Genomic DNA, 56,223 nt, shown 5'->3' on the forward strand with positions numbered 1-56,223 from the left:
TTCGCCGGCCGGCGATGGACTGATGCTGGCGGCCATCATCGCCTGCGGCCTTGGCTACGCCGAGGGTGCCGCGCTGTCGCGCAGGCTCGGTGGCTGGCAAGTGATCTGCTGGGCGCTGGTGCTGTCCCTGCCGGTCATGCTGGTGCTGACCTTTGCGACCTTGCCGCCATCCTTCGCCAGCGTCGGCTCCAATGCCTGGATCGGTCTTGGCTATGTTTCGCTGTTCAGCATGCTCATCGGCTTCGTGTTCTGGTATCGCGGCCTGGCGCAAGGCGGCATTGCGGCGGTGGGGCAGTTGCAGCTTCTGCAGCCATTCTTCGGGCTCGCACTAGCGGCGACGCTGCTGCATGAACAGGTCAGTCCGATGATGATCGTCGTCACGCTCGGCGTGGTGCTTTGCGTTTTCGGCGCGAAGAAGTTTGCCAAGCAGGATTTGCCGCGCCGTGCGGCTGCATAGCGATCCCGACCCTCACGAGAACTTCGTCACCACCCCAATGCCGATACCCTCGAAGCCGCCCATCGCCATCAAGGCCGCTGGCGCTTCGTCGAGGCTGATCTTCTTGCCGACCAACAGTTCGGGTTTGAGCTTGCCGTGGCGGATCATCTCCATCATCGCGGGGTAGCGATAGGCCTGCATGCCGTGAGTGCCGAGGATTTCGAGTTCGAAGGCGATCACCTTGTCCATCGGCACCTGCGGGCGGGCGTGTTCGCCCAGCATCAAGCCGACCTGCACGTGACGGCCGCGCCGGCGGAGGTTGGCGATCGAGTTGAAGGACGTCGTCGGATGGCCGAGCGCGTCCATCGACATGTGAGCGCCACCATCGGTGATCTGCTTGACGGCCTTGACGACGTTCGGTGTCGTCGAAGCGTTGATGGTCGCCACGGCGCCGATCTGTTTGGCGAAGTCCAGCTTCTCCTCGGTGAGGTCGATGGCGATGACATTGGCGCCCATCGAACTGGCGATCATGATTGCCGACAGGCCGACGCCGCCGCAGCCATGCACCGCCACCCATTCGCCGGGCTTTACCCGGCCCTGATCGACAATGGCGCGGAACGATGTGACGAAGCGGCAGCCGAGGCTGGCGGCCGTCGCGAACTCCATTTCATCGGGCAGGCGCACGAGATTGGTGTCGGCGTGTTCGATAGCGACATATTCGGCGAACGAGCCCCAGGCGTTGAAGCCAGGCTGGGACTGGTGTTCGCAGACCTGGTGATTGCCGGATGTGCATTCGAAGCAGTGGCCGCAGCCGACGGCAAACGGCACGGTGACGCGTTCGCCCGCCTTCCAGCGAGTGACGTGCTTGCCGGCGGCAACCACGACGCCGGCCAGTTCGTGGCCCGGCACATGCGGCAGGCGGATATCGGCGTCATGGCCCATCCAGCCGTGCCAGTCGCTGCGGCAAAGCCCGGTCGCCTCGACCTTGATGACGACGCCATCGGCCGCCGGCTTCGGGTCTGGCACGGTCTGGATCGTCGGCGCTTCGCCGAACTGTTCAAAGACGACGGCTTTCATCGGCAACTCCACCCTTGCACGGACTCAGGGAAACGATAGCCGATTCCCTGTCTGGTCAAGCGGAAATCGGTTCGAGCGCGGCGTTTGGACCGCGTATGTGTGCCCGGCGCGCCTTGAAGTCGGGGTCGGTGACAACTCTATTCGGCGTCGATCTGGTTTTGTGGCGCGGCTTTCTGGAAGGCGGGTAGCGCCATGCAGGCGGCATTGATACGAGCGATTGTCGGGTAGGGCGTCAAATCAACGCCAAAGCGGGCGTTGCTAGTGACTTGCGCGGCAAGGCAGATGTCGGCCAGCCCCGCCGCCTCGCCATGACAGAATGCGCCGGTTTCGGACGACGCCGTGAGCAATTTTTCGAGTGGCCCAAATCCTTCATTGACCCAATGCCGGAACCAGTTGGCGACATCCTGGTCGCCGGCGCCGAACAGAGTGCGCAGCGAAGTCAGCACGCGCAGATTGTTCACCGGATGGATGTCGCAGGCGATCATCTGCGCCAGCATTCTCACTCGTGCCCGGCTCGGCGGATCCTTCGGCAATAGCGGGGGTTCAGGTATGGTCTCGTCGAGAAACTCGATGATCGCCAGCGATTGGGTCAGGAGCATGCCGTCGCTCCAGATCAGTGCCGGCACCAGCCCCTGCGGATTGACCGCGAGATAGGCTGCTTCGAGATGCTCGCCATGGCGCAGGTGATGCGGGATGTAGTCATAGCCCACACCTTTCATCTCCAGGGCAATCCGCACCCGGTGCGAGGTGGAGGAGCGGAAGTAGTTGTGCAGGACAATGTCGCTCATACGGTCACTTCCGTTGGCCGATCGTCACTTCGATCGTGCCGATGCCATCGACACCGCCTGATATCGTTTCACCCGGCTTGATCGCGCCGACACCGGCGGGCGTGCCGGTGAAGATCAGGTCGCCGGCCTGCAATTCCACGCCTTCGCTGCAGATCGAGACGATGTCCGATACCGGCCAGATCAGTTCGGCGAGGTCGGCATCCTGTTTCACCACACCGTCGACGGCGAGCCAGATGCGCCCCTTCGTCGGGTGACCGGATTTCTCCGCGGCAACCAGCGGGCCGCAGGGCGCGGAACGGTCGAAGGCCTTCGACCAGTCCCAGGGCCGCGCCGCCTTCTTGGCGGCATCCTGGAGGTCGCGGCGGGTGAGGTCGATGCCGACGCCGTAGCCCCAGACATGATCCAGCGCCTTGCCGCGGGCAATGCGAAAGCCTGAGTTGCCGATCGCCACCACCAGCTCGATCTCGAAGTGGAGGTTTTCGGTCAGCGGCGGGTAGGGGATATCAGTGCCGCAATCGACCACCGCGTCGGCCGGCTTGGTGAAGAAGAAGGGCGGATCGCGATCGTCATTGCCGAACTCGCGCGCATGCGCCGCATAGTTGCGCCCGACGCAGAAAATGCGCCGCACGGCAAAGCGTTCGCCGGAACCCGCAATGGCGACAGAAGGCGTTGGCGGGGCGGGAAGGACAAAGGCGGTCATGACGGTCTCCGCGTTTGATGGGGAGTTGGCGGCACATTCGGCCGATTTCCGGGGGCGGGCAAGGCGTCGCTTTTCATAAAGCGTGGCCTTCGCCGTGGCTGTATAAGGAATCCAGGCTTCCGATCACTTTCTGCAGCGATGAATCCTGTTCAACGGCGATAGACTATTTGCCAATAATCCGGCCATGGTCAGGAGACTATGGTGTGCCCGGTAAACCGGAACGAGCCCCATGACAGCCCCTACCGATCGCGCCCGGTTCCTTATCATCGACGATCATCCGCTGTTTCGCGAGGCGCTGCACAGCGCCGTTCAAATGGCTTATCCCGAGGTCGATACGGTCGAGGCGCGCTCGATCGCCGAGGCGCTGGACTTGCTGGCCGACGCAAAGCCTTTCGACCTTGCGCTTCTGGACCTCAGCATGCCCGACGTGCACGGCTTCGAGGGGTTGTTGCAGCTCAGGACCCGCTATCCGCGCCTGCCGGTGGTGATCGTGTCGGGTCATGAGGAGCCGAGAATCATTTCCGAGGCCTTGTCCTACGGCGCTGCCGGCTTCATTCCGAAATCGGCGCGCAAGAGCGATCTCGCCGCCGCCATTCGCTCGGTGATGGACGGCGCGATCTATGTGCCTGAAACCTATGAGGGCCTTCCGCCGGGGGCGGACAGCACCGATCGCGCCGATATGGTGCAGCGGCTTTCCAAGCTGACGCCGCAGCAATTGCGCGTGCTGCAGATGCTGCGCCAGGGCCTGCTCAACAAGCAGATCGCCTACGAGCTGCAGGTCGGCGAGACCACGGTCAAGGCGCATGTGTCTGAGATCCTGCGCAAGCTCAATGTGTATAGCCGGACGCAAGCGGTGATCGAGGTCTCGAAACTCGACAGTGCCGAGCTGTTTCGGGATCAGGTAGGGTTTTGAACCAAACCCTCCCGCTAAGCCAGCAGATGCGCCAACAGTGCCCTTAGCTGCGCCGGCTTCACCGGCTTGCGCATCAGTTCGATGCCGCCGGCCCGTGCTGCCTTGGCCACGGCTTCGGAGCTGTCGGCGGTGACGATCAGCGCCGGCACGGCGCGGCCGAGATAGTCGCGGACCTCCGATATGGTAGCAGTGCCGAGATCGCCGCCGTCGAGGTGCTGGTCGGCGATGACGATGTCGGGCACCCAGTCGGTGTCGCCAAGCATGTCCAGCGCATCGGCGGTCGAGGTCGCGGCGCGCACCAGGCACTGCCAGCGTTCGAGCAGGAAGGTCATGGCTTCCAGCACTTCGGCGTCGTTTTCGACCAGCAGCACCTTGCTGCCGAACAGGCCGTAGCCGCGCGGCCGCTCCATGCTAGCGGCGCTGGCGATGGCATCGGCGGGCGCGCCGAGGCCGACGGGGACATCGATGTGGAAGATGGTACCGCGTCCGACCTTGGATGAAAACGTCACGGGATGGCCGAGTGCGCCGGCCATGCGGCGCACGATGGCGAGCCCCAGCCCAAGACCGCCGCTGTCGAGTTCGGCAGGAGCCGGCAAGGTGCCGCGGTGGAACTCCTCGAACACCGCTTCGCGCTGATCCTCGGGAATGCCGCAGCCCGTGTCGGCGACATCGATGCGGATGGTGTCGCCGCGATGGCGTGTGCCGACAAGGACGCCGCCCGAGCGCGTATAGCCCAGCGCATTGGAGAGAATATTCTGCAGGATGCGGCGCAGAAGAGTTCGGTCGGAACGGACTACGGCGTTGACCGGCCGGAATTTCAGCGACAGTGCCTTCAATTCCGCCACGGGCTGGAAATCCGAGCGCAGCGACGAGAACAGCGCCTCCAGGCTGACGTCGCCAATGTCGGGCTGGACCACGCCGGCGTCGAGCTTGGAGATGTCGAGCAAGGTGCGCAGCAGGTCTTCCATCGTTTCCAGCGAGCGCTCGACCTGCCGCACGAGCTTCTTTCCCTCATCGCTGGTCTGCACCTCGGCAAGGGCGGAGACGGAGAGATGGGCGGCGTTCAGCGGCTGCAGTACGTCGTGGCTGGCCGCGGCGAGGAACCGTGTCTTGGACAGGTTCGCCTGTTCGGCGTTTTCCTTGGCGGCGCTGAGGTCGATGTTCGACTGCTCCAGCCGCCGCAACGTCGAATGCAGTTCCTCGGTGCGCGTACGCACTCGGCTTTCCAGCGAGATCGCGGTCTGGAACAGCGAAAAGGCATTGCCTTGCTGGTCCATCGAGCGCTCGACGCGGCTGACCAGGGCGGCGTTGATCTTCTTCAGCCTGTCGAGATCGCTTATGTCCCTGAGCGGCATGCTGTTGCGCCGCTCTATTCAGCCGCCTGGCGGTCGCCGAAAGCGATGCCGGTGAAAGTCTGGTTGAGGTGCATCGACCGATATTGTTCGCCGTAGGTGCCGAAGCCGATGACATTGTTGACCCGGTAGAGTTCCGAAATGTCGCGAAAGACCTGCCTGTTGCGTGCGTCCAACCGGCGCAGCACGCAGTCGAAGCCAAGGATCATATCGATGCCGCCAAGCCTTTCCTCGACCTCGCGCAATGCCGCTCGTGTCGCGTCCACCATGTCCTTGGGCTGGGCGATCGACAGCACTACACCGTCGTCGATGGCGCAGAAGAACGACAGCGAGCCATCCGCGTGCATCTTCTGGATCGAGCGGCAGTAATATTCTCCGCCCACCTTCACCACCACCGGATGCGAGGCGAAGCTCAACGGTGTCAGGGTCTGTGGGAGGATCCCGACCGAAGCGGCATATTCCTCCGCTGCATTCGTGGCGTTGAATTCCCGCACGACGCGGTGATCAGGGTCGGACGCGGTCACCACCAGCTTTTCGTCGGTGGGAACGAAATTGTCGGTCTTGAAGACGTGGAACGGAATTTCCGTGGCGACCAGCACGATGATGGCGCTGTCCGAAGTGACCGTGCCGTTCGAGATCAGGCGCGTCGTCTCGAATTTCAAATCGTCGCCGGCCGAGCCGCCAAGAAGCGGTATGTCGTCGAGACCCCAGTGGATGGCCGAACTCACAGCTTCCTCGGCATAGGACAGCCCGTCGATGAAGCAGAGCGCGAAGGTGTTGCGGGTCTGCTCGCCGCCGAGCCGGGCGCGCAGCGTGCGCCGCAGGGCCTCGACCTCTTCGGTGATCCTGTCCATGCCCGACGTCGATAGATTGTCGACCATCGTGCTGACCGCCGTGAACGACGCCGAGGGCAGCAGCATCGCCAGCATATGGCCTTCCTCGAGCCCCTGCGGCGTGATCTCGCCGGCGGTGGAACAGCCTGCATGGTGGAGACACGGCGCGTGGGCCGAGAGTGCCCGTGACAGGGCGCCGGCCTCGATCAGGCTCTGGGAAAAGAACACGAGGGCAAAGCCGGCATTGATGGCGGCGGCCTCGGCGGCTACCGCTCGTGCGAAGACATCCGGGTCGGGCTCGTCCGTGGTCAGCGCCGACAAGCCGCATGCGTAGCGCGTCCGTGAGCTTGTCAGCGGCGTCCTCCCGCATTTCCTCCGACGCCTTCTTGTGCGCGGCTTTTCAAGTGCTTCTGGCGCGCGGGCGACGAGGGCATTGTTGCCGCCAGGAGGCGTTTTGGCAATGGGGCCGAGGAATGCGCTTTGGTGCTCTGGCCATGACCGAAAGTACAATGATCCGCCTTTTCCGTCGTGCTGTTGTTTGTGCCTTGTGCGGTGTACGACTAGCACAGCCGAAGTGCCAGCGGCGCGTCGGCAGCGTAATGACCAAGGTTGACACCCAGGGAGGGGCTATGTCGGACGTTTCGTTGATGGTGAACGGCAAGCGGGTCGGCGGTGCTGTCGAGGATCGAACGCTGCTCGTCCATTTCCTGCGGGAGAATCTCGGCCTGACCGGAACTCATGTCGGTTGTGATACCTCCCAATGCGGCGCCTGCGTCGTCCATGTCGACGGCAAGGCGGTGAAGTCCTGTACCATGCTCGCGGCCCAGGCCTCGGGGTCGAGCGTGGTTACGATCGAAGGCCTGGCCAACGGCGCCGACCTGCATCCCGTCCAGGCAGCCTTCAAGGAACATCATGGTCTGCAATGCGGCTTTTGCACGCCGGGCATGATCATGGCCGCGACCGACATGATCAACCGCCACCCCGAAGGCCTCGACGAGGCCACGGTGCGGGCAGAACTCGAAGGCAATATCTGCCGCTGCACAGGTTACCACAACATCGTGAAAGCCATCCTCGCCGCATCGACGACGATGTCGAAGGGGGCCAGGGGCAAGGCGAAGCAAGCGGCGTGAGGGAAAAGAGGAGTGGAGTAGTCGGGAGTCAGTAATCGTTCTGAACCGGCGGCTGTCCTCACTACTTCCTATTCACACTTCCTATTCACTTTTCGGGAGGAATCTTTGCATGGGTATCGAAGGTGTCGGCGCTCGGGTCGCGCGCAAGGAAGACAAAAGGTTCATCACCGGCGCCGGCCGCTATGTCGACGACATGGTGGTGCCCGGCATGAAGCATGCGGCCTTCGTTCGCAGCCCGCACGCTCATGCGCAGATCAAGAAGATCGACGTGAAAGCGGCTCAAGGCATGCCGGGCGTCATCGGCGTCTTGACCGGCAAGGAACTCAAGGCCGACGGCATCGGCAATCTCATCTGCGGCTGGATGATCCATTCCAAGGACGGCACGCCCATGAAGATGGGCGCATGGTCGCCGCTGGCTGTCGACAAGGTCCGTTATGTCGGCGATGCGGTCGTGGTGGTGGTGGCGGAAACCAAGGGCCAGGCACGCGATGCGGCCGAGGCGGTCGAGATCACCTACAAGGAATTGAAGGCGGTCGTCGATGCGACCAAGGCGCTCGAAAAGGGCGCCCCGCAGGTCCATGCCGAGGCCGAAAACAACCTGATCTTCGACTGGGAGATCGGCGATGCCAAAGCCACGGACGCCGCCATCGGGGCGGCGGCGCATGTCACGCGCATGAAGATCGTCAACAACCGGCTGGTGCCGAACGCCATGGAGCCGCGCGCCGCACTTGGCCATTACGACAGGGCCGAGGATCATTACACCTGCTGGACGACATCGCAAAACCCGCATGTCGCGCGGCTGGTGATGAGCGCCTTCTACAATGTCGCGCCTGAAAACAAGCTGCGCGTGATCGCGCCGGATGTCGGCGGTGGCTTCGGTTCCAAGATCTATATCTACCCGGAAGAGATCGTCTGCCTGTGGGCCTCGAAGAAGACCGGCGTGCCGGTCAAATGGGTCGCCGATCGCACCGAGAGCTTCCTCACCGACGCGCATGGCCGAGACCACGTCTCGACGGTGGAAATGGCGTTCGACAAGAACAACAGGATTACCGGTCTCAAGGTCGATACGATCGCCAATCTCGGCGCCTATATGTCGCTGTTCTCGTCCTGTGTGCCAACCTATCTCTATGCAACGCTGCTGTCGGGCCAATATGACATCCCGGCCATCCACGCCAATGTGCGCACTGTCTATACCAACACGGCACCCGTCGATGCCTATCGCGGGGCAGGGCGTCCGGAAGCCACCTATCTTCTGGAACGCACCATGGAAGCGGCGGCACGCGAGCTCGGCGTCTCTCCGGCAGACCTTAGGCGCAAGAATTTCATCACCACGTTTCCACACCAGACACCGGTGATCATGAACTATGACGCCGGGGACTATGGCGCTTCGCTCGATGCGGCGATGAAGACCGCTGACTATACCGGCTTTGCCGGGCGCAAGGCGGATTCGGTCAGGAATGGCAAGCTACGCGGCATTGGCATGAGCTGCTACATCGAGGCCTGCGGCATCGCTCCGTCGGCGGCTGTCGGTTCGCTCGGCGCCGGCGTGGGCCTGTGGGAATCGGCTGAGGTAAGGGTCAACGCCGTCGGCACGATCGAGGTGCTGACCGGCTCGCACAGCCATGGCCAGGGGCACGAGACGACCTTCGCGCAACTGGTCAACCAGCGTTTCGGGGTGCCGATCGATTCGGTGTCGATCGTCCACGGCGACACCGACAAGGTGCAGATGGGCATGGGTACTTACGGCTCGCGCTCGGGCGCGGTCGGCATGTCGGCGATTGCCAAGGCGCTCGACAAGGTCGAGGCCAAGGCCAAGAAGATCGCCGCCCACCTGCTCGAAGCCGACGAGGGCGATATCGTCATCGAGAACGGCGAAGTCAAGGTCGCCGGCACCGACAAGAGCCTGCCGTGGTTCCAGGTGGCTTTGGCCGCCTATACCGCGCACAATTTGCCGGCCGGCATGGAGCCAGGCCTGAAGGAAACGGCGTTCTACGATCCGGCGAACTTCACCTTCCCGGCGGGCTGCTATATCTGCGAGGTCGAGATCGATCCGGAAACCGGAACGACCGAGATCGTCCAGTTCGTGGCTGCGGACGATTTCGGCAACATCATCAATCCGATGATCGTCGAAGGCCAGGTGCACGGCGGCATCGCCCAGGGCGTCGGCCAGGCGCTGCTGGAAGGCGCTCACTACGATGCCAGCGGGCAACTGCTGACGGCAAGCTACATGGATTACACCATGCCGCGTGCCGGCGACCTGCCGTCGTTCAAGGTCTCGACGTCGAACACGCCATGTCCGAGCAACCCACTCGGGATCAAAGGCTGCGGAGAGGCCGGTGCCATCGGCTCGCCGCCGGCAGTGATCAATGCCATTACCGACGCCATCGGCATCGTCGATATAGCCATGCCGGCCACACCGTCCACCGTGTGGGCCGCGATCCGCGCCGCGAAATGAGTGAGTAGGGAAGTAGTGAGTTGCGGATACGGGCAGCGTGCCACCTCCGGCAGCGGCCATTCCCTGCTCCCTACTGACTACTCACTGCTGACTAACCACTTAGGGGGAGGATCCCATGTACGCAGTCAACTACCACCGTGCCGCCTCGCTCACTGAAGCCGCCAAGCTCGTGAAGAATGGCGACGCCAAGCTGCTCTCGGGCGGCATGACCTTGATCCCCGCCATGAAGACGCGGCTGGCGGCGCCGTCCGATCTCGTTGACCTGTCCCGCATCAAGGAACTGCAGGGGGTCAAGGTATCAGGCAAGACGGTCACGATCGGCGCCGCCACCACGCATTTCGACGTCGCCAATGACGAGAAGCTGCGCAAGGCCTGNCGATCTCGTTGACCTGTCCCGCATCAAGGAACTGCAGGGGGTCAACGTATCAGGCAAGACGGTCACGATCGGCGCCGCCACCACGCATTTCGACGTCGCCAATGACGAGAAGCTGCGCAAGGCCTGTCCGGCACTTGCCCATCTGGCGTCGCTGATCGGCGATCCGGCGGTACGCCACAAGGGCACGATCGGCGGTTCGATCGCCAATAACGATCCGGCGGCGGACTACCCGGCGGCACTTCTGGCGCTCGGCGCCACTATCATCACCAACAAGCGCGAGATGTCGGCCGACAAGTTCTTCAAGGGGCTGTTCGAAACGTCCTTGAAGGACGGCGAGATCGTCACGGCGGTCTCCTTTACGGCACCGGCGAAGGCAGCGTACCAAAAATTCCGCAATCCGGCCTCGCGCTACGCGATCGTCGGCGTGTTCGTGGCCAAGGGCAAGGACGGCGTCAGTGTTGCCGTCACCGGCGCCGGCGACGACGGCGTCTTCCGCTCGAACGAGATCGAGGCAGCACTTGCCAAAAGCTTCGATGCCGCTTCGCTCAATGGTGTGAAAGTGCCGGCAAAGAACCTGATGAGCGACATTCACGCTTCATCGGACTACCGTGCCGATCTGATCACGGTCATGGCCAAGCGCGCGGTGGCGGCAGCGAACGCCTGACGCAAGATCGATTACGGACGAGGCAACGGGCTGTCACGGCCCCGTTTTCATTCCCGGCGACTGTAGTTGCTCGGTTCCCGGCGGCCGTGCCCATCCTTGCTTGAGGCAATTCCGGCCCATGCCGCCGGGGATATGCATCAGCGACAATCTCGCACTTGCACAAACTTATATTGCACTGCAGTATAGATCAGTGCGGGAATGCGAGCCGGGTTCGGGAATTGGCCGTGCCTTTCGCATTACAATGCGAAGGGATCGGCTCGCATTACAATGCGAAGGGATCGGCTCGCATTACAATGCGAAGGGATCGGCTCGCATTACAATGCGAAGGGATCGGCTCGCATTACAATGCGAAGGNTCGCATTACAATGCGAAGGGATCGGCTCGCATTACAATGCGAAGGGATCGGCTCGCATTACAATGCGAAGGGATCGGCATGTCCGAAATTTCCGCGACCCATCTGGTTCCGCCCCGAGCGATCGTCGAGCGAACGGCCAGGACAAGACTGGCCTATCTCGATGGCTGGCGCGGTATGTCGATCGCGCTGGTGCTAATCGGGCATTTCTTTCCCGTTCCCGGGATCAATCTGGGCGTGCTGGGCGTCGAATTCTTCTTCGTGCTCAGCGGCCGGCTGATGGCCGAAATCCTATTTATCGAACGCTATCCGCTGAAGAAATTTTTCAAACGCCGGTTCTCGCGCATCTATCCGGCGCTTCTGGTCTTTGTCGTCGTCGCCATGATCGCGCTCTCAGGCACGTTCATCGCCTTCAAATGGAAGGCGGCCCTGACGGCGCTGACCTTCACCTACAACTATGCCGGAATTCTCTTGAATCGGGCCGGCGCGCTCGACCACATCTGGTCGCTCTGCATCGAAGAGCATGCCTACATCATCCTGGCGGCGATCAGCGCAGTCGTTGCCAGCCGCAGCCGTGTCATCCCGCTGCTGCTGGTCCTGGCTCTGCTGGCCATGATCAATGGCGCGGTTTCCTATTGGGTCCTGCACATGGATTATGAAACCACGTACTGGCGCACCGACGTGCACATCGCCTCGATCCTGCTGTCGGCCGCGATCTGCCTGCTCAAAGCGGACGGCAAGCTGCCGACCTTGCTGAAGGGGCCTTATGTCGCCGTTGCGGCGGCCGTCGGCGCGGTTTGCCTGTTCATGGACTCGGTACCGACACCGATCCACTACCTGCTCGCGGTGCCATTGCTGGCGATTGCCGTCAACGCGCTGGATTTCAGCACGCGGTTCTTGTCCGGATGGCTGTCGTCCCTGCCGATGACGACGCTGGGTCTATGGTCATATTCGCTCTATCTGTGGCAGCAGCCCTTCTACAAATTCGTCTACGAGCAGGGCAGCAATCCATGGCCGATGCTGGCCGGGGTTTTTGCCTGCGCGCTCTGCAGCTACTACCTCATCGAGCGCCCGGCACGCGAATGGCTCAACCGCAATTGGTGAGCCGCCCGATTGTTTTGGTAGTGGCCAGACGATAGCCGCACGACCGCGAGGTCCTTTTCTCCAGATAGCGCTTAGCTGTTTTCCGGGTTGGCGCAACGTCCAGGCGAGTCGGCGGTTGCCACCCGATCAGGTGGCTATCTGCCTGACGTAATAGCGCACCGCTTTCTTACCGCCGTGGATCACCGCGTCGCCGACTTCGGCGAAGCCGAGTGCGGCGTGGAAAGCGTCCGAGGCGGGGTTGGGCGGGTCGGTGTTGACCTCGCAGGTGACCAGCGCGTGGCCGGCGCTCCGCGCGTGGTCGAACAGGTCCCGATAAAGCCGGCGAGCATGGCCGCGGCCTCTTGCGTGCGCCGCCACGACGACGCGGTCGACATAGATGAAGCTGATGTAGCGCTCGCGGAACCAGACGAAGTTCGGGCTGTCGTAATTCGCATCCTGGTCGAAGGTCATGATGAAGGCTTCGAGATCGCCGATGCGGCGCGCGTAAAAGGCCTCGCCGAGCAGGAACGACAGCCGTTCGGCTTCAAGCCAGGACAATTCGGCGGCGTGCTCGTTGTTGAGCGCCAGTATGGCCGCTTCGTCGGCCTGCGCAATGCGGTTTATGGGCGAGGTCATTCCTTGGCCGCCGCTATTGTCGCCGCCACCAGCGCTGTATCGGTCAGCGTGTTGCGATACTCGCGGTCGAGATCGGAGCCGCCCATGCCGACCTTCGGATTGCGGTAGCGCATGGCGCTCGACACGTCCTTGAGGGCGGCGAAGTGCATTTCGGCCAGGCCGGTCCTTGCGCGCACCTCGGCGATATTGCCGAGATCGAGCCCGCCGCAACCGAGGATGATGATGCGCTCGCCGGCCAGCCGGACCAGCTCTTGCAGCAATGCCAGGCCTTCGATCGCCGTGTCGCGCTGGCCGCTGGTCAGGACGCGGCCGACCCTGCAGCGGATCAGCGCTTCCAGGGCTTCGGCCGGATCGCGCGCCATATCGAAGGCGCGGTGGCAGGTGACGTTCAAGGGGCCTGCGGCCTCGGTCAATTCGCGCATGCGCTGCTCGTCGATCGCGCCGTCGGGGTTCAGGCAGCCGAACACCACGCCGGGCACGCCCAGTTCGCGGAGCGCGGCGACGTCGGCGAGCATGGAGCGGTATTCGGTCTCGCTGTAGAGAAAATCTCCGCCGCGCGGCCGTACCATGACATGAAACGGCACGGTCGCCCGGTCGAGAGCGGCGCGCACGGTGCCGAGGCTCGGCGTAGTGCCGCCTTCGACAAGGCTGGCGCAGAGTTCGACCCGGTCGGCTCCGGCAGCCTGCGCGGCGAGCAGGCCATCAATGCCCTCGACACAGATTTCGATAAGCGGCGGGCGAATTTTTGGGGTCAAGGGGCGATCCAATCCATGGTGTTACGCAAGCCCTAGCACCCGGGCGCCGGGCGCGGAAGCGTGAACGCTACGCCGCCACTGGACCAGACGGCAGATTCCATTCTTGACAGTCGCATAACTGCAGGGTTATGGATGATACATAGCTGGCGGGTTATGATTTTGCGCATGGCACCACGACAGCAACGAGAGGATCAAGGCATGACGGAAACCAAATCGATCGTCGTCGAGAGGCTGATTCCATATTCGGCCGAAAAGATATGGCGAGCACTGACCGTGCCGGCACTCGTCGGCGAATGGTTCATGCAGAATGACTTCGCTGCCCTAGAGGGGCATCGCTTCACATTCCGTGCGACGCCAGTTCCCGGATGGTCCGGGGTGACGAACTGCGTGGTGCTGAAAGTCGAGGCGCCGCGGCTGCTGGCTTATAGCTGGGGCGATGGAACGGAATCGGACAGTGGGTTGAAAACCGTGGTGACGTGGTCACTGACACCCGAGGGGATGGCGACCCGGGTGCGAATGGAGCAGTCGGGATTCCGGCCCGCCGACGAGCGTGGCTATATCGGCATGGGAAGTGGCTGGCCGCGCATTCTCGAACGGCTCGAACAGGTTACCTCAAAACAGACCTGACACGCGGCAGGCAGCTAACAGTTTCATCAAGTCGAATCCCTGGATGCGAGGGCGTCCGGGCCGGGAAAACACGCCCGGAGAACAGTTCAAAAGGAGAAGACACATGCAAGCGAGAATCAAGAACCCGGTGATGCTCATCCCAGGCGCCCTGCAGGCGTTTCTGGCGCTGGACAAGTCGACCGAGGCAGCGGACCTGCCCTATGCGACACGCAAGCTCGTGCATCTGCGCGCCAGTCAGATCAACAGCTGCAGCGTCTGCGTCGACATGCACGCGCGCGAACTCAAGAAAGCCGGCGAGAAGGACGAGCGCATCTTTGCCCTCGCGGCCTGGAGGGAAACGCCTTATTTCACCGACGCCGAACGCGCGGCATTGGCGTTGGCAGAAGCCGGCACAAGGCTCGCCGACCGGCCGGACGCGGTGCCGGACGATGTCTGGGAGGAGGCGGCCCGGCGCTATGACGAGAAGGCGCTTGCCGCACTGGTCATCCAGATCGCCGTGATCAACGCCTTCAATAGACTGAACGCGACGACCCGGCAGCCGGTTGGCGCCTGGGGCTGAGCGCCTGGTTCAAATGGGGCTGGTCCACGAGGCGAGGGGCGGGCGGCGCATTGCCTTCCCGCCCGCTGCAAACACCCATGCAACTTGGTGGCTACTGTCGCAATTCGGTATTCTTGGCGCCTTCCTCGACCTGATCGATCACCAGGAGCTTGACCGGCCCGTCGCCAATGTTGGTGGCCTGGTGCCACTGCCCGATCATCTCAATGATGAAATCACCAGTCTTGTAGGTGTTGCTGTTGCCGGTTTCGACATTGGTAACCTTCAGCGTTCCAGCCTCGACATAGGCGTAGCGCGCGAACGGATGGCGATGGACCGGCAAGGTCGCGCCGGGCGCGATGTCATAGGCCGAGACCAACACCTGCACGTTCTTCCGTGGCAGCGTGATCGGCTGCCCCGATGCAGTGGTGGTGCGTGATGCGAGTGGCGTCACGACGACCGGGGTTCCGCTGCTGTCCAGCGCATGAGCGCCGGTCGCGAACGATGCTGCCGTGAGCAGCAATGCTGATGCCAGGATTTTTCGCACGATGTCCTCCCTTGACCGACGCATCTATCGCGCGGCGGCGGCAGCGTGCAAGGTCGCTCGTGACCAGAGGCCGAAATGGCGTGCATTTGCACCGGCAGTTGATCCACCCGGGCCATATTCCTCACCCGCTTCTAACCGGAAGGCTGTCGCCGCAAGGTCTGATGCATGCCCGGTCATGGATGGCCGTGGTGCCGCTTCAAAAAAATTTCGGGCGACCTCTTGAACAAAAAAATCGTGATTCCCAGATCGTTTTCCGTCGAGGCTTCGGCTCGACATACCGCGTCGCGGCGACGCTGCGGCGACCCGTAAACCATGTTGCTTCACGGAGGATATGGCTATGAGAAGCTTTGATTATTCGCCTCTTTACCGCACCACGGTCGGCTTCGACCGGCTCTTCGACATGCTCGAAAGCAGCGTGCGCTCCGACTGGCCGCCCTACAACATCGAGAAGAATGGCGACAACGATTATCGTATCACGATGGCCGTCGCCGGCTTCGGTCTCGACGAAGTGGAACTTGTGCAGAACGGCCCTGAATTGTCCGTCATCGGACAGAGAAAGCCCGATCAGCAACATCGGGAAATCCTCCACCGGGGCTTGGCGATGGGTAACTTCAAGCAGGTGTTCAAACTTGCAGACCACGTCAAGGTCAAGGCGGCCAATATCCATAATGGCCTGCTGTCGGTGGACCTGGTCCGCGAAGTGCCCGAGGAACTCAAGCCCCGGCGCATCGAGATCGGTTCCAACGCCGCAGCGGTTCCGCTTCAGGATGGCGGCAACAAGCGGTCCATAGATGTGGATGCCGGGCCGCAACGCAAGGTGGCCTGATACAGGAAACCTCAGTCTGTGGTCCGCCTCCCGGCTCGGCCGGGAGGCACAGATCGCGGAGAACGGAGATGAGATCCCAAGCTTACAGTTTTCATGAATCCAAACCGACGGATTACGCAGCGGAATTCGCTGCGCTGCGTACGCCCGAGGACGTCCTGAACGAGAACATGGCGATTGGCGAGAAGAGGGCTCTGCTCGCCTTCTGGGCCTCGGACGCCCATGCGGTTCCTGACAAACCAACCCTACGTCAATTGGACAACGGTGCGACTGCGCAGGTCAGCGAGATTCTTCGTGCGCTCCACACCTTGGACGAGATTGCGCGCAAGCCGCCCGCCAGGGCACCGTTTGATCGCAATCAATCCTCGGACCGGCGTCGCAACAAAACGAGGCGCTACTGGCTGCGGTACCCCTGGCGAGATGACGATGACGACGATCCGCCACCGGTTCCGGCATATGCCGGAGTCCCACCCAGATGTGGGGATGGCGGCATGTTCGCGGTGGCTGAGCATGCCGTCGCGTGAAAAGCTGAAACAAACTAACTCGCTCAACTGAATGGAGGACTATATGAGCGACAGGACATTCGATCGGCCGGTGCTGGTGAAGGATGGCCAGTTCATCCAAGAAATAGGAAGCCTTGAGGATGCATTCGATTTCCTGGACGAGTGGCCGCGGGAGCGTCGAGGCCCGATTTTCGAAACGGCCTTCCGGGCTTGCCAGCGTGCTTACGATGACCAGATACCACTGCCGGTCGCGCGCGATGCCGTCGCTGGGTTCGCGAGATCCGTCAAGATGCTGCAGGAGCCGCTTGCTCCGCTGCCCTGGATGAGCGGCACCACATCAGGCCGCGGTGGGGTGGCCGCCTAACCGAGACAACGGCAGCGGCACTGCCTAGGGGTGTCGCTGCCAAAGTCTCATACTGGTCGAATCACAGCCATGGCAAACCCCGCTACGGTGGCGGGCTCATCTGTCATTGGCCTAGCATCAGCAGCAGCCGCCGCGCCCTGCTTTCGGCAAGCCGGCTATTGTTTTCGTCGGCCCACGCTCATCGTCAGGGTCGACGTCGGCTCCACAGGGGAGCGGGGTGTTGGTCGGCCGTGTAGCCTGACATCACCTTTTAAGCCCTGCGCGGCTTTGATCACCGCCTTGCGGTTGTTACCGTGTTTTAGGATCAACTCCCAGACCACGTCCGCTGTCAAACCGTTCTCCGAAGCGAAACATTCGACCTGATGGTCGTGAATAGCATCATGCCAGCCCTTATGCCCGCCCATCTGGAACTCCAATCTAGGCGCCGCATGGCAAGATATATGCGCTTTTGCTAATATGGCAATATGGAACGGAGGACTTATTTGGGGGTGGATGCGCGGCGGAACGGCTGAGCGGACTGGCCTGCCCGGGCTTCTATTTGACTGGCGCCCACATTCCTCCGGTGAAGTTGTCGGAGTCGGCAATCTGTAGGGTCTGAAGTTGATGGTACTCCGCTCCGAACCAGCCTTGTCGATACGGATTGGAAATTGCGCCTTCGGCCTCCAGTAGCTTTGTTTCTGGTCGTCGTGCCAAACCAACAAGAAGCTTTTTCGCCGTTGTGTAGAATCAGAATTTGTGTGCCCGGATCAAAACAGGCTAACCAGAGTTTTCTAGTCCCATCATCGGCGCCTGTCCCGAGAGCAGCTTCTAATGCCACGTGATCGGCGCCCGTCAGCTTGATATTCTTGGCTGGGATTGTGCCCGAGTTGAGCAACACGAGATTGTAGGTGATTCCGGTGTCGCCGCCATGATGGGTCTTCACCATCGCCGTTACGATCGTTCTGAATTGCCGCCTCCAGAAGTAGACGGACATGACGAATGCTGTCAGCGCCTCAATAAGTGCGGCCAGCGCTATCTTATCGCACGGAAAAGGAAAGGCTTATCGAACGGAAAAGGAAAGAACACGAAGGTTATAGATTCCGCCGATGTAGCCCAATATGTAGCCCTAGCGGCAGGGCATCGCATTTCCAGGATAAGGAAAGGCGTTAAGTCGATAAAAAGATTTTGGCTCCCCGGGCCGGATTCGAACCAGCGACCAACCGGTTAACAGCCGGTTGCTCTACCACTGAGCTACCGGGGAACGGAGGCTCTTTGAGCAAGTGGCGCAGCCTATAGCAAACCTGTTTCGGCTTTGCAAAGAAGCATTTCGCATTTTTCCGAGACTTTTTCGCTCAGGCGTTTCTCGCAATCGGTCTTGCCCACCCTCATATTAGCCGTCTTGGCAACGGGGCGCGGAACCGAAAGGGCGGTCGCGGCTTTCGTAAAATGAGATTGTCGAGCCCTGACACAGGCAGTTCTTCGCGATGACGGCAGCGGACGAAAACCCGATACCCGCACGAAAGATCTCGGTGTTCGGGCGCGAATTCACCATGCCGCAGTCGCGCGGCCTCAGGATCACGATCGGCGTGCTATTGACCCTTGGCGGCATTCTCGGGTTCTTGCCGATCCTCGGCTTCTGGATGGTGCCGCTCGGACTGCTTGTGCTCTCCTACGAATTTGCCATGGTGCGCCGCCACCGGCGCCGCCTGGTCGTCTGGTGGGAGCGGCGACGCCGGCCGAACTGAGCGGCTGATACCGATGCATGTCGCACGGCGGTGGCCTCCGACCAGAATCAATCGTCGCGCTGTCCCTCGGTGTCGCTGGATTCTTCCGAGTCCTGTTGCTGGCCTGCCTCCAAGTCTTCGCTGATCTCCTTCAGGACGGCTGAAGCCGAGGCGAGGCGCGCCCGGTCGCGGGGGGAAAGCCTGCCTGTGCCTTCTATTCTCAGGCACTCGATGGCGTAGCGCACCAATTCTTCGCACCCCAGCAGCGGCACGCTCTCGGTTTCGTGCGTTTCGTCCTTCGGTTTGGCCAGGGCCATGGCGCATTCCTCCCGTTTGTCAACGCAAGCCGGTGCGCGGAGTTTCGCGCGATCATCCGCCATGCTTAACGGTTTGCCAATGTGAATGGGCGGCTCTGACGGCGATCCGAGGGGGCGGAGGCGGCGCAAGGAAACCGTTTCGGAATGCGCGTGGCCGCTTGACGGCATTTTCGCCGCAACCTATTGGAACCGGGTGGAACGCCGGGAGCAATGAGGCCTCGTGGCGGAGTGGTTACGCAGAGGACTGCAAATCCTTGCACCCCGGTTCGATTCCGGGCGAGGCCTCCAATACCCGGGCTCCAGCGCGTCGGCGCCGGAGCCTGAAGTTCCGGTCGAAATGAACCGCGATTCTGACGCGGCAAGCAGATTGGTTGGAGCATGAGCGCTGATTTTTCCGAACTTCGCCTCAAGATGGTCGATGGTCAGGTTCGCACCACCGACGTGACCAGCGCGCCGTTGCTCGACGCGATGCTTTCCGTGCCGCGCGAGGTTTTCGTCGGCGATCGCCAGCGCGATCTGGCCTATATCGACGAGGACATCCGCATCGCCGATAGCGCCGATGGCCCGCGTTACCTGATGGAAGCTTCGCCGCTGGCCAAGCTGATGCAACTGGCCGAGATCAACCCGACCGATTCGGCACTCGATGTGGGGTGCGGCACCGGTTACGCCTCGGCCATCCTGTCTCGCCTGGCGAGATACGTCGTGGCGCTCGAAAGCGATTCGGCACTGGCGCAAACCGCCGCGTCGACCCTGTCTGGACTTGGCTGCGGCAATGTGACCGTGGTTCAGGGCGCCCTGGCGCAAGGCCATGCCGCGAAGGCGCCTTACCAGGTCATATTCATCGGCGGCAGTGTCAGCAAAGTGCCGTCGGCGCTGCTCGACCAGCTCGCCGAAGGCGGCCGCCTGGTGGCGGTCGAGGGCCAGGGCAATTCGGGCGTGGCGCGACTTTTTGTCAAAGCCGGGGGGGTTGTAACCGGGAGAAGGGCGTTTAATGCGGCAATTAAGCCACTACCCGGGTTCGAACGTGAGCATGCTTTCGAATTCTGAATGATTTGCCTTGCAGCAAAGACCTTGTCATGGTCGCTTGCATTCGAACGATCGTTGTTGATCCCAGACTGGGGGCACTTTGGGTTGAGCGACAGGGAACATACACACGCCACGCCGCCTGCTCTGGAAGGAGAAGCCGGCGCGGCGCGGTTCCCATGGAAAACGAATGAGGGATATACCGTGCCGTCAGTACGTAAGTCACTTTTCACCGCCGTCCTTGTTTCGGCGACCGCGCTATCCCCACTGGCTGCTTCGGCTGAAACCATCACCGGCGCGCTTTCAAAAGCCTATCAGTACAATTCCACGCTGAATGCATCGCGCGCTGGCGTGCGTGTCACCGACGAGAGTGTGGCCATCGCCAAGTCGGGCTGGCGCCCGACGGTTACAGGTTCAGCCAACATCGATTATACGAACACACGCCAGGCAAATGGCGGCGGCAGTTCGAAGCTGACAAGCGGCAGCTACGGCATTCAAATCAATCAATCGCTGTTCGACGGCTTTCAGACGAGGAACAATGTCGCGGCCGCCGAATCCCAGGTCAAGGCGTCGGTAGAAAGCCTGCGCAACACCGAGGAAAACACGCTGTTCAACGCGGCCATGGCCTATATGGACGTGATTCGCGACCGGCAGATCGCGGTGTTGACCGAGCAGAACCTGCAGTTCCTGAGCGAGCAGGCGCGCGCCGCGCGCTCGCGTTTCGAGGTCGGCGAAGGCACCCGCACCGACGTCGCGCAGGCCGATGCGTCACGCGCTTCGGCGGTGGCATCGCTCAGTGCCGCCCGCGCGCAGGCGCTGGCCAGCGCTGCAACCTATCACCAGGTCGTCGGCGACGAGCCTGGCAAGCTCAAGCCCGCTTCGCCATTGGGTCGGTTGCTGCCGTCGAGCCTCGATGCGGCGATCGCCGTCGGCTCGGCCGAGCACCCGGCCATCCTCGCCACTCAGCATCTGGTCGACGCCGCGGCCTTCTCGGTTAAATCGTCAGAGGGCGCGCTGTTGCCGCAGTTGTCTGCTTCGGCCGGCGTTTCGGAAAACTACCGCAACGCCATCCCCGACGTGACGGGTTCCAACGGCAATTCGACCTCGGCCAATATTGGCGCGACGCTGACCATCCCGATCTATTCCGGCGGCCGGACGTCGGCGGTCGTGCGGCAGAACAAGGAATCGCTGGGGCAAGCGCGCATCCAGGTCGACGTCACCCGCGACCAGGTACGCCAGGCCGTCGCCACGGCATGGTCTCAATACACCGCCGCGCAGCAAAGCGTATCCGCCAACAGGCAGGTTATCGACGCCGCACAATTGGCGCTGAACGGCGTCATCGAGGAACGCAATGTCGGCCAGCGCACGACGCTTGACGTGCTCAATGCGCAGGCCACCGTGATTACCGCCAAGATCAACCAGGCCAATTCCGAACACGATGTGGTCGTGGCAAGCTATGCCATCCTTCAGGCGATCGGCCGCCTGTCTGTCGACCGGCTTGCGCTGCAGGTGACGAAGTACAGGCCTGAAGAGCACTACAATGCCGTCAAGGACAAGTGGTTCGGCCTGCGCACGCCGGACGGCCGCTAGGCCGTTCGTTCGATCGGCGTTTCCTGGCTGGGCGATTCGATCGACAATCGTCGTTGTCCTTTTGCCGGTTGCTAACGGGGACCGTCACACGGCTTTGGCGGAATTGCTCTAATCTGTTGAAATCCCACATGTCCCCAGATTGGGGATTCTCGTGCGGCGATCCGTCGGTTACGCTGTCTCCATGATTCGAATCCGGCTTTGCCGGAGCGGAAAATCTGCAACGGGTCACAAGGGCGGCGGATGTGACGATGGCAACGGCAAGCAGCGCGCAGCGCGAACCTTCCATGGAAGAGATACTGGCTTCCATCAGGAGGATCATCGAAGACAGCGACAATGGCCGCAAGCAGCCCGGCGAGGCCGACGAATTGCAGCAGGACCTGGAACCGGCGCCGAGCGCTGTCGCGGCCGCCGACATCGATGCGTTCCGCGCCGAATTGCATGCTGTGCCCGAGGTCAGGAATCCGGTCGCTACGGCCGAAAAAATCCAGGCGCAGCCGGCGATCGCGCGCATGGACGCGCCGCCGCGTGCCGATCCGGCTCCGGACAGGACGCCGATGACATTGGCCGAGGTCGGCGCCCGGGTTGCTGCCGAGCCTGCCGCGGACGCGCCAGCGGCTCCCCCGGAGATTGGGACAAGTGAAGCCATCGTCGCCGATTGGCGGCGCGAGATCGCGGCGGTTGGCGAGCAAGCCAAGGCGATGCCGGATCGTAGCATCCGCAAGCCAGCGGCACAGCCGGAGGTTTCGGCAAGCAAACCAGTGGTGGCGGAAGCTGCGGTCGACCGGGCTCCTTCAAGCGATGCTCCAACGGGTACGGCTGAGGCGCGCTCGGGGGCGAACGAAACGCCCGCGGTGCGTCCCGCGATTCTATCCGAACATACCGGCCGCCAGGTCGCGGCCGCCTTCGGCGAGCTGTCCGACGCCTTTGCCAGCCGCAGCAAGAAGACATTCGACGAGATGGCCGAAGAAATGCTGCGGCCGATGCTGCAGGATTGGCTGGACAACAATCTGCCGACGCTGGTCGAGCGCCTGGTGCGCGAGGAGATCGAGCGCGTTGCGCGCGGCGCGCAATAATCTCCTCCAATGACCACTCTCGAAACGCCGCCCATGAGGCGGCGTTTTTGTCGATGAGGTCAGCCCGCGCTGGTCGCGAAGCAGATGAGGTTGCCGTCGGGGTCTTTGATCATGAAGGTGCGGGCGCCCCAGGGTTCGGTACGCAATGTCTGGTGGAATGGGGCCGTGGCCGCCTGATACTCCAGAAACAGAGCCTTGATGTTGTCGATAACGATCGTCGCCGCCAGTAGGTCATCGGTCGAATTGGCTGCGAGTGGAGGCTTGTCGACATGGCGCAGGTTGAGCCGTGCGCCATCGCGGATGATTTGGGCGTAGAAGGGCGGCTCGCCATAGGTGAAGCGCGTCTCGAAGCCGAGCTTTTGCCGGTAGAAATTACAGGCCGCTACGATGTCGCAGACAAAGAGCTGTGGCTCGGCAAAGGCGAGATGCGGTTTTGCGGCGTCTGTTGCTGCATGATCGGTCACGGTTCGAAGGCCTTCCTTCAGCGCCTGCCAGCTCTCGAATCCTGACTTCCTGGCGACGAGTTCCTGGGCGTCGGTAAGCTTGAAGCCGTGATCGAGGATCTGGCTGTCGCTGAGATGGTGGAAACGCGGCAAGAGCCATCCAATCACAGCGGCGACGGGATAATACCGTTCGCGATGCCATTTCAGATAGAGCTTGGCCTGTTTCTTGTGGTGTTCGAGGGTCGGCATGGACGCATTGTGGGGTTGAGGTGGCGTAGGCGGGCAATGCCCCTCCGGCTGGAAGCCGATGCGCCCTACTGCAGCGCCCGCACGGTATGGCTGCGACTCCTGGCGGTCAAGGTGCGAATGCCACGCGCCACGACCTTACGTTGAAATGACCGTGGACACACCTATTTGCTTCTCATGAACCGAGGCGGCCCTTGCGGTTGACTTGGCCAAGACCTTCCGGTTTACACCGAACCAGCAAAAATCCCGACAGCGCGGACCGTTTTCCCATGCTTGAAAAGACCTACGACGCAAAGACCGTAGAGCCGAAGATCGCCAAAGTATGGGAAGAGGCGGACGCCTTCCGCGCGGGCGCTGGGGCGGAGGAGGGGGCGGAGGCCTTTACCATCGTCATTCCGCCGCCCAACGTCACCGGCTCGCTGCATATGGGCCATGCGCTCAACAACACACTGCAGGACATTCTGGTCCGCTTCGAGCGCATGCGCGGCAAGAATGTCCTGTGGCAGCCCGGCATGGACCATGCAGGCATCGCCACGCAGATGGTGGTCGAACGGCAATTGATGGAAAAGCAGATCCATCGCCGCGATCTCACGCGCGAGGAATTCATCGAGAAAGTGTGGGAGTGGAAGGCCGAATCGGGCGGCGCGATCTTCAATCAACTGAAACGTCTCGGCGCTTCCGCCGATTGGTCGCGCGAACGCTTCACCATGGACGAGGGCCTGTCCAGGGCCGTGCTCGAAGTCTTCGTCACGCTCTACAAGGAAGGGCTGATCTACAAGGACAAGCGCCTTGTGAACTGGGACCCGAAGCTGTTGACCGCGATCTCCGATCTCGAGGTCGAGCAGCAGGAGGTCAACGGCAATCTCTGGCACTTCCGCTATCCGGTCGAAGGCGGGACGTTCGATCCCGAGAATCCAAAAAGCTTCGTCATCGTGGCGACGACTCGTCCCGAGACAATGCTGGGCGACACTGCTGTCGCGGTGAATCCAGAGGACGACCGGTTCCGACATCTCGTCGGCAAGAACGTCGTCCTGCCGATCGTCGGGCGCAAGATCCCTGTCGTGGCCGACGAGTATTCCGATCCGGAAAAGGGGTCCGGAGCGGTCAAGATCACGCCGGCGCATGATTTCAACGACTTCGAGGTCGGCAAGCGCCACAAGCTGCCGGCGATCAACATCCTGACCGTCGAGGCCGCCATCAAGCTCAGGGATAATGAGGACTTCCTCGCCGGCGTCGAGGTGACACCGGAGCGCCAGGCCGTCTGGGACCAGCTCGACGGCCTCGACCGTTTCGTTGCGCGTAAGAAGATCGTCGAGCTGATGGAGGCCGGCGGCTTCCTCGACAAGGTCGAGCCGCACCGCCACGCGGTGCCCCATGGCGACCGCGGCGGCGTGCCGATCGAACCGTTCCTGACCGAGCAGTGGTACGCCAACGCGGCGGAACTCGCCAAGCCGGCGATCGCCTCGGTGCGCGAGGGGCGCACCAACTTCGTGCCGAAGAACTGGGAAAAAACCTATTTCGACTGGATGGAGAACATCCAGCCCTGGTGCATTTCGCGCCAGCTCTGGTGGGGCCACCAGATCCCTGCCTGGTACGGGCCGGACGGGCGTGTCTTCGTCGAGAAGACCGAGGAAGAGGCGCTGAGTGCGGCGATCGAATATTATCTGGCGCTCGAAGGCCCCTGGAAGGCCTGGGTCGAGGACAAGCTGGAAAACTTCAAGCCGGGCGAAATCCTGACCCGTGACGAGGACGTGCTCGACACCTGGTTCTCGTCGGCACTGTGGCCGTTCTCGACTTTGGGATGGCCGGACCAGACGCCGGAACTGAAAACCTATTACCAGACCGACGTGTTGGTGACCGGCTTCGACATCATCTTCTTCTGGGTGGCCCGCATGATGATGATGGGCCTGCACTTCATGGATAAGGAGCCTTTCCACACCGTCTATGTGCATGCGCTGGTGCGCGACAAGAACGGGGCCAAGATGTCGAAGTCGAAAGGCAACGTCATCGATCCGCTCGACCTGATCGACGAATATGGCGCCGATGCGCTGCGCTTCACGCTGACGGTGATGGCGGCACAGGGGCGCGACGTGAAGCTCGATCCGGCGCGTATCGCCGGCTACCGCAATTTCGGTACCAAGCTGTGGAACGCGACGCGCTTCGCCGAGATGAACGAGGTCGCCCGCAACGACGATTTTTGGCTGAACGACGCCAAGCTCGCGGTCAACCGCTGGATCCTGACCGAACTGACGCGCGCCGCGCGCGAGATCACCGAGGGCATCACCTCATATCGCTTCAACGAGGCGGCTGGAGCCGCCTACCGCTTCGTCTGGAACCTGTTCTGCGACTGGTATCTGGAACTCTTGAAGCCGGTGTTCATGGGCTCGGACGGGGCCGCCAAAGCCGAAAGCCGCGCCTGCGTCGCCTTTGTGCTCGACGAGATCTACAAGCTCCTGCATCCGATGATGCCGTTCATGACCGAGGAGCTCTGGGCGCAGACGGCGGGCGAGGGCAGGGATCGGGGCTCGCTGCTGTGCCATGCCGCATGGCCGTCGCCGGATTTCGAGGACCATGAAGCGGCTGGCGACATCAACTGGCTGGTCGATCTCGTCTCCGGCATCCGCTCGGTGCGCTCGGAGATGAACGTGCCGCCGGCAGCCATTGGTCCGCTGGTGGTGGTCGGCGCCAACGACGTGACGCGCGAGCGGCTGGTTCGCGAAGAGTCCGCGATCAAACGGCTGGCCCGCATCGGCGACATCTCGCTCGCCGATGCGGCACCCAAGGGGTCGGCACACATCGTGCTAAACGAGGCGACGATCTGCCTGCCGCTCGGCAGCCTGATCGACCTCACCGCGGAGGCCGCGCGGCTGCGGAAGGAACTGGCCAAGGTCACCGAGGAAATCGCGCGCCTGCACAAGAAGCTGTCGAACGAGAAGTTCGTCGCCAGCGCGCCGGCCGAGATCGTCGAAGGCGAGCGGGAAAAGCTCGCCGAATATCGCGACGCGCAGGACAAGCTTTTGGTGGCGCTGACTAGGGTTCGCGACGCAGGTTGAGGGATAGATTCGAGGACTTTAGCCCCGTCTAAAATGGCAGTGCTTCTGCCTCGAAAGGAGGCATTCCGTTGCGTGAATGTTGACGTAAACGGAAGTTTTAGCCCCATTGTTGCCATAATGTAACAATGGGGCCGAGACCCCCTGGAAATGGCTGTTTTTGAGCCTTTTGAGGCGGCTCTTCTTCATTTCAGGGTCGGACAAGTGCGCCTAGGGCCGTTTTTCCGCCCCGCGGTTGCCCTCAGCATTTTGTCGGAAATGCGTTTGGCAAGCATGTACACGTACGCCCCAAGAATTCGTTATTGCACCGTTAACCCGAATTGGTTCTAGCTTGATGCACTAGTTATTCGGGGAGGACATCCATGAACAATTCGCGTCTGAAAGCACTGCTGGGAGCAGGATGCTTTTCGCTGGCTTTGGTGGGTGCGGCGATGAACCCGGCGCATGCCGGCGGCATTGAGCGCGGCGGCTACGACATCGATCTGCTTTTCGATCCGGCGCCGTTCGCGACAGAAGCGGAAGCGACTTATGTGATGCCGCAACGCAAGCTCAAGAATGCGGTGGATACAGATCCAAGTGATGGAAACGTGACGTTCTTGGGCAGCACGGCGAATGACAGCGAGAGCTATTGGGTGCCTCGCATCGGCGTTAAGGCGCAGGTCGTCCAGGGCGTCGACTGTATGTTCGACTATTCGCAGCCCTGGGGTGCACACACCAATCCAGGCCTGTGGGCCGGTGCCGAGTCCAATATGGAAACCGACATCAAGAGCAACAACTATGCTGGTACTTGCTCTTACAAGATGGACGCCGGCAAGGGCCAGATCCGCTTTATCGGAGGCGTCTACTATCAAGAAGTCCATGGCTTCAAGCAAGATCTGGTATCGCCGCTGGTGCCTGGTTTCCAGGGCACCGGCCGTGTTGATCTCAAAGGCACGGGCTGGGGCTGGCGCGCCGGCTTGGCCTATGAAATTCCTGAGATCGCGCTGCGCGCGAGCCTCGTCTATAATTCGCGGGTCAAGCTCGACAACATCACGGGCACACTGGATTTGACACATGTTGGCAGCGTCGTGCTCCCGATCTACGGCGCGACCGAGTACATGCCGGATACGGTAGAATTGAAGTTGCAGTCAGGCATAGCGCCAGGTTGGCTCGCCTTTGGATCGCTCAAGTGGGTCAACTGGAGCCTGTTGCAGAGCGTTCCGATTTGCGTCCAAGGCACTCCCGCTGCGGCATGCGTTACAGGAGATGCTCTGCATTCAGGCCAGATCACCTCGCTGGATCTGATGTACCGTGACGGCTGGACGGTGACCGGCGGTATCGGCCATAAATTCAACGACGCCTGGAGCGCGGCCGGTCAGCTTTCCTGGGATCGCGGCACCTCGCACGGCTATGGTTCGCAAACCGATACCTGGACGCTGGGCGGTGGCGTCGCCTACACACCCAAGCCCAATATCGAGGTTCGTCTGGCTGGCGCGATTGGCGTCCTGACCAGCGGCCATTCGGGCACAGTGGCCGGTGAGAACGGCTACGTTGCCGGCAAAGAGGTCAGCTATGACTTCGGCAACGACCTGGTCACCGCGATTTCCGGTGGCCTCAAGATCAAGTTCTAAGTCTTTGAAAATAATAGTAAAAGGTCGGGCTCTGTCCGGCCTTCTACGTTTAGCTCCGCTTTTTCGGTAATCCATTTATGCAAGCGCGTTGCATATGGCCGCGCTGTAGACCCCCTCCCGCAATTGTGACGTTTTGGCAACACTTTCTGAACAACCCCTGCGCTAGAAGTCAGGCCGAGGAAATTGCCCATTTCCCGCCATAAACCCGGCGCACCTCGAACCTCGTCTCGGGACACGCGCCAAAGGGCTCGGCGATGGGACAGGCCGCACCGCCCGCGGCAAGGAAGAGAATGGACGCCAAGGTCATCTCAAAGGCTAAGCTCCCTAGCCGCCATGTGACTGTCGGTCCGGCGCGTGCACCGCACCGGTCCTATCTGTATGCCATGGGCCTCTCTTCGGCAGAGATCGCGCAGCCGCTGGTCGGCGTCGCATCCTGCTGGAACGAAGCGGCACCCTGCAATATTTCGCTGATGCGCCAGGCGCAGGTGGTCAAGAAGGGCGTCGCGGCCGCCAACGGTACGCCGCGCGAATTCTGCACCATCACAGTCACCGACGGCATCGCCATGGGCCACCAGGGTATGAAGTCGTCGCTGGTGTCGCGCGAGGTCATCGCCGATTCGGTCGAGCTCACCATGCGCGGCCATTGCTACGATGCGTTGGTCGGGCTCGCCGGCTGCGACAAGTCGCTCCCCGGCATGATGATGGCCATGGTGCGGCTCAACGTGCCGTCGATTTTCATCTATGGCGGTTCGATCCTGCCCGGCAGCTATCGCGGCCGCCAGATCACCGTGCAGGATGTGTTCGAGGCTGTCGGGCAGCACTCGGTCGGCACCATCGGCGATGCCGAGCTGCTCGAAATCGAGCAGGCCGCCTGTCCCTCGGCCGGCTCCTGCGGTGCCCAGTTCACCGCCAACACCATGGCCACCGTCGCGGAGGCAATCGGTCTCGCGCTGCCTTATTCCTGCGGAGCGCCGGCACCCTACGAAATGCGCGACCGCTTCAATTTCGCTTCCGGCGAAAAAATCATGGAGCTGATCGCCAAAAACATCCGCCCGCGCGACATCGTCACGTTGGAGGCGCTGGAAAACGCGGCGACCGTGGTCTCGGCCACCGGTGGCTCGACCAATGCGGCACTGCACCTGCCGGCGATCGCGCATGAGGCGGGGATCAAGTTCGACCTGTTCGACGTGGCGCGCATCTTCGAGAAGACGCCTTATATCGCCGACCTCAAGCCGGGCGGCAAATATGTCGCCAAGGACATGTTCGAGGCCGGCGGCATTCCGCTGCTGATGAAGACGCTGCTCGACCATGGCTATCTGCATGGCGATTGCCTGACGGTCACTGGCCGCACTTTGGCCGAAAATATGGAGCACGTTGTCTGGAATGAACACCAGGATGTGGTCCGCCCGGCCGACAGACCAATTACCCAAACCGGTGGTGTCGTGGGCTTGAGGGGAAACCTAGCCCCCGAAGGCGCGATCGTGAAGGTCGCGGGCATGGCGGAGTTGAAATTCTCCGGTCCGGCGCGCTGCTTCGATTCGGAAGAGGAATGTTTCGAAGCGGTGACGCATCGCAACTACCGGGAAGGCGAGGTTCTGGTCATCCGCTATGAGGGACCGCGTGGCGGCCCTGGCATGCGCGAGATGCTGTCGACGACGGCGGCACTCTACGGCCAGGGCATGGGCGGCAAGGTCGCATTGATCACCGACGGTCGCTTCTCGGGCGCCACACGCGGCTTCTGCATCGGCCATGTCGGGCCAGAAGCGGCCGTTGGCGGTCCGATCGGTCTCGTCAAGGATGGCGACGTGATTACGATCGACGCGGTGAACGGCACGATAGAGGTGGCGCTGTCCGATAGCGAGCTGGCGGCTCGGGCGAAGACATGGAAGGCGCGTACGACCGACTATCAGTCGGGCGCGATATGGAAATACGCACAGACGGTGGGATCCGCCCGGGATGGCGCGGTCACCCATCCGGGCGGTGCGAAAGAAACACACTGCTATGCGGATATCTGAGTTGTTGAAGTCAACACCAGAGTTGCTGAGGTCATCTGTTCTTCCGGCACTGGTCGCGGTTGCGATCTTTGGCGCCGTGGGCCAGGCCATGGCTTTCGACGACAAGGTGTTCGACGACAAGACCGGAGTGAAGCCGCAGTCGAGCCCCTGGGCGGTGTTCCAGTTCGGCTTCTCCGCCTACAAGAACGGCCACAAGGAACAGGCAGCCGAGGCCTATAAATACGCCGCCGAGAACGGCCAGATCGGCGCCACCTGGAAGCTTGCCCGCATGTATGCCGAAGGCGACGGCGTGGCCCGCGACGATTATGAGGCGTTCAAGTTCTTCTCGGAGATTGTCGACCAGGATGTCGAGCCCGGCTCTCCTGAAGAAAGCTACGTCTCCGACGCGCTGGTGGCGCTGGGCGACTATCTGCGCAAGGGCATTCCCGGCAGCCCGGTCAGCGAGAACGAGGTGGCGGCGCAGGAATACTACATGCGCGCCGCCGCCAATTACCGCAATCCGAACGCCCAGTTCGAGATGGGACAGATGTTCCTGAAGGGCGAGGGCGGCGTGAAGGCCAGCGTCAGGCAGGCCGGGCGCTGGTTCCAACTCGCCGCCGAGAAGGGCCATGCCGGCGCGCAGGCGACGCTTGGCCATCTCTTGTTCCAGAGCGGCAAGGTCGTGCGCGGCCTAGCGATGATGACAGCGGCCCTCGAGCGTGCTTCCCCGGCCGATCAGCCCTGGATCCGCGGCATGCAGGAAGAGGCCTTCGCCGCTGCCGGCGAAGCGGACCGCCGCACCGCGATCTCGCTGGCGGACGATATCCTGACCAAGGGCAGCAACGCCGATCAGTAAGGTTCTTACGAGGAACCAGAAAATCAGTTTTCGCTTGGCTCCGTCGGCACCATGCTTGGCGCGGGTGTGGAGATCGGCGTGACGAGCGGGTGCGGCGCCATCGTGTTTGCGGGGCAGCTATCGCCGACCTTTGTCCACGACGTGTTGTTGAGCACCATGTCGCAGCGAGCCAAATGACTCTGATCGGCGACCGTCAGACAAGCGACCTGGCCGACCGGATAGGATTTTCCATTGGCAAGACATTCCTGCGCGGCGAATGCCGGCACGATCGCGGCCGTGGCGAATGCCAAGCCGATCGGACAAAGAGCAGATCGAATGGTCATGGGAACCCCAGCCGCCATGATGATCTCCCATCATGCGTCGGAATGTGGCGATATGAGGGTTTCTCTGGTTATCCGGCCGGCTGCAGCGCGAGGTTGATCGCTACCGGGACGTGATCGGACGGTTTTTCCCAGGCGCGCACATGCTTTTCGATCGAAGCCGATGAGAACCGGTTCGCGGCTTCCGGCGACAACAGCAGATGGTCAATGCGGATGCCGTTGTTCTTCTGCCAGGCGCCGGCCTGATAATCCCAGAACGTGTAGGTTTCAGGCGCATCGGTGACCGCACGCACCGCTTCGGTAAAGCCGAGGTTCAGCAACCGGCGGAAGGCCTGCCGCGTCCGCGGCTGGAACAGCGCGTCGCCCAGCCAGTTCTCCGGAAACCGTGCGTCGATCGGCTCGGGGATCACATTGTAGTCGCCGGCCAGCACCAGCGCCTCTTCCAGCGTCAGGCGCTCCTGCGCCCACCGCTCCAGCCGCGCCATCCACGACAGCTTGTAGGGGAACTTCTTCTCGTCATCGATCGGATTGCCGTTGGGCAGATAGAGCGAGGCGACACGAAGCGCGCCCTTGTCGGTCGAAAAAACACCTTCGATGAAACGTGCCTGCTCGTCGATGTCATCGCCCGGCAGGCCCCTAATGACCTCGTCGAAAGGAAGCTTCGACAGCAGGGCGACGCCGTTGAAGCCTTTCTGGCCATGGGTTTCGACATTATAGCCAAGCGCCTCGATCTCGGCGCGCGGGAACTGCTCGTCGACAGTCTTGATCTCCTGCAGGCAGACAATGTCGGGCGCGCTCTCGGTCAGCCAATGGGTCAGGTTGCCGATGCGGGCGCGCACGCCATTGATGTTCCAGGTGACGATTTTCATGACGGTCTCATTGTTCTTGCGACGGAAGGCGTTCGACCAAACCGATCGTATTGCCTGCCGGGTCCTTTATAAAGGCCATCCATTCGCTTTCCCCCGCCGGGCCGAACTGGCCTTCGGTGTCGCGATGGACGAGCGCCGGTGGCGCGGTGAAGGGAATGCCGGCTGCCTTGGCCTCGGCGTGGAAGGCTTCAAGGCCTGACATGTCGAGATAGAGGGTGCCGGCGGGGATGCCATCGGTGAACAACAACCTGACATCGCCGGCCATGATGAAGGCGATGCCGGGCGGATCGTAGCGGGCATGAATGCTCATACCGAGGACGTCGCGCCAAAAGGCCAGCGTCGCGTCAAGGTCGCGACCGGCCGAGAGCGCAACCTGACGAACCGCGCCAGTTGCGGGCATCTCGGTCCTAGATGGAGAAGCTGGTGCCGCAGCCGCAGGAGGCGACCGCATTCGGGTTCCTGATCTGGAACGATTGACCCATAAGATCGTCGACGAAGTCGATCACCGAACCACCCATATAGACCAGCGACAAATCGTCGATCAGCACCGTGGCACCATCCTTCTCGATGGCGATGTCGTCGTCATTGCGTGTGTCGACCAGATCGAATTTGTAGGAAAAGCCGGAGCAGCCGCCACCTTCGACGGAGACACGCAGCGCCGTCTTGCCGGCTTCGGCCGAAACAATCCTGGCGATCCGCTTGGCCGCGGCCTCGGTCATATCGACTTTCATGGCAGTTTTGGCATCCGCGCCCATGGGCGTCACCTTGCTTTCGGTTTCACATGATAGGTATGAAGCGCGACGGGGCAAGTCAACTGCGGCAGCATCAGCCATGACAAATGAGCTTGGCGACATCGGTTTTGGCTATCGGCCGCGCGCGGCCTACGCCACCGATCCCGCACGGTCGCGCGGCCGGCTGTTCGACGAGCTGGAAAGTCCGACCCGCACGCCGTTTCAGCGTGACCGCGACCGGATCATCCATTCGACGGCGTTTCGGCGGCTCAAGCACAAGACGCAAGTCTTCATCGCCCACGAAGGCGACCACTACCGCACAAGGCTGACCCATTCGATCGAAGTGGCACAGATCGCACGTGCCTTGGCGCGGGCGCTGCGCGGCGACGAGGATCTCGCCGAGGCGGTGGCGCTGGTGCATGATTTCGGCCACACGCCTTTTGGCCACACAGGCGAGGACGCGCTGAACGAAAAGATGGCGGCCTGGGGCGGCTTCGATCACAACGCACAATCGCTGCGCATCGTGACGAGGCTGGAGGCGCGCTATGCTGAATTCGACGGGCTCAATCTGAGCTGGGAGACGCTGGAAGGCCTGGTCAAGCACAATGGTCCGCTCACCGACAGTAACGGCCAAGGCCTGAAAGGGCCGGTGCCGCAGGCCATCCGCGACTACTCGCAATTGCAGGATCTCGAACTCGACCGGTTCGCCGGCATCGAAGCGCAGTGCGCGGCGATTGCCGACGATATCGCCTACAACACGCATGATATCGACGATGGGCTGCGGTCAGGGCTGCTGACGCTTGACATGCTGAAGGCCGTTTCGCTGCCTGGGACGATCCTGAAGAGTGTGCGCGAGCGCTATCCCAGGCTTGATGACGTGCGCACCGGCCACGAATTGATGCGACGCCAGATCACGGCCATGGTCGAGGATGTGATCAAGTCGACCACCGCTAATCTGGAGCGGATCAGGCCGCTGAGCGCCGACGCGGTGAGGGCGGCTGGCGAAACGATGGTAACCTTTTCGATAGAGATGGCGGAAGCCGAGAAGGAACTGAAGGCCTTCCTCTACAAGCATCTCTACCGGCACGAGGAGGTCATGCGGGTGCGTGCGGACGCCGAGCAGATCGTCCGGGACCTGTTCGACGTCTATTTCGCCGACCCGCGCGCCATGCCGGACGGCTGGCGCGAAGGGCTGGACCGCGCCGAGGATCGCATCAAAGCGCGCAGCGTCGCCGATTTCCTGGCCGGCATGACCGACACCTACGCGCTCAAGGAACATAGGCGTTTGTTTGACCGCACCCCGGATTTGAGCTAGGGCGGGCTCGATTTGCCGGCCAAAGGGCCGGATTCGTCATAAGCCACCGAGCATACACCATGAACATCTTCGCCGATTTCACCGCGCGAGTCACAAAGGCTGTCGAAGCGCTTGATCTGAGGGACCAGGACGGCGTTTCGCCTGATCTGTCGCGTATTGCCGTCGAGCCGCCGCGCGACGCCAGCCATGGCGATCTCGCGACCAATGCGGCGATGGTGCTGGCCAAGCCAACCGGACAGAACCCGCGCGCGCTGGCCGAAAGATTGGCAGACGCCCTGCGGGCCGACAAGGATGTCGCCGCCGCCGAGGTCGCCGGTCCCGGCTTCGTCAATCTCAGGCTCCAGGACGGTTTCTGGCAGGCGCATCTGTCGGCGCTTTTGGGCGAGGGTCCCAACTATGGCCGGTCGATGGTCGGCGCCGGCCGGAAAACCAATGTCGAATATGTCTCGGCCAATCCGACCGGGCCTATGCATGTCGGCCATTGCCGCGGCGCCGTCGTCGGGGATGCGCTCGCCAACCTGATGGCGTTCGCCGGTTACGACGTGACCAAGGAATATGTCATCAACGACGCCGGCTCGCAGATCGACGTGCTCGGGCGCTCGGCGATGTTGCGCTATCGCGAGGCGCTTGGCGACGATATAGGCGAGATTCCGGCAGGACTTTATCCCGGTGACTATCTGGTCTCCGTGGGCGAGGCTCTGGTCAGGGAGTTTGGCCGTTCCTTGCTGCAGATGCCCGATGACGAGGCATTGGCCATCGTCAAGGATCGCACCATAGATGCGATGATGGTGATGATCCGCGAGGACCTTGCTCTGCTCAACGTGCATCACGACGTGTTCTTCTCCGAACGCACGCTGCATGCCGACAGTGCCAGGAAGATCCGCTCGGCGATCAACGACCTGACGCTGAAGGGCCACATCTACAAGGGCAAGCTGCCGCCGCCCAAGGGCGAGAAGCCGGACGACTGGGAAGACCGCGAACAGACGCTGTTCCGCTCGACCGCCGTCGGCGATGACATGGATCGGGCGCTGGTCAAGTCCGACGGCTCGTTCACCTATTTCGCGGCTGACGTGGCTTATCTCAAGGACAAAGTCGACCGCGGCTTCGTCGATCTGATCTATGTTCTCGGCGCCGACCATGGCGGCTACGTCAAGCGCCTGGAAGCCTTGGCGCGGGCCATTGCCGGCGACGATGTCAAGCTCACCGTTCTCCTGTGCAATCTCGTCAAGCTGTTTCGCGATGGCGAGCCGGTACGGATGTCGAAGCGGTCCGGTGACTTCGTGACGCTGCGCGAGGTGGTGGAAGAAGTCGGACGCGATCCGATCCGCTTCATGATGCTTTATCGCAAGAACGATGCGCCGCTCGATTTCGACTTCGCCAAGGTGACCGAACAGTCCAAGGACAATCCGGTGTTTTACGTGCAGTACGCCTCGGCGCGCTGCCATTCGGTGTTCCGGCAGGCGAGCGAACAATTGGGTGAGGCGAATTTCGACCGCAACAGCCTGGCGGCAGCGTCAACGTCGTTGACCGACGAAGGTGAACTCGGCTTGATCAGGAAGCTTGCCGAATATCCGCGCCTGATCGAGTCCGCCGCTCTTGCGCTCGAGCCGCATCGGCTGGCATTTTATCTTTATGATCTTGCTTCCAGTTTCCATGGACACTGGAACCGGGGTACGGATAATCCGGACTTACGTTTTGTTAAGGTTAACAACCGACAATTGACGCATGCCAGACTAGGGCTGGTGCAGGCTGTTTCGGATGTTCTGACGTCCGGCCTGACGTTGATCGGGGCCGCCGCGCCAACCGAGATGCGTTAGGTTTGACTAAAAAACCTGTCACCTTTTGCCCACATTGCGCTGGTAAGGGCCAACCCTGCGCGACGTCCATGGCGTCCGAATGAGTGCGAGTTCGGGAACAATAATGGCAGACAGAACCCAGCTGAGAGTAGCCGACAACAACGACATCGCCGCCGATGATCCGTTCGCGGAACTGACCAGGATCATGGGATTCGACCCCCGCCAGCCGGTCAAGCCGCAGGCGCCGGCGGAGCCGAAAGCCGCGGTCGCCGATCAGGCTGCGGGAGAGGGCGATTTCGACATCGATCTCGAGAAGGAACTGATGGGCGAATTCGACGCTGCCGCTCCGCTTGTCGAGGCTCATGAGCCGGCATTCGAGCCAATCGATGTGTCGGATGACGATCTCGCGCTGTCGCTTGATGACGATTTTCACCTGGACATGGCTGAGGTCGATGACCGGACGGTGGCCGCCAGCCATGCCGGCGCCGCGGAAGCCGTGCCGTCCGTCGAGCCTGCCGTCGACGCCGATTTCGACAATGCAGTGGCCAGCTCGCTCGAAGACGTTTCGGCCTTTGACGACGATCTGCCGATGGAAGACGAGCTTGCCGCTTCCCTCGACCGGGATTTCCATATCGAGGACGAGGCCGCCGAGCCCCTGTATGCCGTTGAATCGCCGGTTGCGGAAGTGCCGGCGGCGGCCGAGCCGGCTTTCCATCAAGAATACGACGATGCCGTTGCGATCTCGCTCGAAGACGAGCTGATGCTCGACGACCATTCGACGGATCAGCGCCAAGTGGCTGCTGCCGAATATCCAGAGCCGGCGCCGGCCGCCGCGAATGAGACCCAGTCGATCTCCGGCGACGATTTTGTTGGTCAGTTCGACGACGCCATGGCCGATGTCGACGTGGATTTTGACGTTCAGGCCGATGAGCCAGAGGCTTTCGAGGAGCCGCGAGCGCATGAGTTGCGTGCCGATGTCATCGGCACGAAGGACGAGATTCCAGGCGCTGAAGCCATTTCGAATGACGCTTTCGACCTGGATTTGGACGAGGCGTTTGCAGAGCCCGCCGAAGAGCCCGTCGCCGGAATTGCAGCGGCTCCCGCGCTGCCGATGGCGCCCGCGGCAGCCATCGCGTCGCCACTGCAGGCGCCCATCACGGACGAACGAAGCCTCGAAGACGAGTTGAACGCGCTTCTTGGCGCCATGACCGCGCGCACGCTGCCGTCGGCCAAGGAGCCGGCCATGGCTCAGCCGGTCGTGACCCAGCCGGCCGCCGCGCCTGTTCAGCCGCCACTCGTTACGACTGCAAAGGCCGCGGAGGAACCTGTCGATCTTGTTGGTGATCTCGACTGGGATCTCGATGAAGCAGCGTCCCAGGATGTGNAGGCCGCGGAGGAACCTGTCGATCTTGTTGGTGATCTCGACTGGGATCTCGATGAAGCAGCGTCCCAGGATGTGCATCAGTCCGGTTCCGCCCAGGCCGCCGATGTTGACCTCGACGACCTGCTGCTCGACGAGCTTCGGGATCAGGATTTCGGCTCGGAGGCCGCTGAACAGGGCGAGGTCGATTTCGACAATGGCGTCTCCGACGCAACCCGGGCCAAGGGCATCGACCCGCATGAGGAAACAGCTTCCCTGCAGGATCAAGCCGATTCGCTCGATTGGCTGGCGGAACGCTCCGCGCCGTCGGAGCCGGCCCGTTCGTGGAGCCGCGTGACACCGGTTCCCCAGCAGCCGGCATTTACCGCGCAGCCTGCCGCCTCGATGGCGGCCTGGACGGCAGCACCGGAAATGGCCGCGGTGCCGTCCTACCGTCCGGCCGAGCCGGTTGCGGCCGCTCCCTACGTGGCTCCATCGGCACCGCAGGCGCAGCAGTCCTCCCGTTACGAAGAGATGCCCGATGTCGAGACGGTCGATGTGCCGGAGCGCGTGGTGGCGCTGGCCGACGATCTCGACATTCCAGAGTTGCATTTCGAGGACGATGAGCCGGTAGCATCCGGTTATGACGATCTCGACGCTGAATTCGCCAGCCTTCTGACTGAAATGAATTCGGTGGAGGTCGCGCCAGCTTCCGCCAGCAGCGCCGCCTATGCGGATGAATCCTATAATGCCGGGTTCAATCCGGGATACGGTGCGGCCAATCCGGGATATGGTAACGCCACTCCGGGATACGGCAACGCCACTCCGGGATATGACGCGGTCACTCCGGGATATGACGCGGTCAATCCGGGATATGACGCAGTCAATCCGGGATATGACGCGGTCAATCCGGGATATGAAGAATCCAGGCCGGCCTATCAACCGGAAGCGCGGACCTATGCGGCACGGCCGGCGGAAACGCCTGCCCGCGCGGCGGCGGCGTCGACCTATGCCGACGCTGCTGAAGGGTTCGATGATCTGCCCGGCAGCCAGCCGATCTCGCAGGCGGACGACTTCACCGTCGATGAACTCGACTACGATCCCGAACTGGACGAAGCGATGTCGGTTCCGGGTCTCGGCGAGCGCGAAGCCGCCAGGTCGTCCGGCCGGCGGGGCCTCTTCATCGCGGCGATTGTCGGTGCCGTGGCGGTCGCGGGCGGTCTCGGCGCCTTTGCGCTGTCTTTCGGCGGCAAGGGCGGCAGTGAGGCTCCGGTGATCGTCAAGGCCGACAATTCACCGATCAAGATCAAGCCGGAAAATCCGGGCGGCACCGTGGTGCCGAACCAGGACAACAAGGTCTATGACGCGGTGGTCAAGGGCGTGAAGCCGGCCGAGCCGGTCCAGCAGAAGCTCGTCACCAACGCCGAGGAGCCGGTGGACGTGCAGGCGAAGGACCCGGCCCGCGCCGCCGATCTTTCTTCCGACCAGAACGCTGCCGGCGGCACGGATGGCGGAGGCGACATCTCGACCGCTGGTGCGGCCCCCGCCAATATAGCAGCGCCCACGCCGAAGTCGGAGGATCGCATCGCGCAGGTCCTGCAGGAAGCCGACAAGGGCACCAGCAACGACGTCGTTGCCGTTGCGCCGCGCAAGGTCAGGACCATGGTGGTCAAGTCCGACGGCTCGCTGGTGGCGCGTGAGGATCCGACGCCGGCGGCACCCCAGGTCGCCGCGGCGGAGCCGACCGATCCGGCACCACAGCATGTGGCGCCTGCCGCGCAGGCCAATGCCGACCAGACTGGCGCTGATCAGACTGGCGCCGACCTGACTGGCGCCGACCAGACCGGTACCGCCCAGACCGGTACCGCCCAGACTGGCACCGGTACCGCCCAGGCTGGCACCGACCAGACTGGCACCGTGGCGCCCGCCGCCGCGCAGGCCGACGATGAGCCGGCTCTGAAGCCCGCGGCCAAGCCTGCCAAGGCTGAAGCCAAGGCGCAGTCTGCCAACACGCCGGCCAAGGTTGCTATCGCGCCGCAGCGTCCGTCCGACCAGCCGGTCGACGTGGTCGGCGAGGTCAAGCCAGATCAGGTCGCTTCCATCGATCCCGCCTCGACCGCGACCGGCAGCGGTTCGTGGTCGATGCAGATCGCTTCTCAGCCGACGGTAGAGAGTGCCCAGTCGACCTATCAGGACCTGCAGCGCCGCTACGGAAGCGTGCTTTCCGGCCGCACGGCCAACATCGTCAAGGCCGAGATCGCCGGCAAGGGCACGTTCTACCGCGTGCGCGTTCCGGCTCAGTCGCGCAACGATGCGATCAATTTGTGCACCAGCTACAAGACCGCGGGCGGCAACTGCTTCGTCTCGCGCTAGACGTCGATCGAATCTCTCAAAGTCGGCGCGGCCCCAAGGCNATCCATGATCCTCGGCTGTGCCGGGAAAACGCTCACCCGCGAAGAAATCCGTTTCTATCGCAATGAGTGCCCGTGGGCCTTCATCCTGTTTGCCCGCAACATCGGCGAGGCCGAGCAGATCCGCGACCTGGTCGCCGAGATGCGCGATTGTATCGGGCGCCCGGACGCGCTGGTGTTCATCGACCAGGAAGGCGGCAGGGTGCAACGCCTGCGACCGCCGCTGGCGCCGAACTATCCGGCCGGTGGCGCGCTGGGGGCGCTTTGGCGCGACGATCACGACGCCGGCGCGCGCGCCGCCTGGCTGATGGCGCGGCTGCATGCCTTCGACCTGCTGCGCTACGGCATATCGGCGGATTGCCTGCCGGTGCTCGACGTCCCGATCGAAGGGGCCAGCGATGTCATCGGTGCGCGTGCCTATGGCAAGGATCCGCGTCCGGTCATCGAACTCGGTCGCGCCGCGGCCGAAGGCCTGATGTCGGGCGGCGTGCTGCCCGTGATGAAGCATGTTCCGGGGCACGGCCGGGCGTTTGCGGACACCCATTTCGAGCTGCCTGTCGTCGACGCGTCGCTCAGCGATCTGCAACGGCACGACTTTGCCCCGTTCCGCGAACTCAACCATCTGCCGATGGCGATGACCGCGCATGTCGTCTACAGCGCCATCGATCCCAAGAACCCGGCGACCACTTCCGGCAAGGTCATCGACGAGATCATCCGCCGCGAGATCGGCTTCGACGGGCTCTTGATGAGCGACGACACCTCGATGAAGGCACTTTCTGGGGATTTCCCGACAAAGGCCGCCTCGATCCTTGCGGCGGGCTGTGATCTGGTCCTTCACTGCAACGGCGTTTTCGAGGAGATGGCGGGGATCGCATCGCGCACCAAAGGGCTTGAAGGCAAGTCGCTGGAGCGTGCCAAGCGGGCAATGACCTATATAAAGAAAAGCGACACGGTAGAAGAAACCGAGATACGCGCTGAATTCGCCACCTATTTCGACGCGGTGGCATAACCAGGGGAAGCGACAGGGCAGTGGCGGAAGCATTGGAAAGCAAGGCTCCGAAGGCCGCACCGATGGACCGCCTGTGGGCCGAGAATGACGATTCACGCGTCACCGGCGATCCGTCGCTGGTCGTCGACGTGGCCGGCTTCGAAGGCCCCCTCGACCTTCTCCTGCACCTTGCCCGTACCCAGAAGGTCGATCTGGCGCGCATTTCGATCGTGGCACTGGTCGAGCAATATCTGACCTTTGTCGAGACGGCGAGGGCGCTGCGGCTCGAACTTGCCGCCGACTATCTGGTGATGGCGGCTTGGCTGGCCTTCCTCAAGTCGAAGCTGCTGATCCCCAAGCAGCCGGGCGAGGAGGGCGAAAGCGGTGAGGAACTGGCGGCGGTGCTGCAGTTCCGGCTGAAGCGGCTCGAAGCCATGCGCGACGCGTCGGCGCGTCTGGTCAACCGCAACCGGCTCGGTCGCGACGTGTTCGCGCGCGGCATGCCTGAAATGGTGATCATCGAGAAGCGCAACGCCTATTCAGCGTCGCTCTACGACTTGCTGACGGCCTATGCCCAGCAGCGGCAGAAGCAGGCGATCAACAACGTGACGATCGCCAGGCGCGGTGTCTGGTCGCTCAAGGACGCGCGCGACATCCTGACCCGCCTTGTCGGGGCTGTAAGCGACTGGATGACACTGGAAAGTTTCCTGATCGTGTACATGACCAGCCCCGAGGAAAGGCGCACGGCGATCGCCAGTTCCTTCGCGGCAACATTGGAACTGGTGCGCGACGGCACGATGGACGTGCGGCAGGATCAGACATTTGCCCCGATCTATTTGCGCGGCCGCACGCAAGCAATCAAGGCAGTCGAGGTGGCACCATGAGCGAACGCGCCAACGCTTCGGTTATCCCGTTCAACGTCGAGGACGAGCCTGGGCAGGAGTCGTTCTCCGAGGATTTGGCCGAGCAGGTGCAAAACCCGGCCGAGCGTCCGCATATGGCGGATGCCGTGCGCATGGCGGAGGCGATCGTGTTCGCCAGCGCCGAACCCGTCAGCGAAAAGCAGCTTGCCGCACGCCTTCCCGATGGCATCAATGTCGCGCTAGCCATGAGGGAGCTGCAGCGGATCTACGCCCGGCGCGGCGTCAATCTGGTGCGGGTCGGCGATGCCTGGGCCTTCCGAACCGCCGGCGACCTGGCCTTCCTGATGAGCCGCGATACGGTGCAGCAGCGCAAGCTGTCACGGGCGGCGCTCGAGGTGCTGGCGATCATAGCCTACCACCAGCCGGTGACGCGCGCCGAGATCGAGGACATCAGAGGCGTCGAGACCTCGAAGGGGACGCTGGACACGCTGCTTGAGACGGAATGGGTGCGCATGCGCGGCCGCCGAAAGACGCCCGGCCGCCCCGTCACCTATGGCACCACGGAAACCTTCCTCGACCATTTTGCGCTCGAGGAAATCCGTGATCTTCCAGGCATGGAGGAACTGAAGGGCGCCGGCCTGCTTTCAGGCCGCATGCCGTCGAATTTCTCCATCCCGCAACCGCCGGCCGATCCCGACGCGCTGACCGAGGACGAGGATCCGCTGACCGACATCGACCTCGAGGAGCTCGGTCTGCTGACGCCGCGCGTCACGGAAGATTGACCACGAGCGCCTTTCAAAAGCTGCTTTCCGGCTTTACATGCGCCGTTTGGTAGCGGGCCGCATCGGCGAAAATGCGTGACATCCGTCGGCCTTTCATAAACTCTGTCGCGGTTGTGTTTGAATCCCAAAGCGAAAACGCATAGATCATCGCCAGGGAAAACATTCGAGAGAGATTTGGCTATGGGTTCATTTTCGATTTGGCACTGGATGATCGTGCTGGTGATCGTGCTGCTGGTGTTCGGCCGCGGCAAGATTCCCGAGCTGATGGGTGACATGGCCAAGGGCATCAAGAGCTTCAAGAAGGGCATGGCCGACGATGACGTTGCCGACGACAAGCGCACCGTCGAACACCGTGCCGACGAGACCGTTTCGGCCGCGAAGGAAAAGGCCAGCAAGAGCTGAGCCAGAAGTTCTAGTCGGAACAGATTGCCATGTTTGAAGTCGGCTGGACCGAAATGCTGGTGATCGCGATCGTCATGATCGTGGTCGTCGGGCCGAAGGATTTGCCCAACATGCTGCGCACATTCGGCCGCACGACGGCGAAGCTGCGCGCCATGGCCGCCGATTTCCAGAAGCAATTCAACGAGGCTTTGAAGGAAGCCGAGCTCGACGAGGTCAAAAAGTCGGTCGACGAACTCCGGGGTCTCAGTCCAGTCGCCGAGATCAAGAAGCAGCTCAATCCGTTCGAGCAGGCGGCGGTCGATGTGCGCGCCGGCGTCGACGCGGCGATGAAGCCGAAGCCGGCCGCCGATCCGTCGGCCCCTGCCGCGGCGACGCCACAGGCGGCCGAGCCGTTGAAGAACGGTGCAACGACCATGCCTGGCGTCAATGGCCCGGAAGCCACGACACCGGGATCGATTTTCCCGGCGATGACTGATGAATCGGTGGTGGCGGCTTCCACGGAACCGAAGGCATCCAAGAAAACCGCCAAGGCGGTATCGGCCGCAAAAGCGCCGTCCAAGGCCTCGGCATCCATGAAGGCGGTGGCGGCAAAAGCTTTACCCGCGGGGGCGGCAAAAACCGCACCCGTGGCCAGGGCCTCGACAAGGGCCACGACACCGGCAGCGCCTGAAACCGCGGCTGTGACGAAGCCTGCCGTGGCCAAGGCGCCTGCTGCCAAGGCGTCCGCGAAAACCGAACCGAAACCTGCTGTGGCCAAGAAGCCGGCAGCCAAAAAGACGGCTGGAGCCGCCAAGTGAGCGTTTCGGACAAGGAAAAGGACGAGATCGAAAAATCGTCGGCGCCTCTGATGGAGCATCTGATCGAGCTGCGCAGACGCCTGATCTGGTCTCTTGGCGGCTTCTTCGTAGCCTTCCTGGTTTGCTTCTTCTTCGCCAAGCGGCTGTTCAACCTTCTGGTTGTTCCCTTCAAATGGGCGACGAAATGGGCAGGGCTCGACCCGCACAAGGTCGAGCTGATCTATACCGCGCCGCAGGAATTCTTCTTTACGCAGGTCAAGCTCGCCATGTTCGGCGGCATGGTCATCGCCTTTCCGCTGATCGCCACGCAAATCTACAAATTCATTGCGCCCGGCCTCTACAAGAACGAGCGCAATGCCTTCCTGCCGTTCCTGATCGCATCGCCCATCCTGTTCCTGATGGGCGCCTCGCTGGTCTATTTCTTCTTCACGCCGATGGTGATGTGGTTCTTCCTCGCCATGCAGCAGGTCGGCACCGACGACCAGGTACAGATTTCGCTGCTGCCGAAAGTGTCGGAATATCTCAGCCTGATCATGACGCTGATCTTCTCCTTCGGCCTGGTGTTCCAGCTGCCGGTGGTAACCAGCCTGATGACGCGCGTCGGCATGCTGTCGTCCAAGGCGCTGGCCGAAAAACGCAAATGGGCGATCGTCATCGCCTTTATCGTTGCCGCGGTGCTGACACCTCCGGATCCGATGAGCCAGATCGGCCTGGCCATTCCGACCATCCTTCTCTACGAGGTTTCCATCTGGGCCGCGCGGTGGATCGAGCGCGACCAGGAGAAACAGCGGCTTGCGCGCGAGAAGCAGGAAGCCGGCGAGACCGTGGCCGACAAGGCGCCGGACGAGCCGCCAGCGCCGGCAGCCTCGTAGGGCATCGGCGGCGGCGGAAAACGACAACCGCCGCCCTGCCCATCTTGCATCGATCAAGGATGCGGTTTACGCCCCTCAAACCTAGCTTGAGGACGGACAACCATGCTTGACATCAAATGGATTCGCGACAACCCGAAGGCCCTTGTCGAGGCGCTCACCAAGCGCTCGTGGTCGGCGGATGAAGCGCAGTCCACGGTCGACGGGCTGATCGCCAAGGATGAGGCGCGGCGCGAACATCTCACCGAGCTGCAGACCAGGCAGGAGCGCCGCAACGCCGCCTCGAAGGAGATCGGCAACGCCATGCGTTCGGGCGATGCCGCGCTTGCCGAGAAACTCAAGGCCGAAGTCGGCGAGATCAAGACCTTCATCCAGAACGGCGAGGCGCGCGAGCGCGAGCTCGACAAGGCGCTGAACGATGCGCTGGCGGTGCTGCCCAATGTGCCCTTCGACGACGTGCCGGTCGGCAAGGACGAGCACGACAATGTCGTCAAGCATCTTGTCGGCAAGGCGCCGACGCGGCCAAACTGGGTGAAGGAGCATTTCGAAATCGGCGAAGCGCTCGGCATGATGGATTTCGAGCGCGCGGCGAAACTTTCGGGATCGCGCTTCACCGTGCTCAGGAGTGGCCTGGCGCGGATGGAACGCGCGATCGGCCAGTTCATGCTCGACCTGCACACGACCGAGCATGGCTATGAGGAAGTGATCCCGCCGCTGATGGTGAAGGACGACGTTCTGTTCGGCACCAACCAGTTGCCGAAGTTCGAGGACGATCTGTTCTTCACGCCACATGGGGAGGGCAGGCTTGGCCTGATCCCGACCGCCGAGGTGCCGCTCACCAACCTCGTGCGCGAAGAAATCACGGCGCATGATAAGCTGCCGCTGCGCTTCACGGCGCTGACGCCCTGCTTCCGTTCGGAGGCAGGCTCGGCGGGACGCGATACGCGCGGCATGTTGCGCCAGCACCAGTTTTACAAGGTCGAGCTGGTGTCGATCACCGACCAGGAGTCTTCGCTTGCCGAACATGAGCGGATGACGCAATGCGCCGAAGAGGTGCTGAGGCGGCTGGAATTGCCGTTCCGCACCATGGTGCTGTGCACCGGCGACATGGGGTTTGGCGCGCGCAAGACCTACGACATCGAGGTCTGGCTGCCGGGACAGAACGCCTATCGCGAAATCTCGTCCTGCTCGGTGTGCGGCGATTTCCAGGCGCGCCGCATGGATGCCCGTTACAAGGACAAGGATGGCAAGAGCAACCGCTTCGTCCATACGCTGAACGGTTCGGGCACCGCTGTCGGCCGCGCGCTCATAGCTGTCATCGAAAACTACCAGAATGAGGATGGCAGCGTAACCATTCCTGAAGTGCTGCGGCCTTACATGGGCGGTCTGGAAAAGATCGAATCGAAATAATGCGCATTCTTCTGACCAATGACGACGGCATTCATGCCGAAGGCCTGGCGTCGCTCGAACGCGTCGCCCGCACGCTGTCAGACGATGTCTGGGTGGTGGCGCCGGAGCAAGACCAGTCCGGCTATGCGCATTCGCTGTCGATCTCGGAGCCGCTGCGGTTGCGGAAAATCGGCGAAAGGCATTTTGCCGTGCGCGGCACGCCAACCGATTGCGTCATCATGGGCGTCAAGAAGATCCTGCCCGGTGCGCCCGACCTGATCCTGTCCGGTATCAATTCGGGCGCCAACATCGCCGACGACGTGACCTATTCCGGTACCGTCGCCGGCGCCATGGAAGGCGCGCTGCTCGGTATCCGGTCGATAGCGCTCAGCCAGGGCTACAGCACTGTCGGCGAGGACCGCGTCGTCCCTTACGAGACCACTGAGGCGCTGGCGCCGGCACTGCTGAGGAAGCTCGTGGCGACGCCGCTGCCGGACGGCGTCCTGCTCAACGTCAATTTTCCCAACTGCCTTCCCGAGGAAGTGGCCGGCACGGTGGTCACCACGCAGGGCAAGCTGGTGCACAGCCTGTGGGTCGACGAGCGCCGCGACGGGCGCGGCCTGCCTTATTACTGGCTGCGCTTCGGCCGCGAGCCGGTCGAGGGCAAGCAGGGCACCGACCTCTTTGCCCTGCGCAACAGGCTGGTGTCGGTGACGCCGCTGCAGCTTGACCTTACCGCGCATGAGATCCGCGACCAGCTGAGCAAGGCGCTTGCATGAATCAGGGCTTTCCAATCGATGATCGCGAAGGATTTGCCGCCTTCCTGCTGCGCCTGCGCGGCAGGGGAACGGTGCCGAAGGCGCTGATCGCGGCTTTCGAGGCAACGCCGCGGCGCGGCTTCCTGGCAGCGCAATATCACCAGATCGCCTGGTCGGACCGCATGCTGCCGATCGAATGCGGCGAAGCGATCGAAGGGGCGGATCTGCAGGCGGCGGTGATCGCCGCACTCGCCATAGAAACGGGAAACCGCGTGCTCGAGATCGGCACCGGCTCCGGCTACACGTCGGCTGTCATGTCGCGGCTGGCGGCGCGGGTCGTGACCGTGGATCGCTACAAGACGCTGGTCGAGCAGGCCAGGCAGCGTTTCGAGGCACTCGGCATCGGCAATGCCATCGTGCGGCAGGCCGATGGTTCCAACGGATTGCCCAATGAAGGGCCGTTTGACCGCATCGTCGCTTGGGCGGCATTCGACAGCCTGCCGCGCTTCCTGCTCGACCAATTGTCGAGCGGCGGCATCGTCATCGCGCCGATCGGGCCGGAGGAGGGCGAGCAGGTGCTGGCCAAGCTCACCAAGGTCGGCAGCCGTTTCGAGCGCGAGGATATCGGTCTCGTGCGGCTGCAGCCGATCCTGCGCAGCATTGCAGCGGTTATCTAGTTTCCGGCCGGTCGCAGGATCTCTTTCGGGCTCGCCATCGTGCCGCTGATCGTCCCCAAATGTTTTAAGAAAATTTTCGTCGGATTCTAATGGGTTAACCGGCCAGTAACATTAACGCGCTTTAATCCTGTCCAGTTGGTGCAGCGTTTGTGCGGGTTAGTGCGATGCAACTCAGTGTTTTGAAGACAAATAGTCGCAATCTGGCGCGGGGCTGCGCTGTTCTGATGATTGCGGGCGCGGCGGCCGGGTGCAGTTCCCAGGCTTCGCGGTTCAACAGTGTCGACGACGTCTTCACGTCCTCGACCAACAATCAGCGCGCCATCATCAACAAGCAGGATGCGGTGCAGCCTTATCCAGGCGATGTCTCGGCTGCTCCGCTTGATGGCAGCCACACGCAGTCGGTGAGCCGTTCCAGCCTCGATCCGGTTTCGAGCCGGCCGTTGCCGCCGCCAGCCTCCGCGCAGGCGCAGCCGGCTCCAGCGCTCGCGCCTGCCGCCAATCCGGTGCGCGTCGCATCGGCGCCGGCCTTGGTTCGGCCCGCCCCTCATGTCGACAGAACGACGACCGGCACTGTCGCGCCGGCCGCCAAACCTTTCAAGAATGCCCAGCCCGACGAGCCGAGGATGGCCCAGGCAGGCAGGCCGCACGCGACCGAAATCACCGTCAGGGACGGCGAAACCATTTCCGGCCTGGCGGCGCATTACAAGGTGCCGGCCGATGTCATCGTGAAAGTGAATGGCCTGAGCCCGACCAAGGGGCTGAAGACCGGCCAGAAGATCGTCATCCCAGCCTATGCCTATTCGAGCAAGGCCGAGACGAAGGTCGCCGACGCGAAGCCGGCGAAGGACGGCAAGCATGACCTGCCGGCCAGCGCGCCGGACAAGGTGGCAGTGCTGCCGCAGCAGCCTAAGCTGAAGGAGGGCAAGTCCGCCGCCCAGGTCGATGCGTCGGCCGCGGCGAACCAGCCCAAGGAACCCAAGCCGGCGCAGGTGGCCAAGGCAACGGGCGCCGCCGGTACCTATACGGTGCAGTCGGGTGACACGATGTCCTCGATTGCCAGAAAGACCGGCGTCGGCGTGGTCGCGCTGAAGCAGGCCAATGGCATGAAGGACGGCATATTGAAAATCGGCCAGACCTTGAAGGTGCCGGGCGGCGGAACGGCGACGGTCGCCAGCGCCAAGCCGGCCAAGGTCGATCCGGTGACCACCGCAACCACGCAAGCCCCGGCAAAGGCCACGCCTTCGGAAACGCTGGCTTCCTACACGCCGCCGAAGAAGGACGCCAAGGTCATCCAGCAGGCCGAGGACGACGACGCGGTGGCACCCGATGCCACCGGCATCGGCAAGATGCGCTGGCCGGTGCGCGGCCGGGTGATCTCCGGTTTCGGATCCGGCAAGGACGGCGTCGATATCGCCGTGCCCACGGGCACGCCGGTCAAGGCGGCCGAGAACGGCGTCGTCATCTATGCCGGCGACGGGCTCAAGGAATTCGGCAACACGGTGCTGGTGCGCCACGAAAACGGCCTGGTCACCGTCTATGGCCATGCCAGCTCGATCGAGGTCCAGCGCGGCCAGAAGGTCAAGCGCGGCCAGGAGATCGCGCTGTCCGGCATGAGCGGCACCACGGATTCGCCGAAGCTGCACTTCGAAGTGCGCAAGAATTCGGCTCCGGTCGATCCGTCAGGCTATCTCGAATAGAAGAAAAAAAGCGATATGCGGGCCGCCTGACCTCCAGTCCAGCCCGCCGGCTCAGCCCGTTCCGCAAGGAGCGGGCTTTTTCAGTTTTCCCGAAGGCCGGCCCTCAAGCGCGGCGATGATCACGCAGCGTGTCGGCGATCATGACCTCAAGGCTGCTGGCCTTGATACCGAGAAGCACCTCGGCGTCGGAAGAATCCACCAGCAAGGGGTTCTCGAAAAGATAGCTCATCTCGATAAGCTCATGCATGCCCAGTGCTTCCATCTCGGCAATGGAATAGGAACGGATTTCTGAGATCTCCTGTCGAAGCATTGCAGCGGTTTTTTGGATGAGCTCCCGGGGTGAGGCGTATTGCGAGGGGACGTGAAACGCCCGTCCCCATTCGCCCGTGTAGCGGGAAGCCGCGACAAGCGTCCTGGCGACGTCGTTGGTGAAGGCCCAGGCATGCGTCGCATCGAGGTTTCCAATGAAAGCGGTAGGCTTCCCTTCGATGATGGAGGGCAGAGCGACCAGCGAGAAGTAGCTGATCGCGCCATGGCCGAGATAGTCGCTGGACCGCACTTCGATTGCCGGTACATCGGCACGGGCGGCTCGCTGCCACATGATCGTCCTAGCCGTCCCCTTCTTCGAAGTCGGATTCAGAGACAGGTCGGAACGAAGCGGGCTGTCGGCATTTTCCCCATAGCCATACAGGTTTCCCAACACGATGAGTTTCGCGCCGACCGCTTCGGCCGCGCGCACGGTGCCGTCGATGATGGGGAAAAAATCGGTTGGCCACCTGTGATAGGTGGCCATGGCGCACATGAAGATGGCATCGGCGCCTTGGCAGACGCGCGCGAGTTCCGACGCATCGGTAGCGTCGGCCTGCATGGCCCGCACGTTCCGCAATGCGTTCGAGCCGACGCTTCGGCTGGTGAGAACGACATCATGTCCTTCCTCGCCAAGAAGGCGAGCGGTTTCGCGACCGACCGGGCCCGCTCCGACAACAACATAGAAACTCATGGTGTAACCTCTCGTCCAAGTTTGATGGAGAGGCGTGAGTACAGGTCGACGGCATTGAAAATCGCGCGGGAATTGCCAAATCTCGGACAGGTTCTGCCATGAATCGAGAGAGAGCATGCGGTCGCAATACGCTCCGGCTCAAGCCGTGTCCGACGTAACAATGGCCTCCCGGCATATCGAAGCCGGAGTCCACCGCCTGTCCCGGGCGCCACACCATCGCATCATGGTGCATGCCAGCGCGGCGACACGCTCCTACTGCAATCAGGTTGGGCGATATTTCGTCAGGCGCGCCGGGGATATCGACTTGGTACCAGCCGGCCAGGAGGGCGGCTTCGAGGCCGAAACCCCGTTCGACACGATCGAAATTGCGTTGCAACCAGCGCTGATGGAAAGGGTGGTGGCGGAGCTTGGTGGCAAGGGCCAAGCATTGCGGCTCGACACGCGCCACCTGCTTCGCGACCAGCGCATCGAACATCTCGCCCGGGCGCTCGAGAGCGAACTGAATGCAGATTCGCCGAGCGGCCCCTTGTTTGCCGACAGCATTGGCGCCGCACTGGCGGTGAGGCTGCTCGGCCTTGGTGAACCTGATATCGGTCGAACGAACCGTTTGTCGGATACCCAGCTCAAACGCGTGCTGGAGCACATCGAGGCGGCTCTTCACGAGCCGCTTTCGATTCATCGTCTAAGCCGAGTTGCCGGCGCGAGCAGCTCGCATTTGCGGACATGGTTCAAAGTGGCGACGGGCGTCACCCTACACCGGTATGTGTTACGGCGTCGCGTTGAGCGCGCACGCGTTCTGCTGCGGCGAGGCGACCTCAGCACAAGCGAAGTAGCTGAAATGACAGGCTTCGCGCACCAGTCACACCTGGCGCATTGGATGCGCCGCGAGATCGGTCAAACGCCGCGCGATTTGCGACCGACGCCGCCGCCCAAATGACGTTGCCGGTCGATCGGGATGGCGACGCGATCCAATGGCTCAATCCTTCAATGGCTTGCCGAGCCTGCCGGCCAGATCCTGGGTGAACTGCCAGGCGACGCGGCCCGAGCGGCTGCCGCGTGTGGTTGCCCATTCCAGCGCTTCGGCGCGCAACTGCTCGGGGTCGATGTCGAGGCCATGGTGGCTGGCATAGCCGTTGACCATGTCGAGATATTCGTCCTGCGAGCACTTGTGGAAGCCGAGCCACAGGCCGAAACGGTCGGATAGCGAGACCTTTTCCTCGACCGCTTCCGACGGGTTGATGGCGGTCGAGCGCTCATTGTCGATCATGTCGCGCGGCAACAGGTGGCGGCGGTTCGAGGTCGCGTAGAAGATCACGTTGGCCGGACGGCCCTCGACGCCACCTTCAAGCGCCGCCTTCAGTGACTTGTAGGACGTATCGTCGTGATCGAAGGACAGATCGTCGCAAAACAGGATGACGCGGAAGGGGGCCGCCTTCAGCAGGCCCATCAGCTTCGGCAGCGTGTCGATGTCCTCGCGGTGGATTTCTATCAGCTTTAGCGGCAGGCCGGGCTTCGCCTTGGCATTTACCCGCGCGTGTACGGCCTTGACCAGCGACGATTTGCCCATGCCGCGCGCACCCCACAACAGGACGTTGTTGGCGGCGAAACCGGCGGCGAAGCGCTCGGTGTTGTCGACGAGGATGTCGCGGACGCGGTCGACACCGCGGATCAGGCCGATATCGACGCGGTTGACCTTGCGCACCGGCTCCAGATAGCCGGGATCGGCCTGCCAGACGAAGCAGTCGGCCACGTCGAGGTCGGTTTGAGGCACCGGCGGCGGCGCGAGGCGGCTGACCGCCTCGATCAGGCGGTCGAGTTTCTGGTTCAGAGCGTCGATGCTGGTATCGGTCATGTCGGGTCTTTTTGCTTCGGTTTTTGCGGTGGCGGGTAGGTCCGGTTCGATTCCGGCGGTTGCGAAACCGGCTGCAACCATTTGTTCGAGCGTCATCTTTTCCGAAAACCGGCTCGCGGTTTTCGCGATCCTGCTCTAACACGGCTAAACAGGCCGGAAAAGCAGCCGATTTGCCTGGCCGCGCAGTTGCATTGACAACTTTACCGACTATATTCCGGCCAAATTTCTAGGGGCCGCCAAATCTCGCTTGATCGTTTGGTGGCTGTTTTTCAAAATTCAGGAGTACCTCGATGTTCGTGACACCGGCATACGCCCAAGGCATCGGCGGCGCCTCTCCCGATATGTTCATCAGCATTTTGCCGTTTGTCCTGATTTTCGTGATCATGTATTTTCTGATCATCCGCCCGCAGCGCACGCAGCTGAAGAAGCGCGGCGAGATGCTGGCGGCGGTTCGTCGCGGCGACACTGTCGTCACCGGCGGCGGCTTTGTCGGCAAGGTGACGAAGGTGATCGACGACAACGAGCTGGAGATCGATCTTGGCGGCGGCACCAAGGTAACGGCGCTGCGCTCGACGATCGCCGATGTGCGCGTCAAGGGCGAACCGGTGGCCAACCAGAACGCCAAGAAATAACCAAATTCAAGGCGGAGCGATCCGCGGACACGCTCTGACGGACGACGCCCTATGCTTTATTTCTCGCGCTTCAAGATGATCCTGATCTGGCTGGCCGTGGCCGCCACAGTGATCCTCGCCGCGCCCAACCTGTTCCCCGCCAGCACGCTGGCTCAGCTGCCCAGTTGGGTGCCGAAGCGGCAGATGACGCTCGGCCTCGACCTGCAGGGCGGTTCGCATATCCTGCTGGAGATGAACCAGAACGATCTGATCAAGGATCGGTTGGAGACGACGCGCGACGAAATCCGTACACTGCTGCGCGATGCCAAGATCGGCTATACCGGTCTTGCCGGCAGCGGCAAGACCCTGCAGGTCCGCATCACCGATCCCGCCCAGCTCGATGCCGCCAAGAAGGCATTGAAGACTTTGACCGATCCTGTCGCCGCCGGCTTGTTCACCGGCGGTTCCATCCAGGAAATGGCGCTCGATGATTCCGAGCCGGGCCTGCTCAAGTTCACCGTCACCGACGCCGGCATCAAATACCGTACGTCAACTGCATTGGCGCAGTCGATCGAGGTGGTCGAGCGCCGCGTCAACGAACTCGGCACGACCGAGCCTATCGTGCAGCGGCAAGGCGAGGACCGCATCCTCGTCCAGGTGCCTGGCCTGCAGGATCCGCAGCGGCTTAAGGAAATTCTCGGCCAGACCGCGAAGCTGACCTTCCAGATGGTCGACCAGTCGATGCCGGTGCAGGACGCGCTCAAGGCGCGCCCGCCAGCCGGTTCGTCGGTGCTCTATTCCCAGGACGATCCGCCGGTTCCGTACCTAATCGAGAACCGCGTTATCGTGTCGGGTGAAAACCTCGTCGACGCACAGGCGACGTACAATTCGCAGAACAACGAGCCGGTGGTTTCGTTCCGCTTCGATTCCAAGGGTGCCGCCCGCTTCGGCCAGGCCACCGCGCAGAATGTCGGCAAGCTTTTTGCCATCATCCTCGACAACCAGGTGATATCGGCACCGCAGATCCGTGAACCGATCCTTGGCGGCACCGGCCAGATCTCCGGTAATTTCACCGCGCAAAGCGCCAACGACCTCGCCGTCCTGCTGCGCGCCGGCGCGCTGCCCGCGACATTGACGGTGATCGAGGAGCGTACCGTGGGCCCGGGCCTCGGCCAGGATTCGATCCATGCCGGCAAGGTCGCCGGCATCATCGGTTCGATCCTCGTCGTGGCATTCATGTTCGTCGCTTACGGTTTCCTCGGCTTCCTCGCCAACATCGCGCTGGCGGTGCACGTGGCGATGATCGTCGGACTGCTGTCGCTGCTCGGCGCGACCCTGACCTTGCCCGGTATTGCCGGTATCGTGCTGACCATCGGCATGGCGGTCGATTCCAACGTGCTGATCTACGAGCGTATCCGCGAGGAGCGACGCGCCGGTCGCTCGGTGATCCAGGCGATCGACACCGGCTTCTCGAAGGCGCTGGCGACCATCGTCGATTCCAACGTCACCTCGCTGATTGCCACGGTGGTGCTGTTCTATCTCGGTACCGGACCGGTGAAGGGCTTTGCCATCACCTATGCCATCGGCATCCTGACCACGGTCTTCACCGCTTTCACCTTCACCCGCCTGCTGGTGTCGATCTGGCTGCGCCGCGCACGTCCGAAGGAACTGCCGCGCGCACCGGTGACCTTCGTTCCACCCGGCACGAAAATTCCGTTCATGGGTATCCGCCGGTGGACGTTCGCGCTGTCGAGCACATTGTCGATATTGTCCGTCGTGTTGTTCATGAGCGTCGGCATCAATTACGGCATCGACTTCAAGGGCGGTTCCCTGATCGAGGTGCAGTCGAAGAGCGGCGATGCCAATATTGGTGACATCCGCAGCCGATTGACGGAACTGAACATCGGCGAAGTGCAGGTGCAGCAGTTCGGTGCACCCAACGACGTGTTGATCCGCGTCGGCACGCAGGATGCCGGTGAAAATGCCGAGCAGACCGTGATCGACAAGGTGCGCGGCGAGCTGCAGGATCAGTATAATTTCCGCCGCGTCGAAGTGGTGGGTCCGACGGTTTCCGGCGAGTTGGCCAAGCAAGGCACGATCGCCATGATCGTCGCGCTGGCCGGCATCCTGATCTATGTCTGGTTCCGCTTCGAATGGCAGTTCGCGGTTGGCGCCATCGTCGCGACGGTTCATGATGTGGTCATGACGCTCGGTTTCTTCGTCATCACCGGGCTCGAATTCAACCAGTCGTCGCTGGCGGCGATCCTGACCATTATCGGTTATTCGCTGAACGACACGATCGTGGTCTATGACCGCGTCCGCGAGGATCTGCGAAAATACAAGCGAATGCCGTTGCCGCAGCTGTTGAACAACGCCATCAACGAGACGTTGTCGAGAACGACGCTGACGTCCGTGACGACCAGCTTGGCGCTGCTGGCGCTGGTGCTGTTCGGCGGCGAAGTGATCCGCTCCTTCACGCTGGCGATGCTGTTCGGCGTCGTGTTCGGCACGTATTCGTCGATCTTCATCGCGGCGCCGTTGCTGATCCTGTTCAAGCTGCGGCCGCAGGCTTCGGCCGACGAGGAAAAGCCGGTCAGCGGCGGCAAGGCCGTCGCGACCTGACGCGCGGCCCCGAGGGGTGGCAGAGTGATGGGCGGCAAAGGCATCATCATCCGCGAGGCGCATTTCCCCGGCCGCGCGCCGATCGAGGCCTATGGCAACGGCGGCTTCCGCTTTGCCGACATGTCGCATCGCGGCTCTCTCATGTGCCTGCCCACAGGCATCCATGGCTGGGAGCCGGCAAATCCGCTGGCGCTGACGGTGGCGGATTTCGACAGGCTGCTCGCCGAGGCCGACAAGGTCGAGATCCTGCTGGTTGGCATGGGGCGGGATCTCAGGCCGCTGCCGGCGGTGCTGCGGGCGGCGCTGAAGGATGCCGGCATAGCGTCCGACCCGATGTCGACTGGGGCAGCAGTGCGGACCTACAATGTCCTTCTGGCCGAAAACCGCGCCGTGGCGGCCGCGCTCATCGCCGTCGATTGATATGTCGCAGAATACTGAAATCGTCATGGATGCGGTGCGCGTCGCCGATCATGATCGGTATCTCACCGCGCTCTACGCGCCAGCCGACAAGCGCGACGCGCTGTTTTCGCTGTACGCCTTCAATGCCGAGATCGCGGGCATTCGCGACCGCATCCACGAGCCGCTGCCCGGCGAAGTGCGGCTGCAATGGTGGCGCGATGTCATCGCCGCCGGCGGCGAGACGGGCGCGGGCCATCCCACTGCCGAAGCCTTGAACGCCACCATTGCGGCGTTCAAGCTGCCGAAATTAGCTTTCGAGAACATGCTCGAAGCCCGCATCTTCGACCTCTACGACGATCCGATGCCGTCGCGCACCGATCTGGAAGGCTATTGCGGCGAGACGGCAGCCGCGCTGATCCAGCTTGCGGCAATGGTGCTCGATCCTGTCGAGGCGCCAAGGTTCGCCGAACTGGCGGGCAGGGCGGGCTGCGCGCAGGCAATGACGGGCCTTTTGCTTCTGTTGCCGCTGCACCGCAGGCGCGGGCAGTGTTTTGTGCCGGCTGACATCCTGGCGGCGGCAGGCTCGTCACCGGAAGAATTCGTTGCCGGCGATGGCGGCCCTGGTGCGCAGCGCGCCGTGGCCGCGATGATTTCGCTGGCGCGCGAACATCTTTCCGCCTTCGAGCGGGGTGCTGCCGCGCTGCCGGGGCCGTTGCGTCCGGCATTCCTGCCGCTGGTGCTGTCACGCGCTTATCTCGACAAGATGGAAGGCTCGCGCCAAGGTCCGATCAGGGACGTGGCGCGGCTGTCGGCGTTGCGCCGGCACTGGCTGCTGTTGCGCCGTGCGGGCAAGGGCTGGCC

At 62.5% G+C, this 56,223-nt stretch carries 54 protein-coding genes, 2 tRNA genes and 1 pseudogene (2 of these 57 running past the window's edge); 39 read left to right on the plus strand and 18 right to left on the minus strand.

Annotated elements, in window-relative coordinates; all coding sequences use genetic code 11:
- Window positions 1-457: the 3' portion of a DMT family transporter gene (locus tag X742_RS167195; protein WP_023769924.1), read on the plus strand. 434 nt of this gene lie to the left of the window's left edge; only the last 457 of its 891 coding nucleotides appear in the window; its start codon lies beyond the left edge, outside the window; the stop codon is at window positions 455-457.
- A 12-nt stretch (window positions 458-469) separates the two neighbouring features.
- On the opposite strand, the gene X742_RS167190 is transcribed toward X742_RS167195, so the two are convergent.
- The 3 genes from X742_RS167190 to X742_RS167180 all read right to left on the minus strand — a co-directional run bounded on the left by X742_RS167190 (window position 470) and on the right by X742_RS167180 (window position 3,001).
- Window positions 470-1,513, minus strand: coding sequence for a zinc-dependent alcohol dehydrogenase family protein (locus X742_RS167190; RefSeq protein ID WP_023769925.1), 1,044 nt, complete (start codon window positions 1,511-1,513; stop codon window positions 470-472).
- 137 nt (window positions 1,514-1,650) lie between these two features.
- The gene (gene maiA, locus X742_RS167185; protein ID WP_023769926.1) at window positions 1,651-2,301 is read right to left on the minus strand and encodes a maleylacetoacetate isomerase; all 651 of its coding nucleotides are present in this window, start codon (window positions 2,299-2,301) and stop codon (window positions 1,651-1,653) included.
- Window positions 2,302-2,305: 4 nt separating this feature from the next.
- Window positions 2,306-3,001 (minus strand): fumarylacetoacetate hydrolase family protein, encoded by a 696-nt coding sequence (locus X742_RS167180; protein WP_023769927.1) that lies wholly within the window; start codon window positions 2,999-3,001, stop codon window positions 2,306-2,308.
- Between the two features lie 229 nt (window positions 3,002-3,230).
- On the opposite strand from X742_RS167180, the gene X742_RS167175 reads away from it, so the two are divergent.
- Window positions 3,231-3,914 carry a response regulator transcription factor gene (locus tag X742_RS167175; RefSeq protein WP_023769928.1) on the plus strand — a complete coding sequence of 228 codons (684 nt, stop codon included), beginning with the start codon at window positions 3,231-3,233 and terminating at the stop codon, window positions 3,912-3,914.
- Window positions 3,915-3,928: 14 nt separating this feature from the next.
- Here X742_RS167175 and X742_RS167170 read toward each other — a convergent pair whose 3' ends face one another.
- Both X742_RS167170 and X742_RS167165 read right to left on the minus strand, forming a co-directional pair.
- A complete protein-coding gene (locus X742_RS167170; protein WP_023769929.1) occupies window positions 3,929-5,269 on the minus strand; it encodes a hybrid sensor histidine kinase/response regulator in 1,341 nt (446 codons plus the stop codon).
- Window positions 5,270-5,283: 14 nt separating this feature from the next.
- Window positions 5,284-6,420 carry an FIST signal transduction protein gene (locus tag X742_RS167165; protein ID WP_031247610.1) on the minus strand — a complete coding sequence of 379 codons (1,137 nt, stop codon included), beginning with the start codon at window positions 6,418-6,420 and terminating at the stop codon, window positions 5,284-5,286.
- 308 nt (window positions 6,421-6,728) lie between these two features.
- On the opposite strand from X742_RS167165, the gene X742_RS167160 reads away from it, so the two are divergent.
- The 5 genes and pseudogenes from X742_RS167160 (at window position 6,729) to X742_RS167150 (ending at window position 12,180) form a co-directional block, all read left to right on the plus strand.
- Window positions 6,729-7,229: a (2Fe-2S)-binding protein gene (locus tag X742_RS167160; protein WP_023769931.1), complete on the plus strand. Its 501-nt coding sequence runs from the start codon at window positions 6,729-6,731 to the stop codon at window positions 7,227-7,229.
- A 109-nt stretch (window positions 7,230-7,338) separates the two neighbouring features.
- The gene (locus tag X742_RS167155; protein ID WP_023769932.1) at window positions 7,339-9,684 is read left to right on the plus strand and encodes a xanthine dehydrogenase family protein molybdopterin-binding subunit; all 2,346 of its coding nucleotides are present in this window, start codon (window positions 7,339-7,341) and stop codon (window positions 9,682-9,684) included.
- A gap of 115 nt (window positions 9,685-9,799) precedes the next feature.
- The gene (locus X742_RS1000000176425) at window positions 9,800-10,072 is read left to right on the plus strand and encodes an FAD binding domain-containing protein (protein ID WP_032924714.1); all 273 of its coding nucleotides are present in this window, start codon (window positions 9,800-9,802) and stop codon (window positions 10,070-10,072) included.
- A pseudogene (locus X742_RS0135685) lies at window positions 10,050-10,724 on the plus strand (FAD binding domain-containing protein); the annotation flags it as partial. The gene X742_RS1000000176425 and the pseudogene X742_RS0135685, both read left to right, overlap by 23 nt.
- Window positions 10,725-11,157: 433 nt before the next feature.
- Window positions 11,158-12,180 carry an acyltransferase gene (locus tag X742_RS167150; RefSeq protein ID WP_023769933.1) on the plus strand — a complete coding sequence of 341 codons (1,023 nt, stop codon included), beginning with the start codon at window positions 11,158-11,160 and terminating at the stop codon, window positions 12,178-12,180.
- A gap of 126 nt (window positions 12,181-12,306) precedes the next feature.
- On the opposite strand, the gene X742_RS167145 is transcribed toward X742_RS167150, so the two are convergent.
- Both X742_RS167145 and X742_RS167140 read right to left on the minus strand, forming a co-directional pair.
- Window positions 12,307-12,795, minus strand: coding sequence for a GNAT family N-acetyltransferase (locus X742_RS167145; RefSeq protein ID WP_023769934.1), 489 nt, complete (start codon window positions 12,793-12,795; stop codon window positions 12,307-12,309).
- Window positions 12,792-13,550, minus strand: a complete 759-nt coding sequence (locus X742_RS167140) for a copper homeostasis protein CutC (protein WP_023769935.1) — start codon at window positions 13,548-13,550, stop codon at window positions 12,792-12,794. The genes X742_RS167145 and X742_RS167140 overlap by 4 nt, the downstream gene beginning before the upstream one ends.
- Window positions 13,551-13,748: 198 nt before the next feature.
- On the opposite strand from X742_RS167140, the gene X742_RS167135 reads away from it, so the two are divergent.
- On the plus strand, window positions 13,749-14,177 hold the full coding sequence (locus tag X742_RS167135) for an SRPBCC domain-containing protein (protein ID WP_023769936.1): 429 nt from the start codon (window positions 13,749-13,751) through the stop codon (window positions 14,175-14,177).
- Between the two features lie 103 nt (window positions 14,178-14,280).
- The gene (locus X742_RS167130) at window positions 14,281-14,736 is read left to right on the plus strand and encodes a carboxymuconolactone decarboxylase family protein (protein ID WP_023769937.1); all 456 of its coding nucleotides are present in this window, start codon (window positions 14,281-14,283) and stop codon (window positions 14,734-14,736) included.
- A 91-nt stretch (window positions 14,737-14,827) separates the two neighbouring features.
- Here the strand turns inward: X742_RS167130 and X742_RS167125 are convergent, their stop codons facing one another.
- Window positions 14,828-15,259, minus strand: a complete 432-nt coding sequence (locus X742_RS167125; RefSeq protein ID WP_023769938.1) for a cupin domain-containing protein — start codon at window positions 15,257-15,259, stop codon at window positions 14,828-14,830.
- Window positions 15,260-15,596: 337 nt separating this feature from the next.
- On the opposite strand from X742_RS167125, the gene X742_RS167120 reads away from it, so the two are divergent.
- From X742_RS167120 to X742_RS167110, 3 genes are all read left to right on the plus strand, one after another.
- Window positions 15,597-16,085, plus strand: a complete 489-nt coding sequence (locus X742_RS167120; RefSeq protein WP_023769939.1) for an Hsp20 family protein — start codon at window positions 15,597-15,599, stop codon at window positions 16,083-16,085.
- Between the two features lie 68 nt (window positions 16,086-16,153).
- The gene (locus X742_RS167115; protein WP_023769940.1) at window positions 16,154-16,606 is read left to right on the plus strand and encodes a hypothetical protein; all 453 of its coding nucleotides are present in this window, start codon (window positions 16,154-16,156) and stop codon (window positions 16,604-16,606) included.
- Window positions 16,607-16,649: 43 nt separating this feature from the next.
- The gene (locus tag X742_RS167110) at window positions 16,650-16,949 is read left to right on the plus strand and encodes a DUF982 domain-containing protein (RefSeq protein WP_023769941.1); all 300 of its coding nucleotides are present in this window, start codon (window positions 16,650-16,652) and stop codon (window positions 16,947-16,949) included.
- Between the two features lie 155 nt (window positions 16,950-17,104).
- Here the strand turns inward: X742_RS167110 and X742_RS167105 are convergent, their stop codons facing one another.
- Both X742_RS167105 and X742_RS167100 read right to left on the minus strand, forming a co-directional pair.
- Window positions 17,105-17,353, minus strand: a complete 249-nt coding sequence (locus X742_RS167105; protein WP_023769942.1) for a hypothetical protein — start codon at window positions 17,351-17,353, stop codon at window positions 17,105-17,107.
- Between the two features lie 761 nt (window positions 17,354-18,114).
- Window positions 18,115-18,189, minus strand: a tRNA-Asn gene (locus X742_RS167100).
- Window positions 18,190-18,412: 223 nt separating this feature from the next.
- Between X742_RS167100 and X742_RS167095 the strand changes: the two genes are divergently transcribed.
- Entirely contained in the window at window positions 18,413-18,673 is a 261-nt protein-coding gene (locus X742_RS167095; RefSeq protein ID WP_023769943.1) for a hypothetical protein, read from the plus strand.
- Window positions 18,674-18,720: 47 nt separating this feature from the next.
- Here X742_RS167095 and X742_RS167090 read toward each other — a convergent pair whose 3' ends face one another.
- Entirely contained in the window at window positions 18,721-18,969 is a 249-nt protein-coding gene (locus X742_RS167090) for a hypothetical protein (RefSeq protein ID WP_156939332.1), read from the minus strand.
- A 214-nt stretch (window positions 18,970-19,183) separates the two neighbouring features.
- Between X742_RS167090 and X742_RS167085 the strand changes: the two genes are divergently transcribed.
- From X742_RS167085 to X742_RS167070, 4 genes are all read left to right on the plus strand, one after another.
- A tRNA-Cys gene (locus X742_RS167085) sits at window positions 19,184-19,257 on the plus strand.
- 90 nt (window positions 19,258-19,347) lie between these two features.
- A complete protein-coding gene (locus tag X742_RS167080; RefSeq protein ID WP_023769945.1) occupies window positions 19,348-20,016 on the plus strand; it encodes a protein-L-isoaspartate O-methyltransferase in 669 nt (222 codons plus the stop codon).
- 180 nt (window positions 20,017-20,196) lie between these two features.
- A complete protein-coding gene (locus X742_RS167075) occupies window positions 20,197-21,582 on the plus strand; it encodes a TolC family outer membrane protein (RefSeq protein WP_023769946.1) in 1,386 nt (461 codons plus the stop codon).
- Window positions 21,583-21,830: 248 nt separating this feature from the next.
- Window positions 21,831-22,655, plus strand: a complete 825-nt coding sequence (locus X742_RS167070) for a PopZ family protein (RefSeq protein ID WP_023769947.1) — start codon at window positions 21,831-21,833, stop codon at window positions 22,653-22,655.
- Between the two features lie 59 nt (window positions 22,656-22,714).
- Here the strand turns inward: X742_RS167070 and X742_RS167065 are convergent, their stop codons facing one another.
- A complete protein-coding gene (locus tag X742_RS167065; protein ID WP_023769948.1) occupies window positions 22,715-23,347 on the minus strand; it encodes a VOC family protein in 633 nt (210 codons plus the stop codon).
- A 266-nt stretch (window positions 23,348-23,613) separates the two neighbouring features.
- Here X742_RS167065 and X742_RS167060 point away from each other — a divergent pair, with 266 nt between their 5' ends.
- From X742_RS167060 to X742_RS167045, 4 genes are all read left to right on the plus strand, one after another.
- Window positions 23,614-26,397, plus strand: coding sequence for a valine--tRNA ligase (locus X742_RS167060; protein ID WP_023769949.1), 2,784 nt, complete (start codon window positions 23,614-23,616; stop codon window positions 26,395-26,397).
- A gap of 359 nt (window positions 26,398-26,756) precedes the next feature.
- A complete protein-coding gene (locus X742_RS167055) occupies window positions 26,757-28,004 on the plus strand; it encodes an OmpP1/FadL family transporter (protein WP_023769950.1) in 1,248 nt (415 codons plus the stop codon).
- 290 nt (window positions 28,005-28,294) lie between these two features.
- On the plus strand, window positions 28,295-30,019 hold the full coding sequence (ilvD, locus tag X742_RS167050; RefSeq protein ID WP_023769951.1) for a dihydroxy-acid dehydratase: 1,725 nt from the start codon (window positions 28,295-28,297) through the stop codon (window positions 30,017-30,019).
- Window positions 30,006-30,854, plus strand: a complete 849-nt coding sequence (locus X742_RS167045; protein WP_031240932.1) for a tetratricopeptide repeat protein — start codon at window positions 30,006-30,008, stop codon at window positions 30,852-30,854. Before ilvD ends, X742_RS167045 begins: the two co-directional genes overlap by 14 nt.
- Before the next feature lie 23 nt (window positions 30,855-30,877).
- Here the strand turns inward: X742_RS167045 and X742_RS167040 are convergent, their stop codons facing one another.
- Genes X742_RS167040 through erpA form a run of 4 tightly spaced genes read right to left on the minus strand, consistent with a single transcriptional unit; the run spans window position 30,878 to window position 32,798 of the window.
- The gene (locus X742_RS167040; protein ID WP_023769953.1) at window positions 30,878-31,195 is read right to left on the minus strand and encodes a hypothetical protein; all 318 of its coding nucleotides are present in this window, start codon (window positions 31,193-31,195) and stop codon (window positions 30,878-30,880) included.
- A 50-nt stretch (window positions 31,196-31,245) separates the two neighbouring features.
- Window positions 31,246-32,043 (minus strand): exodeoxyribonuclease III, encoded by a 798-nt coding sequence (xth, locus tag X742_RS167035; RefSeq protein ID WP_023769954.1) that lies wholly within the window; start codon window positions 32,041-32,043, stop codon window positions 31,246-31,248.
- Window positions 32,044-32,050: 7 nt separating this feature from the next.
- Entirely contained in the window at window positions 32,051-32,443 is a 393-nt protein-coding gene (locus X742_RS167030) for a VOC family protein (protein ID WP_023769955.1), read from the minus strand.
- 7 nt (window positions 32,444-32,450) lie between these two features.
- The gene (erpA, locus tag X742_RS167025; RefSeq protein ID WP_031240935.1) at window positions 32,451-32,798 is read right to left on the minus strand and encodes an iron-sulfur cluster insertion protein ErpA; all 348 of its coding nucleotides are present in this window, start codon (window positions 32,796-32,798) and stop codon (window positions 32,451-32,453) included.
- A 76-nt stretch (window positions 32,799-32,874) separates the two neighbouring features.
- Between erpA and X742_RS167020 the strand changes: the two genes are divergently transcribed.
- The 13 genes from X742_RS167020 to X742_RS166960 all read left to right on the plus strand — a co-directional run bounded on the left by X742_RS167020 (window position 32,875) and on the right by X742_RS166960 (window position 48,878).
- Window positions 32,875-34,089 (plus strand): deoxyguanosinetriphosphate triphosphohydrolase, encoded by a 1,215-nt coding sequence (locus tag X742_RS167020; RefSeq protein WP_023769957.1) that lies wholly within the window; start codon window positions 32,875-32,877, stop codon window positions 34,087-34,089.
- A gap of 59 nt (window positions 34,090-34,148) precedes the next feature.
- On the plus strand, window positions 34,149-35,906 hold the full coding sequence (argS, locus tag X742_RS167015; protein WP_023769958.1) for an arginine--tRNA ligase: 1,758 nt from the start codon (window positions 34,149-34,151) through the stop codon (window positions 35,904-35,906).
- 103 nt (window positions 35,907-36,009) lie between these two features.
- A complete protein-coding gene (locus X742_RS167010; RefSeq protein WP_023769959.1) occupies window positions 36,010-39,618 on the plus strand; it encodes an SPOR domain-containing protein in 3,609 nt (1,202 codons plus the stop codon).
- 45 nt (window positions 39,619-39,663) lie between these two features.
- Complete coding sequence (gene nagZ / locus X742_RS167005) at window positions 39,664-40,665, plus strand: beta-N-acetylhexosaminidase (RefSeq protein WP_023769960.1); 1,002 nt, start codon at window positions 39,664-39,666, stop codon at window positions 40,663-40,665.
- Between the two features lie 62 nt (window positions 40,666-40,727).
- Entirely contained in the window at window positions 40,728-41,528 is an 801-nt protein-coding gene (locus X742_RS167000; RefSeq protein WP_023769961.1) for a ScpA family protein, read from the plus strand.
- Window positions 41,525-42,289 carry an SMC-Scp complex subunit ScpB gene (gene scpB / locus X742_RS166995; RefSeq protein ID WP_023769962.1) on the plus strand — a complete coding sequence of 255 codons (765 nt, stop codon included), beginning with the start codon at window positions 41,525-41,527 and terminating at the stop codon, window positions 42,287-42,289. Before X742_RS167000 ends, scpB begins: the two co-directional genes overlap by 4 nt.
- Before the next feature lie 180 nt (window positions 42,290-42,469).
- On the plus strand, window positions 42,470-42,691 hold the full coding sequence (locus X742_RS166990; protein WP_015317533.1) for a twin-arginine translocase TatA/TatE family subunit: 222 nt from the start codon (window positions 42,470-42,472) through the stop codon (window positions 42,689-42,691).
- 29 nt (window positions 42,692-42,720) lie between these two features.
- Complete coding sequence (tatB, locus tag X742_RS166985) at window positions 42,721-43,488, plus strand: Sec-independent protein translocase protein TatB (protein WP_023769964.1); 768 nt, start codon at window positions 42,721-42,723, stop codon at window positions 43,486-43,488.
- Window positions 43,485-44,360, plus strand: coding sequence for a twin-arginine translocase subunit TatC (tatC, locus tag X742_RS166980; protein WP_023769965.1), 876 nt, complete (start codon window positions 43,485-43,487; stop codon window positions 44,358-44,360). The genes tatB and tatC overlap by 4 nt, the downstream gene beginning before the upstream one ends.
- 102 nt (window positions 44,361-44,462) lie before the next feature.
- Entirely contained in the window at window positions 44,463-45,767 is a 1,305-nt protein-coding gene (serS, locus tag X742_RS166975) for a serine--tRNA ligase (protein ID WP_023769966.1), read from the plus strand.
- Window positions 45,767-46,525: a 5'/3'-nucleotidase SurE gene (gene surE / locus X742_RS166970; protein WP_023769967.1), complete on the plus strand. Its 759-nt coding sequence runs from the start codon at window positions 45,767-45,769 to the stop codon at window positions 46,523-46,525. Before serS ends, surE begins: the two co-directional genes overlap by 1 nt.
- Window positions 46,522-47,181 carry a protein-L-isoaspartate(D-aspartate) O-methyltransferase gene (locus X742_RS166965; RefSeq protein ID WP_023769968.1) on the plus strand — a complete coding sequence of 220 codons (660 nt, stop codon included), beginning with the start codon at window positions 46,522-46,524 and terminating at the stop codon, window positions 47,179-47,181. Before surE ends, X742_RS166965 begins: the two co-directional genes overlap by 4 nt.
- A 164-nt stretch (window positions 47,182-47,345) precedes the next feature.
- Window positions 47,346-48,878 carry a peptidoglycan DD-metalloendopeptidase family protein gene (locus X742_RS166960; RefSeq protein ID WP_023769969.1) on the plus strand — a complete coding sequence of 511 codons (1,533 nt, stop codon included), beginning with the start codon at window positions 47,346-47,348 and terminating at the stop codon, window positions 48,876-48,878.
- A gap of 103 nt (window positions 48,879-48,981) precedes the next feature.
- Here X742_RS166960 and X742_RS166955 read toward each other — a convergent pair whose 3' ends face one another.
- Window positions 48,982-49,878, minus strand: coding sequence for an NAD-dependent epimerase/dehydratase family protein (locus X742_RS166955; protein ID WP_023769970.1), 897 nt, complete (start codon window positions 49,876-49,878; stop codon window positions 48,982-48,984).
- A gap of 115 nt (window positions 49,879-49,993) precedes the next feature.
- Here X742_RS166955 and X742_RS166950 point away from each other — a divergent pair, with 115 nt between their 5' ends.
- The gene (locus X742_RS166950) at window positions 49,994-50,815 is read left to right on the plus strand and encodes an AraC family transcriptional regulator (protein ID WP_023769971.1); all 822 of its coding nucleotides are present in this window, start codon (window positions 49,994-49,996) and stop codon (window positions 50,813-50,815) included.
- A 39-nt stretch (window positions 50,816-50,854) separates the two neighbouring features.
- Here X742_RS166950 and X742_RS166945 read toward each other — a convergent pair whose 3' ends face one another.
- Window positions 50,855-51,730 (minus strand): ATP-binding protein, encoded by an 876-nt coding sequence (locus X742_RS166945; protein WP_023769972.1) that lies wholly within the window; start codon window positions 51,728-51,730, stop codon window positions 50,855-50,857.
- Window positions 51,731-52,020: 290 nt separating this feature from the next.
- On the opposite strand from X742_RS166945, the gene yajC reads away from it, so the two are divergent.
- The 4 genes in view from yajC to X742_RS166925 are tightly spaced (at most 51 nt apart) and all read left to right on the plus strand, a layout consistent with a single transcriptional unit that may run on beyond the window.
- Window positions 52,021-52,362: a preprotein translocase subunit YajC gene (gene yajC / locus X742_RS166940; protein WP_010909882.1), complete on the plus strand. Its 342-nt coding sequence runs from the start codon at window positions 52,021-52,023 to the stop codon at window positions 52,360-52,362.
- 51 nt (window positions 52,363-52,413) lie between these two features.
- Window positions 52,414-54,963, plus strand: coding sequence for a protein translocase subunit SecDF (secDF, locus tag X742_RS166935; RefSeq protein WP_023769973.1), 2,550 nt, complete (start codon window positions 52,414-52,416; stop codon window positions 54,961-54,963).
- A gap of 27 nt (window positions 54,964-54,990) precedes the next feature.
- The gene (locus tag X742_RS166930; RefSeq protein ID WP_023769974.1) at window positions 54,991-55,383 is read left to right on the plus strand and encodes an Mth938-like domain-containing protein; all 393 of its coding nucleotides are present in this window, start codon (window positions 54,991-54,993) and stop codon (window positions 55,381-55,383) included.
- Between the two features lies 1 nt (window position 55,384).
- A protein-coding gene (locus tag X742_RS166925; protein ID WP_031247612.1) for a phytoene/squalene synthase family protein crosses the window boundary here: on the plus strand, window positions 55,385-56,223 show its 5' portion. Its footprint extends 13 nt past the window's final position; the window shows 839 of its 852 coding nt (coding positions 1-839); the start codon lies at window positions 55,385-55,387; the stop codon falls past the right edge of the window.

Origin of the sequence: Mesorhizobium sp. LNHC229A00 (assembly GCF_000502415.1) — a bacterium.
Taxonomy (GTDB): Bacteria; Pseudomonadota; Alphaproteobacteria; order Rhizobiales; family Rhizobiaceae; genus Mesorhizobium.

What these genes read in the sequence shown, in the direction of transcription:
- X742_RS167190 (WP_023769925.1), bottom strand. Translation starts at nt 1,513, where the DNA reads ATGAAAGCCGTCGTCTTTGAACAGTTCGGCGAAGCGCCGACGATCCAG.
- maiA (WP_023769926.1), bottom strand. Translation starts at nt 2,301, where the DNA reads ATGAGCGACATTGTCCTGCACAACTACTTCCGCTCCTCCACCTCGCAC.
- X742_RS167180 (WP_023769927.1), bottom strand. Translation starts at nt 3,001, where the DNA reads ATGACCGCCTTTGTCCTTCCCGCCCCGCCAACGCCTTCTGTCGCCATT.
- X742_RS167175 (WP_023769928.1), top strand. Translation starts at nt 3,231, where the DNA reads ATGACAGCCCCTACCGATCGCGCCCGGTTCCTTATCATCGACGATCAT.
- X742_RS167170 (WP_023769929.1), bottom strand. Translation starts at nt 5,269, where the DNA reads ATGCCGCTCAGGGACATAAGCGATCTCGACAGGCTGAAGAAGATCAAC.
- X742_RS167160 (WP_023769931.1), top strand. Translation starts at nt 6,729, where the DNA reads ATGTCGGACGTTTCGTTGATGGTGAACGGCAAGCGGGTCGGCGGTGCT.
- X742_RS167155 (WP_023769932.1), top strand. Translation starts at nt 7,339, where the DNA reads ATGGGTATCGAAGGTGTCGGCGCTCGGGTCGCGCGCAAGGAAGACAAA.
- X742_RS167150 (WP_023769933.1), top strand. Translation starts at nt 11,158, where the DNA reads ATGTCCGAAATTTCCGCGACCCATCTGGTTCCGCCCCGAGCGATCGTC.
- X742_RS167145 (WP_023769934.1), bottom strand. Translation starts at nt 12,795, where the DNA reads ATGACCTCGCCCATAAACCGCATTGCGCAGGCCGACGAAGCGGCCATA.
- X742_RS167135 (WP_023769936.1), top strand. Translation starts at nt 13,749, where the DNA reads ATGACGGAAACCAAATCGATCGTCGTCGAGAGGCTGATTCCATATTCG.
- X742_RS167130 (WP_023769937.1), top strand. Translation starts at nt 14,281, where the DNA reads ATGCAAGCGAGAATCAAGAACCCGGTGATGCTCATCCCAGGCGCCCTG.
- X742_RS167120 (WP_023769939.1), top strand. Translation starts at nt 15,597, where the DNA reads ATGAGAAGCTTTGATTATTCGCCTCTTTACCGCACCACGGTCGGCTTC.
- X742_RS167115 (WP_023769940.1), top strand. Translation starts at nt 16,154, where the DNA reads ATGAGATCCCAAGCTTACAGTTTTCATGAATCCAAACCGACGGATTAC.
- X742_RS167110 (WP_023769941.1), top strand. Translation starts at nt 16,650, where the DNA reads ATGAGCGACAGGACATTCGATCGGCCGGTGCTGGTGAAGGATGGCCAG.
- X742_RS167105 (WP_023769942.1), bottom strand. Translation starts at nt 17,353, where the DNA reads ATGGGCGGGCATAAGGGCTGGCATGATGCTATTCACGACCATCAGGTC.
- X742_RS167095 (WP_023769943.1), top strand. Translation starts at nt 18,413, where the DNA reads ATGACGGCAGCGGACGAAAACCCGATACCCGCACGAAAGATCTCGGTG.
- X742_RS167090 (WP_156939332.1), bottom strand. Translation starts at nt 18,969, where the DNA reads ATGGCCCTGGCCAAACCGAAGGACGAAACGCACGAAACCGAGAGCGTG.
- X742_RS167080 (WP_023769945.1), top strand. Translation starts at nt 19,348, where the DNA reads ATGAGCGCTGATTTTTCCGAACTTCGCCTCAAGATGGTCGATGGTCAG.
- X742_RS167070 (WP_023769947.1), top strand. Translation starts at nt 21,831, where the DNA reads ATGGCAACGGCAAGCAGCGCGCAGCGCGAACCTTCCATGGAAGAGATA.
- X742_RS167065 (WP_023769948.1), bottom strand. Translation starts at nt 23,347, where the DNA reads ATGCCGACCCTCGAACACCACAAGAAACAGGCCAAGCTCTATCTGAAA.
- X742_RS167060 (WP_023769949.1), top strand. Translation starts at nt 23,614, where the DNA reads ATGCTTGAAAAGACCTACGACGCAAAGACCGTAGAGCCGAAGATCGCC.
- X742_RS167055 (WP_023769950.1), top strand. Translation starts at nt 26,757, where the DNA reads ATGAACAATTCGCGTCTGAAAGCACTGCTGGGAGCAGGATGCTTTTCG.
- ilvD (WP_023769951.1), top strand. Translation starts at nt 28,295, where the DNA reads ATGGACGCCAAGGTCATCTCAAAGGCTAAGCTCCCTAGCCGCCATGTG.
- X742_RS167045 (WP_031240932.1), top strand. Translation starts at nt 30,006, where the DNA reads ATGCGGATATCTGAGTTGTTGAAGTCAACACCAGAGTTGCTGAGGTCA.
- X742_RS167040 (WP_023769953.1), bottom strand. Translation starts at nt 31,195, where the DNA reads ATGGCGGCTGGGGTTCCCATGACCATTCGATCTGCTCTTTGTCCGATC.
- xth (WP_023769954.1), bottom strand. Translation starts at nt 32,043, where the DNA reads ATGAAAATCGTCACCTGGAACATCAATGGCGTGCGCGCCCGCATCGGC.
- X742_RS167030 (WP_023769955.1), bottom strand. Translation starts at nt 32,443, where the DNA reads ATGCCCGCAACTGGCGCGGTTCGTCAGGTTGCGCTCTCGGCCGGTCGC.
- erpA (WP_031240935.1), bottom strand. Translation starts at nt 32,798, where the DNA reads ATGGGCGCGGATGCCAAAACTGCCATGAAAGTCGATATGACCGAGGCC.
- X742_RS167020 (WP_023769957.1), top strand. Translation starts at nt 32,875, where the DNA reads ATGACAAATGAGCTTGGCGACATCGGTTTTGGCTATCGGCCGCGCGCG.
- argS (WP_023769958.1), top strand. Translation starts at nt 34,149, where the DNA reads ATGAACATCTTCGCCGATTTCACCGCGCGAGTCACAAAGGCTGTCGAA.
- nagZ (WP_023769960.1), top strand. Translation starts at nt 39,664, where the DNA reads ATGATCCTCGGCTGTGCCGGGAAAACGCTCACCCGCGAAGAAATCCGT.
- X742_RS167000 (WP_023769961.1), top strand. Translation starts at nt 40,728, where the DNA reads ATGGACCGCCTGTGGGCCGAGAATGACGATTCACGCGTCACCGGCGAT.
- scpB (WP_023769962.1), top strand. Translation starts at nt 41,525, where the DNA reads ATGAGCGAACGCGCCAACGCTTCGGTTATCCCGTTCAACGTCGAGGAC.
- X742_RS166990 (WP_015317533.1), top strand. Translation starts at nt 42,470, where the DNA reads ATGGGTTCATTTTCGATTTGGCACTGGATGATCGTGCTGGTGATCGTG.
- tatB (WP_023769964.1), top strand. Translation starts at nt 42,721, where the DNA reads ATGTTTGAAGTCGGCTGGACCGAAATGCTGGTGATCGCGATCGTCATG.
- serS (WP_023769966.1), top strand. Translation starts at nt 44,463, where the DNA reads ATGCTTGACATCAAATGGATTCGCGACAACCCGAAGGCCCTTGTCGAG.
- surE (WP_023769967.1), top strand. Translation starts at nt 45,767, where the DNA reads ATGCGCATTCTTCTGACCAATGACGACGGCATTCATGCCGAAGGCCTG.
- X742_RS166965 (WP_023769968.1), top strand. Translation starts at nt 46,522, where the DNA reads ATGAATCAGGGCTTTCCAATCGATGATCGCGAAGGATTTGCCGCCTTC.
- X742_RS166960 (WP_023769969.1), top strand. Translation starts at nt 47,346, where the DNA reads ATGCAACTCAGTGTTTTGAAGACAAATAGTCGCAATCTGGCGCGGGGC.
- X742_RS166955 (WP_023769970.1), bottom strand. Translation starts at nt 49,878, where the DNA reads ATGAGTTTCTATGTTGTTGTCGGAGCGGGCCCGGTCGGTCGCGAAACC.
- X742_RS166950 (WP_023769971.1), top strand. Translation starts at nt 49,994, where the DNA reads ATGCGGTCGCAATACGCTCCGGCTCAAGCCGTGTCCGACGTAACAATG.
- X742_RS166945 (WP_023769972.1), bottom strand. Translation starts at nt 51,730, where the DNA reads ATGACCGATACCAGCATCGACGCTCTGAACCAGAAACTCGACCGCCTG.
- yajC (WP_010909882.1), top strand. Translation starts at nt 52,021, where the DNA reads ATGTTCGTGACACCGGCATACGCCCAAGGCATCGGCGGCGCCTCTCCC.
- secDF (WP_023769973.1), top strand. Translation starts at nt 52,414, where the DNA reads ATGCTTTATTTCTCGCGCTTCAAGATGATCCTGATCTGGCTGGCCGTG.
- X742_RS166930 (WP_023769974.1), top strand. Translation starts at nt 54,991, where the DNA reads ATGGGCGGCAAAGGCATCATCATCCGCGAGGCGCATTTCCCCGGCCGC.